Annotated in this window: 47 protein-coding genes and 2 pseudogenes (1 of these 49 only partly in view); 23 read left to right on the top strand and 26 right to left on the bottom strand. The window is 58.3% G+C overall.

Translation table 11 applies throughout. The features are described 5' to 3' along the window. Positions 1-82 precede the first annotated feature (82 nt). Positions 83-253: a hypothetical protein gene (locus tag QRN20_RS19670; protein WP_502942215.1), complete on the top strand. Its 171-nt coding sequence runs from the start codon at positions 83-85 to the stop codon at positions 251-253. Continuing rightward, entirely contained in the window at positions 243-542 is a 300-nt protein-coding gene (locus QRN20_RS19665; RefSeq protein WP_029242448.1) for a hypothetical protein, read from the top strand. The genes QRN20_RS19670 and QRN20_RS19665 overlap by 11 nt, the downstream gene beginning before the upstream one ends. A 1,038-nt stretch (positions 543-1,580) precedes the next feature. On the opposite strand, the gene QRN20_RS19660 is transcribed toward QRN20_RS19665, so the two are convergent. Together QRN20_RS19660 and QRN20_RS26930 are read right to left on the bottom strand one after the other, a co-directional pair. After that, a complete protein-coding gene (locus tag QRN20_RS19660) occupies positions 1,581-2,615 on the bottom strand; it encodes a methyl-accepting chemotaxis protein (protein WP_407072054.1) in 1,035 nt (344 codons plus the stop codon). Between the two features lie 249 nt (positions 2,616-2,864). Then, positions 2,865-3,146: pseudogene (locus tag QRN20_RS26930) on the bottom strand (PAS domain-containing protein); the annotation flags it as partial. 215 nt (positions 3,147-3,361) lie between these two features. On the opposite strand from QRN20_RS26930, the gene QRN20_RS26695 reads away from it, so the two are divergent. From QRN20_RS26695 to QRN20_RS19645, 3 genes are all read left to right on the top strand, one after another. Next, positions 3,362-3,733, top strand: coding sequence for a topoisomerase DNA-binding C4 zinc finger domain-containing protein (locus tag QRN20_RS26695; protein WP_088234756.1), 372 nt, complete (start codon positions 3,362-3,364; stop codon positions 3,731-3,733). Positions 3,734-4,152: 419 nt separating this feature from the next. Then, positions 4,153-5,100 carry an IS110 family transposase gene (locus QRN20_RS19650; protein ID WP_285361032.1) on the top strand — a complete coding sequence of 316 codons (948 nt, stop codon included), beginning with the start codon at positions 4,153-4,155 and terminating at the stop codon, positions 5,098-5,100. Positions 5,101-5,360: 260 nt separating this feature from the next. Then, complete coding sequence (locus QRN20_RS19645) at positions 5,361-5,951, top strand: DcrB/PsbP domain-containing protein (RefSeq protein ID WP_122501138.1); 591 nt, start codon at positions 5,361-5,363, stop codon at positions 5,949-5,951. Between the two features lie 12 nt (positions 5,952-5,963). Here the strand turns inward: QRN20_RS19645 and QRN20_RS19640 are convergent, their stop codons facing one another. Beyond that, the gene (locus QRN20_RS19640) at positions 5,964-6,872 is read right to left on the bottom strand and encodes a LysR family transcriptional regulator (RefSeq protein ID WP_122509293.1); all 909 of its coding nucleotides are present in this window, start codon (positions 6,870-6,872) and stop codon (positions 5,964-5,966) included. 109 nt (positions 6,873-6,981) lie between these two features. Between QRN20_RS19640 and QRN20_RS19635 the strand changes: the two genes are divergently transcribed. Together QRN20_RS19635 and QRN20_RS19630 are read left to right on the top strand one after the other, a co-directional pair. After that, the gene (locus QRN20_RS19635; RefSeq protein ID WP_025994741.1) at positions 6,982-8,196 is read left to right on the top strand and encodes an MFS transporter; all 1,215 of its coding nucleotides are present in this window, start codon (positions 6,982-6,984) and stop codon (positions 8,194-8,196) included. Between the two features lie 253 nt (positions 8,197-8,449). Further along, positions 8,450-9,544 (top strand): diguanylate cyclase, encoded by a 1,095-nt coding sequence (locus QRN20_RS19630; protein WP_285361028.1) that lies wholly within the window; start codon positions 8,450-8,452, stop codon positions 9,542-9,544. Positions 9,545-9,548: 4 nt separating this feature from the next. Here QRN20_RS19630 and QRN20_RS19625 read toward each other — a convergent pair whose 3' ends face one another. The 6 genes and pseudogenes from QRN20_RS19625 to QRN20_RS19600 all read right to left on the bottom strand — a co-directional run bounded on the left by QRN20_RS19625 (position 9,549) and on the right by QRN20_RS19600 (position 17,696). Continuing rightward, complete coding sequence (locus tag QRN20_RS19625) at positions 9,549-10,427, bottom strand: hypothetical protein (RefSeq protein ID WP_285361025.1); 879 nt, start codon at positions 10,425-10,427, stop codon at positions 9,549-9,551. Positions 10,428-11,193: 766 nt separating this feature from the next. After that, positions 11,194-12,087, bottom strand: coding sequence for a hypothetical protein (locus tag QRN20_RS19620; protein WP_122413580.1), 894 nt, complete (start codon positions 12,085-12,087; stop codon positions 11,194-11,196). 68 nt (positions 12,088-12,155) lie between these two features. Next, complete coding sequence (locus tag QRN20_RS19615) at positions 12,156-12,875, bottom strand: hypothetical protein (protein WP_122613550.1); 720 nt, start codon at positions 12,873-12,875, stop codon at positions 12,156-12,158. 199 nt (positions 12,876-13,074) lie between these two features. Next, positions 13,075-13,328 (bottom strand): annotated as a pseudogene (locus QRN20_RS19610) (helix-turn-helix domain-containing protein). Positions 13,329-13,745: 417 nt separating this feature from the next. Next, positions 13,746-15,062: an MFS transporter gene (locus tag QRN20_RS19605; protein WP_122490749.1), complete on the bottom strand. Its 1,317-nt coding sequence runs from the start codon at positions 15,060-15,062 to the stop codon at positions 13,746-13,748. Positions 15,063-15,524: 462 nt separating this feature from the next. After that, the gene (locus QRN20_RS19600; RefSeq protein ID WP_285361020.1) at positions 15,525-17,696 is read right to left on the bottom strand and encodes a TonB-dependent siderophore receptor; all 2,172 of its coding nucleotides are present in this window, start codon (positions 17,694-17,696) and stop codon (positions 15,525-15,527) included. Positions 17,697-17,982: 286 nt separating this feature from the next. Here QRN20_RS19600 and QRN20_RS19595 point away from each other — a divergent pair, with 286 nt between their 5' ends. Next, complete coding sequence (locus QRN20_RS19595; protein WP_004888273.1) at positions 17,983-18,291, top strand: PepSY domain-containing protein; 309 nt, start codon at positions 17,983-17,985, stop codon at positions 18,289-18,291. Positions 18,292-18,389: 98 nt separating this feature from the next. On the opposite strand, the gene QRN20_RS19590 is transcribed toward QRN20_RS19595, so the two are convergent. The 9 genes from QRN20_RS19590 to QRN20_RS19550 form a co-directional block, all read right to left on the bottom strand. Next, entirely contained in the window at positions 18,390-19,556 is a 1,167-nt protein-coding gene (locus QRN20_RS19590) for a PQQ-dependent sugar dehydrogenase (protein WP_029242495.1), read from the bottom strand. A gap of 54 nt (positions 19,557-19,610) precedes the next feature. Next, a complete protein-coding gene (locus QRN20_RS19585; RefSeq protein ID WP_088234748.1) occupies positions 19,611-19,931 on the bottom strand; it encodes a hypothetical protein in 321 nt (106 codons plus the stop codon). Positions 19,932-20,104: 173 nt separating this feature from the next. After that, a complete protein-coding gene (locus QRN20_RS19580; protein WP_004888268.1) occupies positions 20,105-21,316 on the bottom strand; it encodes a GAF domain-containing sensor histidine kinase in 1,212 nt (403 codons plus the stop codon). Positions 21,317-21,545: 229 nt separating this feature from the next. Continuing rightward, entirely contained in the window at positions 21,546-22,721 is a 1,176-nt protein-coding gene (locus QRN20_RS19575; RefSeq protein ID WP_285361019.1) for a PAS domain-containing sensor histidine kinase, read from the bottom strand. Continuing rightward, a complete protein-coding gene (locus tag QRN20_RS19570) occupies positions 22,711-23,532 on the bottom strand; it encodes an alpha/beta fold hydrolase (protein WP_122417551.1) in 822 nt (273 codons plus the stop codon). Before QRN20_RS19570 ends, QRN20_RS19575 begins: the two co-directional genes overlap by 11 nt. A 514-nt stretch (positions 23,533-24,046) precedes the next feature. Then, positions 24,047-24,484, bottom strand: coding sequence for a nucleoside deaminase (locus QRN20_RS19565; RefSeq protein ID WP_025994752.1), 438 nt, complete (start codon positions 24,482-24,484; stop codon positions 24,047-24,049). 31 nt (positions 24,485-24,515) lie between these two features. Continuing rightward, positions 24,516-25,016, bottom strand: coding sequence for a hypothetical protein (locus QRN20_RS19560; RefSeq protein WP_122413588.1), 501 nt, complete (start codon positions 25,014-25,016; stop codon positions 24,516-24,518). 98 nt (positions 25,017-25,114) lie between these two features. After that, positions 25,115-25,642, bottom strand: a complete 528-nt coding sequence (locus QRN20_RS19555; RefSeq protein ID WP_058432469.1) for a GNAT family N-acetyltransferase — start codon at positions 25,640-25,642, stop codon at positions 25,115-25,117. A 7-nt stretch (positions 25,643-25,649) separates the two neighbouring features. Continuing rightward, complete coding sequence (locus QRN20_RS19550; protein ID WP_043306147.1) at positions 25,650-26,663, bottom strand: ABC transporter substrate-binding protein; 1,014 nt, start codon at positions 26,661-26,663, stop codon at positions 25,650-25,652. 155 nt (positions 26,664-26,818) lie between these two features. Between QRN20_RS19550 and QRN20_RS19545 the strand changes: the two genes are divergently transcribed. Then, positions 26,819-27,229, top strand: a complete 411-nt coding sequence (locus tag QRN20_RS19545) for a GNAT family N-acetyltransferase (protein WP_285361014.1) — start codon at positions 26,819-26,821, stop codon at positions 27,227-27,229. A gap of 9 nt (positions 27,230-27,238) precedes the next feature. Here QRN20_RS19545 and def read toward each other — a convergent pair whose 3' ends face one another. From def to QRN20_RS19530, 3 genes are all read right to left on the bottom strand, one after another. Then, entirely contained in the window at positions 27,239-27,778 is a 540-nt protein-coding gene (def, locus tag QRN20_RS19540; RefSeq protein ID WP_029242486.1) for a peptide deformylase, read from the bottom strand. A gap of 27 nt (positions 27,779-27,805) precedes the next feature. Next, positions 27,806-28,795: a YihY/virulence factor BrkB family protein gene (locus tag QRN20_RS19535; RefSeq protein WP_004888252.1), complete on the bottom strand. Its 990-nt coding sequence runs from the start codon at positions 28,793-28,795 to the stop codon at positions 27,806-27,808. Positions 28,796-29,021: 226 nt separating this feature from the next. Then, positions 29,022-29,213 (bottom strand): CsbD family protein, encoded by a 192-nt coding sequence (locus tag QRN20_RS19530; RefSeq protein ID WP_004888250.1) that lies wholly within the window; start codon positions 29,211-29,213, stop codon positions 29,022-29,024. A 245-nt stretch (positions 29,214-29,458) separates the two neighbouring features. On the opposite strand from QRN20_RS19530, the gene QRN20_RS19525 reads away from it, so the two are divergent. Further along, entirely contained in the window at positions 29,459-29,839 is a 381-nt protein-coding gene (locus tag QRN20_RS19525) for a hypothetical protein (protein WP_004888248.1), read from the top strand. A gap of 238 nt (positions 29,840-30,077) precedes the next feature. On the opposite strand, the gene QRN20_RS19520 is transcribed toward QRN20_RS19525, so the two are convergent. After that, a complete protein-coding gene (locus QRN20_RS19520) occupies positions 30,078-30,479 on the bottom strand; it encodes a DUF2177 family protein (RefSeq protein ID WP_025994759.1) in 402 nt (133 codons plus the stop codon). A 153-nt stretch (positions 30,480-30,632) separates the two neighbouring features. On the opposite strand from QRN20_RS19520, the gene QRN20_RS19515 reads away from it, so the two are divergent. Next, positions 30,633-31,265: a DsbA family oxidoreductase gene (locus tag QRN20_RS19515; protein WP_122429737.1), complete on the top strand. Its 633-nt coding sequence runs from the start codon at positions 30,633-30,635 to the stop codon at positions 31,263-31,265. A gap of 42 nt (positions 31,266-31,307) precedes the next feature. Here QRN20_RS19515 and QRN20_RS19510 read toward each other — a convergent pair whose 3' ends face one another. Then, positions 31,308-32,144: a CvfB family protein gene (locus tag QRN20_RS19510; protein WP_004887568.1), complete on the bottom strand. Its 837-nt coding sequence runs from the start codon at positions 32,142-32,144 to the stop codon at positions 31,308-31,310. Positions 32,145-32,484: 340 nt separating this feature from the next. Here QRN20_RS19510 and QRN20_RS19505 point away from each other — a divergent pair, with 340 nt between their 5' ends. The 4 genes from QRN20_RS19505 (at position 32,485) to QRN20_RS19490 (ending at position 35,186) form a co-directional block, all read left to right on the top strand. Then, on the top strand, positions 32,485-32,673 hold the full coding sequence (locus QRN20_RS19505; RefSeq protein WP_025994762.1) for a PFL_1563 family small protein: 189 nt from the start codon (positions 32,485-32,487) through the stop codon (positions 32,671-32,673). A gap of 168 nt (positions 32,674-32,841) precedes the next feature. Continuing rightward, a complete protein-coding gene (locus QRN20_RS19500) occupies positions 32,842-33,354 on the top strand; it encodes a hypothetical protein (RefSeq protein WP_004887565.1) in 513 nt (170 codons plus the stop codon). Positions 33,355-33,501: 147 nt separating this feature from the next. Further along, positions 33,502-34,230 carry a TorF family putative porin gene (locus tag QRN20_RS19495; protein WP_029242484.1) on the top strand — a complete coding sequence of 243 codons (729 nt, stop codon included), beginning with the start codon at positions 33,502-33,504 and terminating at the stop codon, positions 34,228-34,230. A gap of 83 nt (positions 34,231-34,313) precedes the next feature. Then, positions 34,314-35,186 carry a DUF6279 family lipoprotein gene (locus QRN20_RS19490; protein WP_025994765.1) on the top strand — a complete coding sequence of 291 codons (873 nt, stop codon included), beginning with the start codon at positions 34,314-34,316 and terminating at the stop codon, positions 35,184-35,186. 60 nt (positions 35,187-35,246) lie between these two features. Here the strand turns inward: QRN20_RS19490 and QRN20_RS19485 are convergent, their stop codons facing one another. Beyond that, entirely contained in the window at positions 35,247-35,621 is a 375-nt protein-coding gene (locus tag QRN20_RS19485) for a hypothetical protein (RefSeq protein WP_029242483.1), read from the bottom strand. Positions 35,622-35,958: 337 nt separating this feature from the next. Then, positions 35,959-37,296: a DEAD/DEAH box helicase gene (locus QRN20_RS19480; RefSeq protein WP_004887560.1), complete on the bottom strand. Its 1,338-nt coding sequence runs from the start codon at positions 37,294-37,296 to the stop codon at positions 35,959-35,961. Between the two features lie 262 nt (positions 37,297-37,558). Between QRN20_RS19480 and QRN20_RS19475 the strand changes: the two genes are divergently transcribed. From QRN20_RS19475 to QRN20_RS19445, 7 genes are read left to right on the top strand one after another with little or no spacing between them, the layout of a single operon-like run. Next, positions 37,559-38,236, top strand: coding sequence for a thermostable hemolysin (locus tag QRN20_RS19475; protein WP_029242482.1), 678 nt, complete (start codon positions 37,559-37,561; stop codon positions 38,234-38,236). Continuing rightward, positions 38,226-39,719, top strand: a complete 1,494-nt coding sequence (locus QRN20_RS19470) for an AMP-binding protein (protein WP_029242481.1) — start codon at positions 38,226-38,228, stop codon at positions 39,717-39,719. The genes QRN20_RS19475 and QRN20_RS19470 overlap by 11 nt, the downstream gene beginning before the upstream one ends. Continuing rightward, on the top strand, positions 39,716-40,405 hold the full coding sequence (locus QRN20_RS19465) for an iron-containing redox enzyme family protein (RefSeq protein WP_122522221.1): 690 nt from the start codon (positions 39,716-39,718) through the stop codon (positions 40,403-40,405). The genes QRN20_RS19470 and QRN20_RS19465 overlap by 4 nt, the downstream gene beginning before the upstream one ends. Next, positions 40,392-41,201, top strand: coding sequence for an SDR family oxidoreductase (locus tag QRN20_RS19460; protein ID WP_285361008.1), 810 nt, complete (start codon positions 40,392-40,394; stop codon positions 41,199-41,201). Before QRN20_RS19465 ends, QRN20_RS19460 begins: the two co-directional genes overlap by 14 nt. Then, positions 41,198-41,845 (top strand): tetratricopeptide repeat protein, encoded by a 648-nt coding sequence (locus QRN20_RS19455; RefSeq protein WP_004887552.1) that lies wholly within the window; start codon positions 41,198-41,200, stop codon positions 41,843-41,845. Before QRN20_RS19460 ends, QRN20_RS19455 begins: the two co-directional genes overlap by 4 nt. Before the next feature lie 10 nt (positions 41,846-41,855). Beyond that, positions 41,856-42,518: a response regulator gene (locus tag QRN20_RS19450; RefSeq protein ID WP_004887550.1), complete on the top strand. Its 663-nt coding sequence runs from the start codon at positions 41,856-41,858 to the stop codon at positions 42,516-42,518. Continuing rightward, positions 42,515-43,882 (top strand): ATP-binding protein, encoded by a 1,368-nt coding sequence (locus tag QRN20_RS19445; protein WP_285361007.1) that lies wholly within the window; start codon positions 42,515-42,517, stop codon positions 43,880-43,882. Before QRN20_RS19450 ends, QRN20_RS19445 begins: the two co-directional genes overlap by 4 nt. Positions 43,883-43,888: 6 nt before the next feature. On the opposite strand, the gene QRN20_RS19440 is transcribed toward QRN20_RS19445, so the two are convergent. Beyond that, on the bottom strand, positions 43,889-44,767 hold the full coding sequence (locus QRN20_RS19440) for a carboxylate/amino acid/amine transporter (RefSeq protein ID WP_029242476.1): 879 nt from the start codon (positions 44,765-44,767) through the stop codon (positions 43,889-43,891). 394 nt (positions 44,768-45,161) lie between these two features. Between QRN20_RS19440 and QRN20_RS19435 the strand changes: the two genes are divergently transcribed. Continuing rightward, positions 45,162-45,472: the 5' portion of a cyclophilin-like fold protein gene (locus tag QRN20_RS19435; protein ID WP_029242475.1), read on the top strand. The gene runs 43 nt beyond the window's last position; 311 of the gene's 354 nt are visible here — the first part of the coding sequence; its start codon is at positions 45,162-45,164; the stop codon falls past the right edge of the window.

Raw genomic sequence — 45,472 nt, 5'->3', positions numbered from 1 at the left:
CCAGCATCTGGCATTAGCTTAGTGCTTTGAATGTGGGGTTTATGGAGCGGTTACGGTAGACCTGGGATTGTCTTTGTATGGCATGGGGAGGCTGGTCGTGAAGCCGGAAGCTTGGAAGCTATTTGAATATGTACGAGCAGACAAAATCAGAGCATATGAGGCCACATCTGCAAAAATAGTTATTATTGAACGAATGGTTGATGGACTCACTGCGGAGAGCATGTACAACGAATGGACGAACCATGACAGATAGCATTTCCATCTACGCCATCGTTATTGCACTCGGAATCATCTTCTATCTGCCCGCATTGTGGGCACGTCACGCATGGTCTGGAAAGAGTTTCACGATAGCAAGGTTCTGGGGTACCAACCTATACAACATATTTTTTGGCTACTTACACATGCGTTTCATTGAGAAAAACGACCTTCCTTTTTATGGCTATCAAGACAGTTCAGTTCTGGGATGGTTCTCAATCGTGATGATCCTGGCTCATGCGTGCGCCCACACCGTTACTTGGGATATAAAATCTTGGCGTTCATAGCCGTAACACTATTGCTGCTCGCCCCTTCAGTTTGGGCAAGATATGCTTTCTCAGCTAAAAACTTCTCGACACCCAAACTGGTGCTTACATTGACCTATAACATATTCTGCGGCCATCTGTATTTGAAATACGCGAAATATGGAACATTGCCTTTCGACATAACCCTGAGAAGCATAGAGCTAAGATGGCTGGCGCTATTCATCCCGTTAGCGTTCGCGCTTCTGTTACCTACTCCACGAATAAAGACCGGCATCGGACAGAATTAACGAAAACTTACAACAGCCTCTCTTTTCACGGGATGACGATCAATGAATGAAACAGCCATATACGCTATATTCCTGGCTTGCGGGGTAGCGTTTTACCTGCCTGCACTGTGCACGCGGTATGCATGGTCAGGAGAAAACTTCACGCCTACCAAATATTGGATAAACATGATTTACAATATATTCTTTGTCTATCAGCACATGCGCGTCATCGACAAGAACAGCCTCCCTTTTTACGGAGAGCAAGACAGCTCGATTATAATATTATTTTCACTGGCAATGATTGTGGCTCATGCCTGCGCCCACACCGTCACATGGGATATCAAACCTTGGTACTCAAGAAAAAATCGAAACCATTAGACTTTCAAAATGAAATCGCCCATACCGGAGTTTCCTGAATGACGCAACTCATCGAGTATACGGCCTTCATCATATTTTCAACGACGCTTTTCATGATCACGCTCTGGATACAGCGTGCTTTTTCAGACACTAACTATTCCGACTTAAAGTTTGCCCTATCTATTTACTACAAGATCATACCTATCTTCATACATACCTATATTCAGGCAACGCAATCAGTATATTTTTACGGTCAGCTGGAAATTTACGTTCCCGGCTGGCTGACGGTAGTCATTATCAGCGCTCACCTGTTCTGTATACCGGTACCCCACGTACCCTTCCGGTGGTTCCTGAAACGAAAAGTCGACCCCCGAATTCGAGTTTACAAATAGCGGTCACCACCTGAAAGGTGGTGAGACACGTCCTTGCCATCAAGCTACCGACTAAACCGCTCCGCCAGACTGTGCAGGTACTCCGCCATGCCTTCCAGCTCGCTGCTGATCTGCGAACCCTGTTGAGCCTGGCCTGCGCTCTGATCGCAGAGTTGGGCGATGCGGGTGATTTGCTGGCTGATGTTTTCTGCTACGTGGCTTTGTTCTTCGGAGGCGGATGCCATTTGTTGGCTCATGCCGGTGATGCGGGTGACGGACTGGCTGATGCCGTCGAGCGCCTTTTGCACGGCTTCGACGCTGGCGACGCTTTCCTGTGAGATCTGCTCGCCCTTGCTGGCGGTCTGCACGGCGCGGGAGGCGCCGTCGCGCAGGGTGGTGATGATCTGCTGGATCTGTTCGGTCGAGGACTGGGTGCGTGAGGCCAGCGAACGGACTTCGTCGGCGACCACGGCAAAGCCACGGCCCTGCTCGCCCGCACGTGCTGCCTCGATGGCGGCGTTGAGCGCCAGCAGGTTGGTCTGCTGGGCGATGGAGGTAATGACGTCCACCACACTGCCGATGGACTGTGTCGCATCGGCAAGGTCACCGACGGCCTGACCGATCTCGGTCACGGAGTTGGCCATGTGACGGATCGCCAGCAGGCTTTCATCCGCCAAACCACGCCCCTGCTGGGCGAGTTTGTCGGCTTCTTCGGCGGCGTGGGCGGTGTTCTGTACGTTGTGGGTGACTTCCTGAATGGTCGCTGCCATCTGGTTGATGGCCGTGGCGGACTGGTCTGCTTCGCTGCGTTGCTGGTCGAGCGATTCAGCCTGCCGAACCGACAACTGCGCCGATTGCCCGGCGTGCTGCTTGACGCTCTCGCCGGTGTCGACAAGGCGAGTCAAGGCGGCCTGCAATCGAGCCTCTGCGCTGAGCATTGCCAGATCGAGCTGGCCTTGCGGGCCTCGGTTGTCGCTGTAGGTCAGCGCAACCAGCGCACTGGTGAATGCCTTGGGGTGCTCTTCCAGCGTTTTGCGCAGGCTGTTGCGATGGCGGATTTCGAGAAAGCTGCCCAGTGCGAGCAGCACGACGAGAATCATGACGAACGAGGCCTGATCGTCCAGCAGGTACACGCCAGCCATCAACGCCAGCGCACAGAGGATCATCGGCAGTTGGCGGACGAGGTGATAAGCAGCGGCGCTGACTTTGGAGACTGCCGACTTGCCAGCCCGCAGGCGCGCATACAGTGCTTCTGCGCGGCGCACCTGGTCGCGGGTCGGCAGGGAGCGGACAGATTCGTAACCCACGATGCGGCCGTTTTCGTACACCGCAGTGACGTAGGCGCTGACCCAGTAATAGTCGCCCTGCTTGGAGCGGTTCTTGACCACGCCCATCCAGGGTTTGCCCTGTTTGATGGTTTCCCACATGTGGGCAAATACCGACGCAGGCATGTCGGGGTGGCGCACAAGGTTGTGCGGCTGCCCGATCAGTTCTTCACGCGTGAAACCACTGAGCGACACGAACGCATCGTTGCAGTAGGTGATGTGACTGTTGAGGTCTGTAGTGGAAATGAGACGCTCAGACGCTGGAAAGGTCCGTTCTGTCTGGGTAACGGGCAAGTTGACACGCATTGAACATCCACTCCCTGGTAAATGCGAAATATCCTGGGGCACGCCTTGAAGGTGTAGCACACACCCACCAAGTCACAACCGATCGTGCAGCGTCCCTATATCGTCCGGCAGGGCGAGGTCTTGAGTCGATGGGCGGTTTGGCGCGCTTTACTTGGTGGCCTCGTTCTCTGCACCATGCCGCCTTTGAATCGATTACTCGTGTACTGAAGGCTCCCATGGCGCGCAAGACTCAACCTCCCCTGCAGGCTTTCATTGGCGCGATACGCAGGCTGGGCAAGGCCGTAGCGACGATTGTCAGTCGCCGTAAGCCGGACGCTGGCAATGAAAAACGGGACGAGCCTGTTGTGGAGGCTGCGCCACTCGACGTCAGCGAACAGGCTGTCGACACGAAGGCAAGGCCTCGCAAGCGGAAGTCCAAACCGACAACGCCAAAACCCGAAACAAAACCCGCCACGCCCAACTGCCCACACTGCAAAAAGCCCATGGTCATCAAAGTGGCGCGCACCGGAAAGAACGCGGGAGAGTTCTGGGGATGCGTGGCGTACCCGAAATGCCGCGGGATTCGGCCGATTTTTCGGAAGGAATGAGGATTCGCGCGCCTACGATCCTGAATCCGCATCGCGGTCTTGATATGACGCAGAGCTTCACGGGGCTGCATGCCTACGCAGAACACTTATCGTTATGCACAAATCGACCTGAAGGAATGCGGTATCTGAAAGTGGGAGCGGACTTGTCCGCGAATACTGCGTTTCAGACGCTACATCTTCATCGGATGTACCAGCTTTCGCGGACGAGTCCGCTTGTATGGTAGGACTTGAAGGGAGGAGGAGGGACTCAGTTCGCTTCTGACTGTTTACGCAGTACAGACCTGTGGGAGATTTCACCCCTCCTCCTTTCACCCAAGCGCCGATAAAGAATGCTTATGGCTCGCGACCTACGATAGAAACAAGCCTGCGCCTCTGGGTGGTCCCTTCAAGTTCTCAAACCTTATCCCGGAGATTGCGCCATGGCAATGCTGGTTGCCCAGACTAAACCTGTCGTCGGAGTAGACGTCGCCAAAAATGAGCTGGTGATCTATCAGGACCAGTCCGACCGACTTGAAGCAATTCCCAACAACAAGGCATCTATCAGCAAGTGGTTGCGTACCTTGGCTGGAACGGTGTCAATCGCTGTCGAAGCCACTAATACCTATCACGCCCTGTTCGCCGACATGGCTTACGAGGCCGGCTGCACCATCTACATGATCGATGGCTACCAACTGAGCCATTACCGAAAAGGCGTCAATGTACGCGCCAAGACGGATGCGCTGGACGCTCGTTTGCTTGCCCGATATTTGAAGAAAGAGGCCGACGAGCTGCACCCCTGGGTACCGCCGTGCCCGCTTTATCGTCAGTTGCTGAGCCTGTTTCGTCGTCGTGCGGCGTTGGTCCAGGCGCGTACCGGACTGGTTCAGAGCTGGTCCAACGAGCCCCTGTTGAAAACAGCGTTCGCGGCGCAGATCAATTCGATGAAGCGCCTTGAAGCGCTGGTCGAGAAGAAGATCAAGGATGTCCTGCAGCGAGCCGAGTTGATGGGACAGGTCAGCCGTTGCATGAAAGTAGAAGGTATCGGCTTTCTGACGGCGGCCCGGCTGGTCACTACTTTTCAGCGAGGCGAATTCAGCAACGCCAACGCCTTCATTGCCTTTTTAGGCCTGGACCTCAGGGTGTCCAAATCCGGACAAAGTGACGGGCCGCGCCGCCTGACCAAGCGTGGCGATCCGGAAGCCCGTCGGCTGCTTCATAACGCGGCCATGTCTGGCAGCCGTACAGCCGCATGGAAGCCGTTTTATGAAGAGCAGAGAAAGCGTGGCTTCAGCACCACTCAAGCCTTGGTCATGCTGGCAAGGAAGATGGCCCGAGTCGTATTCGCCCTGTTAAAAACCCAGAGCGAATATCGGTCAAAGGCGGCTTGAGGGGTTTCCCAAAACCATAGAATCTCCCACGGCCGAAATTGTGCTCGCCCCAGATACTCATCGCGACTTTTGTACCGCTCGTTCCCACACTCTGCGTGGTAACGCCTCTCAGGCCGCTCCGCGTCCGGTCTTGAACTCACTTGGGCCCTCCCAGTTTCAGCAACAGCTATTCCCACCTCAGGGCACTTTTTCCTGTCTGCCTGCTCGTATCCCTCAGGCACAATGCTGTCCATCCAAAATCAGGCAATCAGGGAGTTCCTATGCCGTCGTTCAGTTTCAAGGCAATCGTGGTGTGCATGGCGTTGGTCGGCACGCTGGGGATGGTCAACGCTCAGGCGGCGTCCAAGACGCAGGCTGCTGCGCCAGCAGCGGCGACAACCCAGAAGGCTTCGCTGCTCGGCGGCAAACTGGCGTTCACGCTGCCTGGGGGTTTCGTGCAGGGCGACATGCCCGAGATCGACGAGAAAGCCAAGGCTCAAGGCGTGACAGGCTCGCTGTACACCAACGCCGCTGAGAAGCGTGTGGTCATCGCGACAGAGACACCACTGCCGTCGGGCGTTGAGGTCGGTGACAACGACAACGTGGTGCTGGACGGTCTGGTCGCAGGCACCATGGCTCAGCAGGGCGCGGGCTACAAAGACTTCAAGAAACTGGGCGAGAAGAAGATCGTCAAGAAGAACGGTCTCGGCATTCGTCAGGTGGACACCTCGGCCACCATGAGCGACACCAAGGTGTTGAGCACAACGATCATGGCGGCCTCGGGCAAACGTGCAGCGGTTCTGAATGTGGTCTCCAACGCCAAAGACCCCAAGCAGCACGCCGCACTGGTGAAAGCCGTCATCGGCCAATAACCCGTAGCCCCGTCAGTCCACCCGCAAGGCGCCTGACAGCAACGCCACCAGACCCTGCACCTTGGGCAGCGATTCACGGCTGCGCGGCCAGGCCAGGTGCAGGGCCAGGCCGTCAGTGGCCAGATGAGGAAGGATTTCCACCAGTTCGCCGCGCTGCAGCTGGTCCTTGATCAGCCAGGTCGCCAGTTGCGCGATGCCGCAGGCCGACGTCACGGCAGCGACCTGAGCTTCCCCGTTGCCCACCACGATACGGGCTTCCACCGCCCGTGTTTCAGGCTCACCCTGCGCGTCAACGAACAGCCAAGGACTGACAGTGCCATCGCCCCGACCAAACAGGATGCACGCATGGTCGACCAGATCCTCGAAAGTACGCGGCATGCCGTGGCGTTGCAGATAAGCAGGCGCGGCGCAGAAAATCACCCGTTCGGTCCCCAGGCAGCGATGCGCAAGTCCTGCCGGCCAGATCGACGGGCCACCGATACGCACCGCGAGGTCGATGCCCTCCTCCAGAATGTCGACGAAGCGGTCGGTGAACGTGACATGCGGGCGCAGTTTGGGATGACTTTCGGCAAACGCCAGAATCTGCGGCAGTACGTGCAGTCGGCCAAAGGTGGCGGGCAGGTCGATACGCAACTGACCGGCCGGTTCAGAGCACTGCGCGGCCAGGGCAGTTTCCGCTTCTTCCAGTTCGGCCAACATGCGCGTGCAGACAGCATGGTAGGTCGCGCCCTCCTCGGTCAGCGCCAGGCTTCGGGTAGTGCGCTCGAACAGACGCATGCCCAAGCGGCTTTCCAGACGCGCCACACTCTTACTGACGGCCGAGTTGGTCAGGCTCAGACGCTCGGCGGCGGCCGTGAAGCTGCCTGCGTTGGCGACCGCTACAAACGTTTCAATGCCTTTAAGACGATCCGTAGAAAGCATGGACGCTGACCATTGCTGAATTTAATTCCTTAATGTACGGAAAATTCGCCACAGATAGGAAATGGTTTCTGAAATATGCTGGCACGCTATTTTCTATAGGGTTTGTGTCATGTCGTCTCAAGAAACCACATCCGCCGCCGCGAGCGAACGCTCGACCGGGGCCGGTCTGTCCATCGCCATTCTGGCCTTGGCCGGATTTGTGATCGTCACCACTGAATTTCTCATCATCGGTCTGCTGCCCGCACTGGCCAGGGATCTGGGCATTTCGATCTCCAACGCCGGGCTGTTGGTCACCCTGTTCGCCTTCACGGTTATGCTGTTCGGCCCACCGCTGACGGCGATGCTCTCGCACCTGGATCGCAAGCGGACGTTCATCGTGATCCTGCTGATCTTCGCCGCCTCCAATGCACTGGCGGCAGTGTCGAGCAACATCTGGGTGCTGGCGCTGGCGCGCTTCATTCCGGCATTGGCGCTACCGGTTTTCTGGGGCACGGCCAGTGAGACCGCAGGCTTGATGGCCGGTCCCAAACAGGCGGGCAAGGCCGTTGCTCAGGTGTATCTGGGCATCTCGGCGGCCATGCTGTTCGGCATTCCGCTGGGCACGGTGTTTGCCGACGCTGTGGGCTGGCGCGGCGCGTTCTGGGCACTGACGGCACTGTCTGTGCTGATGGCGGTGCTGCTTGCCTTCTCGATGCCAAAGATGGCGCCCACCGAGAAAGTCGGGCTGGCTCAACAGGCCAGAATCCTGCGCGACCCGCATTTCATCGCAAACCTGCTGCTGTCGATTCTGTTGTTCACCGCGATGTTCGGCGCTTACACCTACCTGGCTGACACGCTTGAGCGAATCGCCGGGATCGAGTCGGCGCAGGTGGGCTGGTGGCTGATGGGCTTTGGTGCAGTCGGCCTGATCGGCAACGCACTGGGCGGCCGCTTCGTGGATCGTAGCCCGCTGGGTGCGACCATCGCTTTTGCGCTGTTACTGGCGCTGGGCATGACGGCAAGTGTGCCGGCCGCAGGATCACTGCCGTTGCTGGCCGTGGTGTTGGCGGTATGGGGCATTGCGCACACCGCCCTGTTCCCCATCTGCCAGATCCGGGTCATGAAAGCCGCACCGCAGGCTCAGGCGCTCGCTGGCACATTGAACGTGTCGGCCGCCAATGCGGGCATCGGGTTGGGGTCGATCATTGGTGGCGTCACCATTGAATACCTGGGCCTTGGAGCCGTTGGCTATGTCGCTGCCGTTGTTGCCGTGCTGGCCATCGCGCTTGCCTGGCTGACGATGGCACGCAAGGCCCGAACGTCCGGGTCAGCCGTTCCGGCGTAACCCATGTGCCTTGGGGCCGTTTGTCGAGCACGTCGGCAAGCGGCCCCACTGGCTTGGCCGTTCTTTTGAAGGTCTCAGCTGCGCTTCTCCATCCAAATCGTCTTCGATGCGACCGTTAATGGCAGCAGCACGCGTTGATGTGCATGAATAATGGCAAAATGCTCTTCCCATGGCATTTGTGACACGCCAAACTCTACCCTTTCGGTCAAGGATGAAGGTTTCTGACCGGTTCAATCAGATTCCGGTAAGCGTTATGAACCGATTTCAAGGCAAAGGACTGGCATTCGCCAAGCGAATCTATGCGCCACGAACGGTCGGCGTCAGCGTGGGCTTTCTCACCGTCGCAGCCTCCCTGTTTCACCTGAATGCCGCGCCATGGCTTTGGGCATTGGCATTTTTCAATGCGCTGATATGGCCCCACGTTGCCTACTACCTGGCCAGAACATCCAGGCAGCCCTACCAGGCGGAACGGCGCAACCTGCTGACCGACTCGTTCTGCGGAGGCTTCTGGATCGGTGCAATGGGGTTCAGTGTGCTGCCCGCGATCACTGTGGTCGCGATGATGGCCATGCACAACATCGCAGCGGCCGGCCCACGCCTCATGTTAAGGGGCTTCGTCGCCCAAGCGGCAGGCATCATGGTTTCACTGCTGGTGCTGGATCCGGTGATCAATCTGGAAAGCACCCCGATGCAGATGTATGCCTGCCTTCCGGTGCTGGTGATCTACCCGATCTTCATCGGCTGGATGAGTCATCAGGTCACGCTCAAGCTGCGTGAACACAGAAACATACTGCACAGGCTCAGCCGCACCGACAGCCTGACCGGCCTGCTCAACCATGGCGCCTGGAAGGAACTGCTTGATCTCGAGTTCGCAAAAAGCCGAAGCCTGAATCAGGAATGCGTGGTCGCGCTATTCGATATCGATTTCTTCAAGACGATCAACGACACCTACGGCCATCTGGTGGGCGACACGGTGCTGCAGAGCATCAGCCAGGCGATGGTGGACAACCTGCGCAAGAACGACGTGACGGGACGCTGCGGCGGCGATGAGTTCTGCGTGATCCTGCCGGGTGCCAACACGGCGCAAGCCCGCAAAGTGCTTGAAAAGCTGCGGCTGGCCATCGATGAACTCACCTACTCCCTGCACGAAGATTTGAAAGTCAGCCTCAGCATCGGCGTTGCGGCTTATAACCACGGCCTGAATGACACATCGGCCTGGCTTCACGAAGCCGACAAAGCCCTCTACCTCGCCAAGAGCACAGGCCGCAATCGTGTGGTCATTGCGGATGACATTAGCGCCGACTGTCAGGACATGGCCGACTGTCAGGACATGAGCGTTCAGACGTAACGAGTCAGCGCTTGTCTCCGAACAAAAGCGCAAACAGCGACTTGAAGCTTGTGACGTTCATCGCTTTGAACAATGCCGCCCGCATGTCGTCACGCAGGGATTCGACGGTGACAGGCTTGGGTTTGTTGGTTTTCTTCGCGGCCGACTGACTGCCCTGATCATTTTGGACGTTGTCTTTATCATCGCCATATTTTTCTTTGGAGAGCGTTCTGACATAGTTGTTTTTAAGGTACTCGCGCTTGGCAAACCTGGGCGTCAAGGGCTGCGACTCATCTTTCCCATTGGAAAATCGATTGATGACCTGTTCCATGAAATCAAAATCGTTGTGGTAAATAGCGCCGTAATCCTTGTCGGTTATAAAGCGAATGAAACCGTGGTCCAGACGCGTCGTTTTCAGCGCACCACTTTCCAGTATTCGTTGGGCAGAGGCAGCATCTTTATCGGTAAAGCGGTGATAGACCTTGTGTCCTTCGCGATTATAATCTAGCCCCGTATTGCCACGTGCGCTTATTCTGCCATCGTCTTTTTCACGATAAAACGCGAGTCTGGACCCTAACTCATCAACGTACGCCAAATCGGCACCCTGTTCCCGCGCCCACTCATACACTTCGCCCAACAACTGTCTGTCATCACGTGTTAAGAACTCGACTCTTGAACGCGATGTTCCACACTCCGCTTTCCCGAGTACAGGGACAGCACGATTTGGGTCGGTTATATGAAACAGACGTTGCCGCAGAAGTGCTTCTCCACTGATGGACACCGTTGGCATTGGTGGTGTCGGCTTTTCATTGGTTGGCATACTGAAAGCTTTTTCACCCGAACGAGCGGTAAATTTATCAGCCCGATCAACGGCAGTGAAACCGGCGTCACGTGATATTTGCATGTAAAGCTCCAAAAAATTAAGCCCCTGATAACCATTTATCAGGGGCTTGTCTTCAATAGCTCAAATGAAAGGTCACCTTATCAGCGCCCAACGGTCTTATTACCGAATCGCCACCCTCTGCCAAGTGCCGAACCATAACACTTGTCGAGTAGTTGAAACCGTACATATTAAACTTTTCTGTACTGTCTGCCCCGCCAGGAGTCGCAGCTATACAAGACGTGTCCTTGTTTCCGTCTACCTTATAGCATACCTCCACCTCTTCATTGTGAGCCGCCGGAAACGAGGTCAAATCCCAAGACACCTTTTGCAACTTAGATCTTGTTGCAGCCATGAACGGATAGTCTGAGAATCTCAGACTGTGCATGCTAATAGACACATAGTTTGGACTCAGCATTAGTCTAGGGGCGCTAACCTTAGTCACATCAAAATCTTTCGCCATACCAATCGCCGGAACAAAAAGCAGTAAAAAACTTAAAACCTTTATCATATAAAATCCTTTTCATAGCGCACACGCATGCGCGCATGCTTTTTTTAAAAAACCAAATACAACAATCTGAAAAATCAAAATCAATCACTGAAGACCGATAGCATCCTCCTCCGTAGATCTTCAGCTAAATCTAACTTAAACATTGCGATTAAAATCCATACATATTTACCGCAAAGCGATCGGCACACCAACAGCAAACACCTCGTATACAAACTGGAAATCACCCGGTTAACAGTGTCCGAAACGAGATTCCTCTCCTGCTACGTCAACCTTGGCGGATCAGCGCTTGCCTCCGAATAAAAGCGCGAACAGCGACTTGAAGCTTGTGACGTTCATCGCTTTGAACAATGCCGCCCGCATGTCGTCACGCAGGGATTCGACGGTGACAGGCTTGGGTTTGGTGGTTTTTTTCGCGGCCGACTGAGTGCCCTGATCATTTTGGACGTTGTCTTTATCATCGCCATATTTTTCTTTGGAGAGCGTTCTGACATAGTTGTTTTTAAGGTACTCGTGCCTTGCAAACCTGGGCGTCAAGGGCTGCGACTCATCTTTTCGATTGGAAAATCGATTGATGACCTGTTCCATGAAATCAAAATCGTTGTGGTTGATAGCACCGTAATCCTTGTCGGTGATAAAGCGAACGAAACCGTGGTCCAGACGCGTCGTTTTCAATGCGTCACCTTCCAGGATCCGTTTAGCGGAAGCCGCATCCTTATCGGTAAAGCTGAGATAGAGCTTATGCCCTTCGCCGTCATAGCTGTGCCCCGTATTTTCGCGCATCATTATTCTACCGTTGTCTGATTCGCGGTATGACGCGAGTCTAAACCCCAAGTCATCAACATACTTCAGATCAGCACCCTGTTCCTGCACCCACGCGTACACGTCCCCCAGCAATTGCCTGTCGTTACCCGTTAAAAAATCGACTCTAGAACCCAATGCCCCACGTTCCATCTGTACAAATACAGGCAAAGCACGATTCGGGTCGGTTATATGAAATAATCTTTGCCGTAAAAGCGCTTCGCCGCTGATAGAAACGGTTGGACGTTGGACGGGCGGTTTTTCGTGAATGCCTGCTGAAATGACTGCGCCTGCCGACTGGCTGTTTTGAGCGTTCCTTTTATCAAGTTGCATGATGGCGATTCGTGATTCGATACCCTGACTGACAACTCTCATTAATGGCTCCCTTGCTCACTCTTTGGTACTTGCGGGCGAATAAAAAAACACAACGCGTTAAACCGACATCAGCTGACAGCGCGCTGAAGTTCAGGCAAATGATCCAGCAGCCACTGCGGTTCACGGGTTTCTAAAATCACGCTGATCGGTTGTTTCAGTTCCAGTTTGCCGTAGAGCGATTCCTCATGATCCAGATGCGCTTGTTGAGCACTGCGGTAGTCCAGCGGGTAAATGCTTTTCTCGATAGGCAGCAGGCGGTCGAAATGCTCCAGCAGGCCGTGAAAGACAATGCGTCGCTCGACCGTGTTTCGCGTGGTGGCGATGAGGCTGGCGAAGTACCCGCTGTCACTCTGCTTGAGTGCTTCGGCTGCGGCGTAGCGTTCAACCAGCGTGTAAAGCCCGGTGTCGTCGAACACGACGCAACACAGATGTTCCCGGGGCTTGCGGTAGAACGGATTATCGGACGGTGGACGACGGCAGAACTCGCCCAGCGCGAACATCACTGCCTGCTCGGCAAGCGACTTGCGCTTTCTGTCATGCAGGCGCTCCAGGTCCTGGAACACCGGAGCTTGCCGTGCCTGCTCCCGAACCTGCCGGGAGAGTCCGGCAAACTGGCCCGCAGGCCCGAGCAGCGCGGCCTGTTGTTGGGCAAGGGCGGCTCGTGAAAGGAGCGACTGGCGCGCGGCCAGTTGCTGGAAGTCCGTCATCGGGTTGATATAAGTACGGTGCGTATCCGGCCGCAATGACTGATCGGAAAGCGAATCCTGCCGAACAAGACAAACAGTCATGTGTTGCTCCTTTTATTGTTTATTGTGCAGTGACGCCAAGCAGTGATGTTCAGCGTATTGATCGGCCCTTGATAAAACTCGACCCCGGCGTATTCTCTGACGCGGCAGCCAAGACCACAGTGCCAGCAGTAAGACCACAAGCCTGCTCCTGCTACCCCGCAAGAACAGACACGCGTTAAAACACTTATCTCGATAACGCCTATTCTGGCGAAGTCATCTCGATAAACAATCCGACAGATGTAGGGGGCTGCGAGGTTTGCCGGGAGTCAGCAGAAAAGACATACAGCGCGCCATGAGTTCAGCACGCGTTCTGGCCTGATTCTTTCGAAGCAGTGAAGACACATGATCACGCACGGTATAGCCGCTGATGCAGAGCTGCTGTGCAATTTCCTTGTTGGTACATCCTTGAAGCAAAAGCGCCAGGACTTCCTGTTCTCGAAGAGTCGCCCACATGGTATTCCCTCTTGTTGTCACTATGCCCACGAATGAACTTGTAGGGTGTTTCCTACAACTGCCATCCACGACCTCAAGAGCAAATCGGCTTTGATGCCGTTTTGTTTAGCGTTATTTTTTATATCGGAAATTACAGGAAAGCTCCTACAGAAAACTCGGAAACGCTTTAACAATTAACCAAATAAATACTACAAGCACTATTGACCACGAACCTACGAACCTACGAACCTAATATCAGGTTAAAAGCAGGCGCGAGATGAACTTGCGAATTAATAATTACGATCAATTTTTACAGCTGAGTCAGCCACGTCAGGCAATACATTCTTGAAGCCCTGTATTGCCTGAATTCATCCGTTCCAGCGGGGGGAGACAGGTTGTCGATGAACTCGAACCGACCGATGGATACAAGCCGAGCTGCTAACTGGCCCGGCCCATCACCACATCATCGACCTGCACGCCCCTGCGCAGGCCAAACACCACGGCCGTTAGCAGACCGGTCATGCCCATCACGACGGCGTAAAGAACGCAGACCCAGACGTTCCAGGGCATCAGTGCGATCAGCAGCAGCGGCGTGGTACTGGCCCAGAACGCATAGGCGATGTTGTACGTGAAGGAGATGCCCGACACGCGGATGTTGGCCGGGAACAGCCCCACCATGACCGAAGGCACCACGCCGACGATTCCGCAGGCCAGACCCGCGATGGCGTAGGCGACGCTGAGCGGCAGCCACTGCTCGATCAGGCTGGCGTACAGCACGCCGATGCCCAGCGGCAACAACAGACTGTAAAGCATGACGCCGCGCCAGGCGCCGATCCGGTCGACCAGCATGCCGGCCAGCACGCAGCCGATGTTCAAAAACACGATACCGGCGGCGCTCAGGGCAAACGTCTGGCTGGCCGAGATGCCGAAGCGCTGCTGCATGACTGTTGGTGTGATGACCACCAGTACGACCACGGCCGAGGTGAGCACGAAGGTCAGCAAGGCGGCGGGCAGCAGCGAGGCACGGTGGTCTTTCAGGACCTGTTTCAGCGGCAGGCCTTGCAGCCCCTCGCGCTGGGCATGCAGGGCCATGAACACCGGCGTTTCGCTCAACCAGCGACGCAGCCAGACGCCCACCACGCCGAACACACCGCCGAGCAGAAACGGAATGCGCCAGGCCCAGTCGAGAATCTCTGCCGGGCTGTAGACACGGGCCAGCCAGGTCGCGGTCAGCGCTCCCAGCAAGTAGCCGAAGGTCAGACCGGCCTGCAGCACGCCCAGGGCGTAACCGCGATGGCCATTCGGGGCGTGCTCTGCGACGAATACCCAGGCGCTCGGCACTTCGCCGCCGACCGCAGCGCCCTGGAGAATGCGCAGGGCCAACAGCACCAACGGTGCCCAATAGCCGATCTGGGCGTAGGTGGGCATGATGCCGATCAACAGACAGGGCAAGGCCATCATCAGGATGCTGAGGCTGAACACGCGTTTGCGTCCCAGACGGTCGGCAAAATGCGCCATCAGAATTCCGCCCAGCGGACGTGCCAGATAGCCGGTCACGAAGATGCCGAAGCTCTGCAACAGACGTAGCCACTCGGGCATTTCAGGCGGGAAGAACAGTTGGCTGAGGGTCAGCGCGAAGAATACGAAGATGATGAAATCGTAGATTTCCAGCGCCCCGCCCAGCGCTGCAAGACCCAGAGTCTTGTAGTCACCACGGCTGAAAGGCGCTTGAGGTGGTCGAACGATGGCCGTCATGAAGCCCCCGATACATGGCTGAAAAGCGCGTCCCGCGCTCGCTGGGCGCGAAGAATAGCAAAGCTTGGATCAGGCTGTGGGGTTTGGAGACGGTGTACTTATCGCGGGCAGACTGGTCCCTGCCTGCTGCGCTGCCCTTCGAATGTGACGCAGAGCGTCACAGATGGCACAGATTGCGGACTCAGTGAGCCGAGCGCATGACGTGGAAAACGCTGGAGCTTGGACACACATCTGCGCGACATTCGAGAACGGACGCGGAGCGTCCTGAGCGGCATTCCCACGCGGAGCGTAGGAACGATCAGCGTGATCTCAAGCACGCCGATCATGCCCATGCTTGTGCTCAGCGTTATACCCGAGTCTTGCTGCGACCGCCTCCCACAGGTTTTTCAGATCACTGATCGTTCCCATGCTCCAGCGTGGGAATGCCGCTCAGGACGCTCTGCGTCCGCTTCGGCAGTCAACTCAGAAATTGACTGAAGCCGAGAGTCTGGCGGTTCTGGGGGCGCCCATGAACAGGTAGTCGTCGCCCAGGTATTCGCCAGCGTCGCGCCAGTAGCGTTTTTTGAACAGGTTGTCGACGGTCAGGCGCAGGACCGTGTCGTATCCGCCGATTTTCGTGCTGTAGCGGCTACCGACGTTGAACAGCGCGTAGTCATTGACCTGCACCGAGCCTTCGCGGTCGGCCATTTTGCTGGCGCTGTACTGCACGCCACCGAGTAACGCCAGGCCGCGAATCGGCAGGCTGTAGTCGGCCTGCAGGCTTCCACGGTATTTGGGCACGTTGAGCGCCTGATGGCCTTCGTAAGCCTCGGTGCCGCTGCCTTCGACCCGTGCCCGAATCGCTGCGGCGCTGGCGGAAATCTGCAGACGCTCAGTCACCCAGCCGCTGGCACCCAGCTCAAGACCCGTGTTCTTCTGCTCGCCCTGCTGCACGTAGGTAAAGGTGCCGTCATCATTGGGCCTTGAATACTGATAAGCCTGACGCGCCTGGAACAGCGCGGCCGTGAAGCTCATGCGCTGCCAGTCGTACTTGATCCCGGCTTCCAGTTGTCGCGACACGGTAGGTGCGAGAATTTCGCTGGCGTTGGTGGTGAACCATGCCGCCGTCCCACCCAGCGAAAGCCCTTTGCTGTAGCTGGTGTAGAGCGACAGGTTGTCCACCGGCTTGTAGATCAGCGCAGCCTGGGGCAGAAACACCCAGCGTTCAGTGTGGCGCGCATCGCTGCCGTCCTCGGCGTACGCCTGCTCGTCGAGACGCACCTGACGCCCGCCCAGCACTGTCTGCCACTGCTCGTTGAAGCTGATCCGGTCGGTGACGAACAGCCCGTACTGGCGGCTGTCGAGACGACGCTCGGTGTGCGGCAATGGCAGGTCGGAGGGCGAAACCGCTTCAGGCGCCTCATTGATGTTGCCGGAGCCGACAAACTCGTTGAAGGTGCCTCGCGTGTCGACCGTACGACGGTAGGCGCTGGTGCCGAAGGTCAGCTCGTGACCGAGCGAGCCGGTAGTGAAAACGCCGGACATGGCCGCCTCGACTTCATCATTGCGCCGTGTGTCGTCAGGGCTGCGGAAGTCATAGATGTCATACCCACCTTCGGCACTGAAATGATTGGGCACCGCTTCTGCCGCGCAACTGGCCGAACCGTAGCAGCCCCAGGCGAACGCGCTGTAGTCGTCGATCACCACACGACTGCGAGAAGCGCTGAGGCTGCCCTTCCAACTCTCATTGAAGCGATACTCGAAGCGGCCGTTCATGTTCAGGGAGTCGATCCCGACGGGATTGGACCAGTTCTGATAACCCAGCAGCTTGCGCGGCGAAGCACCGTGTGGCAGGGTCGTGCCGCCGACCAATTGGTAGCCGGGTACAGAACGCTGTTCTTTGGTCTGGTACTCGACGTCCAGCTGCAGCAAGGCGCGGTCGCTGATGTTCCAGTCGAACGCCAGGGATGCGAAATCCCGCTGGCCATCGGCATGCTCGACGTAGGAGCGAATGTCTTCATGCGCCAGATTGGCACGCAGGCCGAACTGTTGCTCGCTGCCAAACCAGCCGCCCACATCAGTGGCAATGTAGCGCTCGCCATGCTCGTTGGTGGACACCGTGACCGAGCGCACGTCCTCCGCGCGCTTGGTCTGGTAATTGATCACACCACCCGGCTCCGACACGCCACTCTGCAGGCCCGACAAGCCCTTGAGCAATTCGACCTGCTGCTTGTTTTCCAGCGCCACATTCTGCTCGCCGGTGATGCTGCGGCCATTGATGCGATAACTGTTGGCTGCGTTGAGCGAGAAACCGCGCACCACGAAGTTTTCGTAGTAGCCGACCGGGGCATAGCTTTCGCCGACAGAGGCATCGTTGCGCAACACCTCACTGAGCAGTCTGGCCTGGCGATCCTCGATCAGCGCGGCAGTAAACACCGATACCGATGCGGGCGTGTCGAGCAACGTCGCCTGGTCGTAACCTGCAATGGAGGCCAGCGCCGCTTTATAGTCGCCGACACTTTCTTCGCGGGTGCCCGAGACATTAACGGCTTCCAGATTGACCGGCTCGACCGCCAGCACCGGCGAAGCGACGGCCATGCCCAAAGGCAGCAAGCGAGACGCAAGACGCGCGGCAGGTCGATAGGACGTACTCATTGTCGGACTCCAGAAGATCAGGCGCCTGGACAGACGCGAAGCACCTTCCGGCAGGGGGCAACCTTTTACGTTCACCGCCGGTTTTTTTCAACCTTTGCGTGCACGTCATTCTGTAGACGAATCGAGTGAGCACACTTTACTCACCTCGCTGATTCGCAATAACCGGACACAACGGTTTATTAAGCGTGAATTAAGTCAGCGTGGATAATCTGAATTCAACAAAGCCGCTGAACGATTCAGCGAGCCAGCAATCCATTACAACAGATCAATCAGAAGGACTACCTTTATGAAACTTATCTCTGCCCTCTTCGCTGCTGCTGCCCTGACTGTTGCTGCCGGTGCCGCCCACGCTGATGTTCGTCCTGATCAAATTGCCGGCCTGCAGAAATCCGGTGCAATCGGTGACTTGGAACAGTTCAACAAGCAAGCACAAGCCAAGCACCCAGGCTTTGAGATTCACGACACCGAACTCGATAAGGATGTTGGCGGCAACTACATCTACCAGATCGAACTCAAGGACGCCAAGGGCGTTGAGTGGAACTACGACGTGAACGCCAAGACCGGCGCCGTTGTACGTGACGAACAGGATCGTTAATCCTGCTGTCGGGCGCTGAGCCATTCACCGCCTGACAACCGATCAAAAAAATTCCCACCTTGCGTGGGAATTTTTTTGTGCGTTATATAAGGGACGGCTTATTCGGCCAACCCGACTTTCAACAACTGCCCCTTGCTGTCATCCGTCAGCAGATACAAGTAGCCATCCGGCCCCTGACGCACATCGCGAATGCGTTGTTTCATGTCTTTCAACAGACGTTCTTCCTGAACGATCTTGTCGCCTTCAAACTTCAAGCGAATCAACTCTTCAGTGGCCAGCGCGCCGATGAACAGGTTGTGGTCCCACTTCTTGAAGCGACCATCGTCGTAAAAAGCCATGCCGCTGAGGCCCGGTGAAACTTCCCAGACCTGAAACGGCACTTTGGTGCCTTCGACAAACTTGCCCTGGGCTTCCGGAATTGGCTCACCCGAGTAGTTGATGCCGTGCGTCGCGATCGGCCAGCCGTAGTTCTGGCCACGCTCGATGATGTTCACTTCGTCGCCACCCTTGGGACCGTGTTCGTTGGTCCACAAGGTGCCAGACCATGGGTTCAGCGCAGCACCCTGCTGATTGCGATGGCCGTAGGACCAGATTTCCGGACGCACGTTTTTCTGGCCAACGAACGGGTTGTCCTTGGGCACGTTACCGTCAGGGAAGATACGCACGATCTTGCCCTGCAGCTTGTCCAGGTCCTGCGCCGTTGCGCGTTCGTTGTTCTCGCCCAGCGCGATGAACAGGTAACCGTCGCGGTCAAACACCATGCGCGAACCAAAGTGATTGCCGACCGACAGCTTGGGCTCCTGACGGAAAATCACTTCAAAATCTTCAAGTTTGGTCATGTCCGCCGACAACCGCCCGCGCCCTGCGGCAGTGCCTGCGGTGTCGCCTTCGGCGGCTGTCTTGCCGCTGCCTTCGGAGTACGTCAGGTAGACCATGCGGTCCTTGGCGAAGTCAGGCGAAAGCACCACGTCCAGCAGACCGCCCTGCTTTCTGGCCCAGACTTGCGGCACGCCTGAGATCGGCGCGGACAGCTTGCCGTCCGCAGAAACCAGGCGCAGATTGCCCGAGCGTTCGGTCACCAGAATGCCTTTCCTGTCCGGCAGAAACGCCAGTGCCCACGGGTAGTTCAAGCCCTCGGCGACCGGCGTTACGGTCACGGTGCCGAGGTCACTTTTATAATTCTCGGTGGGAGCAGCACCCGCAGACAGCGGCAGGCTCAACACGGCAGTGGCACACAGTGTCGCAAACAGGGTTTTTCTGAACATGGGCGATTCCTTATGCATTGATTGGATGTCCTGCCTCAAGGCCTGGACGTGACGTCACTGATTGCGCCGTGAATCAGGGTTCTGCGTGGATGGCCGCTGGGGTGTCTGACGGTTTGGATAGCCATTGCCGATGCCGCCGTTTTCCAGCGTGGGCTTGCGCACCGGCGGCGCGATGTTGGGCGCACGTGAAGGTGGGACACTCGATTCGGTGCCCTGGCGGCTGTTGGGATTGGCGCGGTGGATCGGGCTGTTGTAAGGGTTGCTGCTGGCGCCGTTGTTCAGCGTGCTGTTGGGCAGGTTCTGTGCCTGTACAGCGCCTACTGTGGATAACACGCACAGCGCGCCCCACATCAGTTTGCGCACGAAACTGTTCATCACTTACCTCTTATGGGTTTGCGTCGAGAACGGTGAAGACTCAGGCCTTTGATGGCAATCAAGGCTTCAGGTTCGGCCCGGCAGTGGTGATGAGCAAGTAAAGCAACGCAGGAGTTTGTAACAAGGATGGTCAGTGCGGCACGAAAACGTATCCGCACATGACCTGGCGGCGCTTATTGGGCGCTCGCCATGGACGACGATGACGCCGAGACCAGCGGCATGCTGAACGTGAATGTCGTGCCGCGCTCGCGTGTCGAACACACCTCGAGCGTGCCGCCATGCGCGAGAGCGATCTGGCTGGCGATATACAGACCCAGACCAAGCCCGGCCTGCGGTTCGTCCGTCACGGGACGTGAGTAAGGCTGAAACAGCTGAGCCAGAACCGGCTCGGGAATGGGCGCACCCTGATTGGTTACGCTGAGCAGAAACGATCCACCATCGACCAGCGCCACGACATCGACTGGGCTTTGCGCATCGCCGTGGCTGATCGCGTTGGACACCAGATTGGACAGCAGCTGCGCAATCCGCTCGTGGTCGCAGCGGATGTGTTCCAGCAGGCCGATGCGGGAACGAATCAGTCTTTTGGGGTGCACACGTTGAATCTCGGAAACCACATGTTCAAGTGTGGCATCCAGGCCCTGCGCATCATGAATACTCAGCGGAATGCCGTGCCCCAGACGCCCCCTTGCAAAGTCGAGCACATCGTCCACCAGTTGCGAGGCTCGCTTGCCGGAAGTCAGGATGTGATGGACGATCTGCTGCGCCTTGTCGTCCAGCGGGCGGCGCAGCAGCAACTCGGCACTGGCGTTGATGGCGAACAGCGGATTGCGCAGGTCATGCCCGAGCACGGCGATAAACTGTTCGCGCAACTCCGAGACTTCACGCTCGGCCAGCAGATCGGCCTGCACCTGCTGCATGTTGTCCTCGGCTTCAATCTGCAACGCCAGCAGCCGGGCGAATGACTCCATCATGGCCAGTATTGGTGTGCCGGTCAGAGTGGCGGGCTTGGGGTCCAGCGCGCAGATGGTGCCGAAGAACGAGCCGTCGGCAAGAAAGATCGGGACAGAGATGTAGCTTTCGAAGTTGTACAGGCGCGGTGTGTGGTGGGCGCAGAACTTCGCGTCTTCTGCCACGTGATCAATCACTACAGGCTGGTGTGAAGAACTGATTTCATGGCAGATGGTGCTCGTCAATTCAAGCTCGCCGCCCGCCTCCAGACCGAAGTCAAGGTTGTCCAGAACGGCGCAGGCGGTCCAGGACGTTTGTGTGACGCGCGCAACGGCTGCAAACCCGAGACCAGTCGATTCGGTCACGACTTGCAGAATGGCGGGAACAGCGCTGATCCGACCGATTGTGGCTACATCATTTGCAATGGATTGCCGCATGTCAGACCTGTAACGAAGCTTTGATGTGCTGTGCATGACGAAACATTTTAGACGCGCAGACCGTTTTGTATATCAATGTCTGCGCAACCTTAACGTTTAGTTCCGCGCCTGTACCGTTCTTCCAGACGGGACGCGCTGCACATGAAAATATTCAATTCATATGAATATTGCTATCTATCCATTTGAATGGATTTTGGCGAGGTAGGCAATATTCTCCACACAACAAAACTCAAGCTGCGGGGCGTGGAAGTGTCGCCGTGAAGGTGGTGCCCTCTTCAACCGATGACCGAACACTGATATCACCCAGATGCGCCCGCACAATCTCACGGACGATGAACAGACCCAGTCCGACGGTTCGGGTTTCATCACTGTCGCTGACCAAACGCACGGCCGGTTCATACAGGCTATCGACCTTCTCCATTGGAATCGGCTCGCCACGGTTGTGCACCGATACCTTGATCACGTTCGCCTCGAATGCCGAAGTGATGACGATCTCGCTGTCCGGTGTGCCATAGGTGACCGCGTTGCTGACCAGGTTACCGACCAGTTGCAGGAGGCGGTCCGGGTCAGCGATGCAAGCGCCCTCTCCTCCCATGCGATGAATCAGCGTATTTGCGGTGAAGGTGAGTCGCAATTCCTCGACGCCCCTGGCCACCGTGGCGTGCAGATCGATCGGCTGCATTGAGAGATTGATGCCCTGGCCTACGCGGGCCTGCGTGAAGTCCAGCAGATCGACAATCATGCGCTCGGCGCGGTCGGTGGAATGATGGATCTGGCCGAGGAAACGCTGCTGGCGAGGCTCCAGCAGACTGCGCTCCAGCAAGCCGGCCGCCATCTTGATCGCGGCCAATGGGTTGCGCAGGTCATGGCTGACGATGCCCACCATCTGTTCGGCAAAAATCGCACGGATTTCCGCCTCGGCATGTGCCAGGCGCAGGCGGTTGCGGGCCGAGGTCAACTCACTCTGAACTGACATCTGATGCTGCAGCAGTTCCTCGGCCATCTTGCGCGCCGCCAGCAGTTCGCGTTCGTACTTGTTGCGTTCCTCAGCGAGAAACACCGCCAGTTCATGCAACACACCGGCCGGATACTCGCGGCGTACCGCGTTGAGCATCAGGGGAATGGAACGTCCGTCGGCGTGAATCATCTCGACTTTGACTTCGGCAATCGAGCCCTGCGTTTGCAGCAGAGGCGCCCAGTGAGTCTGCAGAAAGACCCTGCCTGCCATGTTCAGCAGGTCCTGGAAACGACGGCCCAGCACCGCTTCACGCTCAAGCCCCAGCCACCGACAGAACGTCTGGTTGACTCGTTCGATGGTGCCGTTGGGCTGCGTGATCAGCAGTCCGCAAGGCGCGTGTTCGTAAAGCGCTTCGGTTGCGGGCAGGCCTGCTTCTTCAATGACCATGCGTGGCGTTTCCAAAGGAATCGAGGAACAGGTTCATGGCATCGATACACGCCTGCGGCGCGCTCATGTGCGGGTAATGCCCCACGTTGTGGATCATGTGCAGGGTGCTGTCCGCGATCACGCGATGCAGGTATTCGCCGACCTGAACCGGCACGACCAGATCGTCGCTGCTTTGCAGGATGAGCGTTTTGGCGTTGAACAGAGCGACATCGGCGCGATGGTCGGAAAGAAACGTAACGCGGGCAAACTGCTTGGCGATGTCGGCGTTGGTTCGACAGAAACTGTTGGCCAGTTCTTCGCCCAGCTCCGGTCGGTCGGACGCCCCCATCAATGTGGGTGCCATGGTGCTGGACCAGCCCAGGTAATTGCTTTCCAGGGTTTCCAACAGCGAATCCACATCAGTGCGCGTGAAGCCGCCGACGTAATCGCCGTCGTTCAGATAATGCGGAGACGGGCCGATCATCACGTGGCCCGCAAAACGGCCAGGCGACTGGAGCTCGGCAAGCACGGCGACCATGCAACTGACCGAATGGCCAACGTGAATGATCGGACCGGAACCGCCAAACTCATCGACCAGTTCCAGCAGGTCCGTGGCGTAACCCTTGAGCGTCGCGTACTTGTGCGAGTAGTAGGCGGAGGTGTCTGACTGTCCGCTACCGACCAGATCGAAGAGCACAACCCTGTAATGCTCTGCGAAATGAGGCGACATGAAGCGCCACATGTTCTGATCGCAACCAAAACCGTGGGCAAAAATCAGCGTGGTCGGTCCTTCGCCCATGACTTTGACATTGTTACGCTGTTGGACCGACATAACGGGCTCCAGAAAACGGCCGCGCATCCTTCACGGCGCGCGTACAGCCAATACGATATGACGAGATTATCATCGTTACAGGCAATCTAGTGGCACAAACCAAATTTATGATGAACGATGGGAAAGATAGCGCTGAGAAAGTCTGGGCCAGAGCGGAGCAGTTTCTTCACTTTGCTTCATCTGCGTGATTCGTCGAGGGGCGAAAACGGTCGTGGGAGCGGACCGGGCGGCGTTCCGTTTGTCCGCGAAAGCAGGTGACGCCGACGAAGATGCAGCGTCTGAAACATGGTATTCGCGGACAAGTCCGCTCCCACTTTCGGATACCGCATTCATTCAGGTCGATTTGTGTATAACGATGAGCGCAGAGCGATGGGCACGATCGGTGTGCTTGAAACCAATGATCGTTCCTACGCTCTGCGTGGGAATGCCTCCCAGGACGCTCCGCGTCCGCTCTCGAATCTGACGCCAAGCTCTGCAGGGACTTCCAGGTTTGGATTACGCGGGCATCAGCTTCTTACTCGCCGATATCCTCGTTCCACAGTTCAGGTCTGTGGCCGATGAAGCGGTGCATCATGTGTTCGCAGGTCTCGTCGTTGAGCACTTCGATTTCCACGCCGCGCGAGCGCAGCAGTTCTTCTTCGCCCATGAACGTGCGGTTTTCGCCGACGATCACCTTGCGAATGCCGTACAACAGAATCGCGCCGCTGCACATGGCGCAGGGTGAAAGTGTGGTGTACAGCACAGCCTCGCGGTAGACGCTGGCGGGCTGGCGTCCGGCATTTTCCAGAGCGTCCATTTCGCCATGCTTGATGGCGCTGCTTTCCTGCACCCTGCGGTTATGGCCGCGACCGATGATCTTGCCGTCGTGAACAATCACCGAGCCGATAGGGATACCGCCCTCTTCGAGACTTTGCATGGCCTCGTCTATTGCAGCCTGCATGAACGGATCCATATCCATGATGTTGCCTCGCTTTCGTTGAGTGTCACTGTTTCAAAATATTCTGGGCATTGCCCAGTGCCCTGCTGACGTAACGCTCCAACAATGCCGATGAGCTGGCTTTCATTTCGGCGCTGACCTGCGTGTTTCTGGCCCTGAATTTGTTCACCACCGAAGACGAGCCGTCGCCCTGACTGAGCGAACGCAATTCTTCGGCCGAAAAAGAATGCGCATACGCCGTCGCCAGATGGCGGTCCCATTCAGCCTGGTAGTCCGGTTGCAGACGTCGCAGCTCGCGCTGCACCAGTTCCTGCGCCTCCGTCTTGCCGACCGTTTCAACGATGCTGGCAAAGGTCGTCGTCCGCGATGCGACCTGATAACCCAGCCACGCCAGACCGTCCCCCAGCTTTCGCTCCTGCACGAAGGTCAGGGCCGTGTCGTCCACTTCATCGGCAGCCACCTGCCTTGAAACGTCAAGCAACAGACAGGCCAGTAATGCCAGACCGGTCCTGAGCGCAACCTGCAATCCCTGCCGGCTCTCAGTCATTCGTCCCTCCCACGCTTGAATCGGTGCAGTGTGGGACGTTAACAGCTCATATCGCCCTTGCCACAACCGACGTCGCATACCGCTCACCTGTGCCGCTCTCAGCAATGTCCGTCACGCCATTGCGCCAGTGTGAGGCGGTAAATGCGCACGCCCAGTCGGTGGTACTGGCTGTGGATGTAGTCGCTGAAACCGGTTTTCTGCAAAACCCTGACCGACGCAGTGTTCTGCGGCTGAACAATGGCAATGACCGAGGGAAGCTGCAGGGTTTCGAATCCGTGTCGCAAGGTCGCAAGCGCTGCCTCGCTGGCCAGCCCGCGCCCCCAATATGACGGCGCGAGTCGATAGCCGATCTCCACCTCCATCACGTCATCGACCTGCTCGGCGTTCAAACCGCAGAACCCGATCAACCGGTTCGTCTCGACCTCGATGACAGCCTGCGGAGCAAAGCCATCGGCACTGTACGCGTGCATACAGTTACGCACGAATTCGCCCGTGGCCCGCTCACTGAGCACACCGCGTACGGAATAGCGCATGACCTGCGGGTCGCCGAGTATCCCTGCCAGCGCAGGCACGTCGGCGACCTCGAAGTCGCGCAACACCAGTCGGTCGGTCTGCGTCGTGTTCATCGCTCAGTTACAGCGCACTGCTGACCTTGGCAGCCACATCATCGGGCAGCCAGGCCTTCCAGACTTCAGGGTGCTGCTTGAGAAATGCCTGAGCGGCGACCTTCGGATCGGTGCGTTTTTCGCTCATGTCTGCCAGGGTCTTGTTGAGCAGATCAATGGGCAGATCCACCTTCTTGAAGAACGTCACCAGCTCCGGGTGTTTCTCGTTGAATGGTGCTGACACGCCGATGGACAGCTTGGCCGCCAGCGATGCGGAGCCCTGGGGATTGGCGTTACTGGCATCGGTCAGGGTTTTCCAGGCGTCGGCGTTGAACGGCGGCTCTTCCAGCTTGATCAGCTTGTACTTGCCCAGCAATGGCGTAGGTGACCAGTAGTAGAACAGCACGGGTTTGCCACGGCGAATGGACGAGCCGATCTCGGCGTCCAGTGCGGCCCCGGAGCCGGTACGGAAATTGACGAAGCTGTCATCCAGCTTGTACGCCTTGAGCTTCTGAGTGTTGACGATTTCCGAGGTCCAGCCGCTTGGGCTGTTGAGGAAGCGTCCCTTGTCCGGCGACTCAGGGTCCTTGAACACGTCCTTGTAGCGGGCCAGGTCCTGAACGGTTTTCAGCTCGGGAGCCAGCGGTTTGATGCCCTTGGCAGGGTCGCCCTTGATGACGTATTCAGGCACCCACCAGCCTTCGGTCGCGCCTTTGACGATGTCGCCCAGCCCGAACACCTTGCCGTCGGCTTCAGCCTTGACCCACACCGGGCTGCGGCCGGTCCACTCTTCGGCGATGACCTGAATGTCGTTTTTGGCCAGTGCGGTTTCCAGGCTGACGGTACTGCCGGGCAGCGTGTCGGTCGAGTAGCCGTAACCCTTCTCGACCACGGTGCGCAGCACCTCGGTGATCAGGCTGCCACTTTCCCAGGTCAGCGCGCCGAATTTGATTGGCTCTGCCTTGTCGGCCGCCAGCACAGGCTGTCCGAGCAGCCCGAATGCCAGCAGCGAGCCGCCCAGAAGTTTTGTTATGGATTTCATGATCACCTCAAGGTGCGGGTGTGAACTGGATGTCTGAAAGCTATCGACACCGACTGGATACGATTAGTTGTAGCCGTCTGCGCAAGCATGCGGGAAGGTTACCCGCCGGGCTGTATGATTCGCCCCTTTGATTGCGCACCTGTGAGCGGTTACTCATGCCTGATACCCATTTCACGCCCTTGCCCGATGAGTGTCGGCCGTTGCTGGGGAAGTTCTATCGCCAGCATCAGTCCTCGATGCGCGCCGCCAGCAAGGGTCAGGCCTGGGTGGCGAAACGGCAGGAGATCATCGGCGCACTGTGCCTCACGCCGGTCGAGAACGGACATTGGCTGACAAGCCTGTTCGTGGCACCGGAAGAACGCGGACAAAGCGTGGCGAAGCGATTGATCGAGGCCGCAGTACAACCGCTGACCGGACCGGTCTGGCTGTTCTGTCATCCGGATTTGCCCGGGTTCTATCAGCCTCTGGGATTCGAAGAGGCGCAGCGCTTGCCGCAGTCGCTGGGCGAGCGTTTCATGCGTTACAGCCGCAGCAAGGCGCTGATCGCCTTGTGCCGCAACGCATGACGGCAACGGTCAATCGTCGGTGTTGGGGTCCATGTCGGGGAACATCACATCCATGAAGCCGAACTTGCTGAAATCTGTGATGCGCGAAGGGTAAAGACGGCCGATCAGGTGGTCGCATTCATGCTGCACGACGCGTGCATGAAAACCGAAAGCGTCGCGCTGGATCGGTTGTCCGTCCGGGTCGAAGCCTTCGTAGCGGATGCTCTGAAAGCGATTGACCATGCCACGAAGGCCCGGCACCGACAGGCAGCCTTCCCAGCCCTCTTCCACGGCCGGGTACAGCGGCGTGATGACCGGGTTGATCAGGATCGTCTGCGGAACCGCCTCGGCCTGTGGGTAACGCTCGCTGCGCTCGAAGCCGAAGATCACCAGCTGCAGGTCAACGCCGATCTGCGGGGCAGCAAGGCCCACGCCGCCGACGCTTTCCATGGTTTCGAACATGTCGGCGATGAGGGTCTTGAGTTCGTCACTGCCGAACATCGTCTGCGGTACGGGCGGAGCGATGCGAAGCAGGCGCTCGTCGCCCATTTTCAGGATCTTGTGAATCACGAAGTCAGTCCTTTCAAGGATTCAGCCCTATCGCTGCGTGGACATGCGATTGTCCGAATCAGGTTCATCAGCCTTGGGCAGCGGCACGGAATGATCGCGACCCAGGCCGGAAACGTGCTGTTTGCCAACACCCTCGCCACCGCCGTCGCCCGCTTCTTTCTCGCCCTCTTCCTTGCCTTCGGCAGACATGTGCTCGATGACCGCATTCATTTCCGCACCCAGTAGCAACACTGCAGCGGAGATGTAGAAATACAGCAACAGCACGATGATCGCACCAATGCTGCCGTACATGGCGTTGTAGTCAGCAAAGGTCTTGACGTAGAAACCGAACGCCAGCGACGCGACGATCCATACCACCACCGCCAACACCGAGCCTGGGGTAATGAAGCGGAATTCCTGTTTGACGTCAGGCATGACGTAATAAATCAGCGCCACGGCGACCATCAGCAGCAGAATGATTGCGGGCCAGCGCAGGATGGTCCACAGCGTCACGATGAACTCTTCCATGCCGATCTGCGCGGCAATCCAGTTCATCACCTGCGGACCCAGCACCATGAACGCAGCCGCAGCGAGCAGCATCCCGGCGATGCCGACGGTGTAGAAGATCGAAAGTGGGAAGCGCTTCCAGATCGGGCGTCCCTCGACCACATCGTAGGCAGCGTTCATGGCGCTCATCATCAGACGCACGCCCGCCGAAGCGGTCCAGAGCGCGATAAAGATACCGATGGACAGCAGGCCGCCCTTGGATTGTTGAAGTTGGTCGATCACCGGGTTGACCTGCTCCAGTGCCTGCGGCGGCAAGACCAGCTCCGACTGCAGGCGCAGCCATGAAAAGAAGTCCGGCAAATGCAGGAAGCCGATCAGCGCGATCAGGAAAAGCAGGAACGGGAACAGAGAAAACAGCATCTGGTAGGCCAGTGCCGACGCGTAGGTGGACATCTCGTCGTCGAGAAACTCGTTGACGGTGCGTACCAGCACTTTGCCAACCGACAGTTGGCGCAAATGGGGGAAAATCATGGCGTTTCCTCTCGCTCCCTTACTGGAACACCTTACATCGTCAAGACCGGACATCGCTGCAATTATCTGCCAATTCAATGACAAGCATGCGCAGCGACCGATGTCACATTGACTTGACGGGCCGTAAAAGGTTTCAGTTGCGCAGAGCAGAATGCATAACGGTCATCCTGGGATGACCGTTATCTGCATCGTATTCCTCCCGGACTGCACGCCGGAAGAGATCAGCTTACGCCTTGTCGACGCCCTTCTTGATGGCATCCTTGGCTTCGCCCTTGGCCTGCTGGCCTTCGCCCTTGATTTCCTGCGCCTTGCCTTCAGCCCTCAGCTTGGTGTTGTCAGTCGCCTTGCCAACAGCCTGCTTGACGTTACCAGCTGCTTCATTGGCCATGCCTTTGATTTTATCGCCAGTGCTGCTCATGGGTGTATCTCCTGGGTCTGAAGACCGCATTGGAATCGGATGTCGTACTCGACATAAGGATTGACCGGCGGTTTTCGCCAAGAGTTTCAAGTATTTTTCGTGCTCCGGTGGCCGTTCGTCCGCCGCCCCGTTTACCTGCATTTCTGCTGTTCGCCGCGAGCGCGAGGCAGAGTTTGTGCGAGAATGCGCCGCACAGTTGCCAGGCACGGTCCGGCGCGCTGAACAAACCGATTCACAGGAACGTTATGAAACTCGATAAAAAGCTGGCCATCGCACGCAGGAACCAGGATCTGGGCGGCGCTGTGCTCGGCGTCAACAACACCCATTTCGCCGTGCTCGACCACAAGCGCAATATCTGGTGGTTCGACCTGCCCGTCCCGCGTCTGCAGGTTGGTCAATACGAGTGGCTGCACTTGCTGATGTACACGCCTGAAACAGATCAGCTGCTGCACTTGAAAGTGACCACCGTGTTCATGCGTGACCACATCGAAGGCCTTGAAGTGCGCAATGCCGATAAGCGCAAGCCCACCGTCAGCCTGGAACTGAGTGCCGACAAGGACTCCTGGCTCAAGGACATGCGCCCCAAGGGCAGTAACCTGAGCTTTGCGGGCTTTCTACAGGACTGATCACGCCGCGAACGCTGGACTGTGGGAGGCCCCACCACGTCTTCGACGTAGCGCTATCGCGCAGCAAACTTAGTGGGAGCGGACTTGTCCGCGAATGCAGTATTTCAGCCACTGCATATGCGTCGGATGTACTGGCCTTTTCGCGGACAAGTCCGCTCCCACAAAATCGAGTTCCTTCAGTGGGTTACAGGTTGTTTGATAAGAGGCGGCTCGCCGGCGATTCAGTCGGCTCGGTTTGTCAGCCAAACCGACGCGCCGCCAGATACCCCGCAGTCCCCGCCAGTGCCGACACCACGGTGCCCCACGCCAGATCCACCAATGCCAGTTGCGCAGGCCAGCCCTGCAGCGTGGCCCAGTTGGTCAGGTCGTAGGTGCCGTAGGCAATCAGCCCCAGCAGACCGCTGTACAGCGTCGCCCGCCCCAAACGTTGTTCCCTGAGCGCAGGCATCACCCCGAATATCACCACACCCGCGCCATACAGCAAATAGAACGCCACCGCAGGCCCGATAACCGGGGTTTGCAGCATCAAGGGTCCCAGCCACTCGCGGTACGTAGGGCCCATCAGCACCCCCAGCCAGATTCCATCCAGCACCAGAAACGCCAACAGCGTGCCGACGTAAGCCGTGACGATCGTTTTCAAAGGCATGTTCATGGGGCGTCCTTGAGGATTTCGACGGCAGAAAGCCCTCGTATGAGGGTATGACCTTTGATAATCGCAAAATGATCCTCCAGACGGCAGGACTTTTAAGGAGTTACGGGAGTCAGTGTTAATTAGCGTTATGGAGTTTGGCGAATGAACACTGCGGGTCCTTTTAAAATCGATGTATGGAGCGACTACGTCTGTCCCTTCTGTTATCTGCAACTGTCGGTGCTTGAACAGCTTCAGCACAGCTTTGGCGAGCGGCTTGAATTCAACTGGCACGCCTTCGAACTGCGCCCCGACCCTATCGCCATGCTTGACCCCGATGCCGATTACTTGCGTGCCACCTGGTCACGCTCCGTGCTGCCCATGGCCGACAAACGTCAGGTCGTGATGAGGATGCCCACGGTTCAACCCCGTAGCCGCAAGGTGCTTCAGGCAGCGGCTTTCGCCAGAACGGCGGGACGTTTTGCCGATTTCCACAAAGGTGCGTTCAAGGCGTTTTTCGAGGACGGGCTGGACATTGGCGAGACGCCGACACTGCTGGAGCTGGGCCATACCCTCGGTCTGGACAGGCAGGCACTGGAAGATGCGCTCATCGCCAGCGAATACGAAAAAATAGTGCTCGATGATCAGGCGCTGGCGCAGAAATTGGGGTTGAGGGCAGTACCGGTCGTACTGCTGCGGCGCAGTGAAGAAACCCTTGAGCAGGCCAGGGTGTTCAACGGCACGTTGCCGTTCAACCGTTTGAAGCAGGAAATCGACAGGCTGTCCGTCCGGGCCTGACCTGCGCTGCATCAAGGCAGTGCGGTCAGCCCCTGATCACTGTCAGACCAGATCGATACGATCGGCGTGGATCACGATCTGACCCTGCTTGTACAACGCACCGATGGCTTTCTTGAAGTTGCCTTTGCTGACGCCGAACAAACCACTGATGACCTGCGGGTCGCTCTTGTCGCTGACCGGCAAGGTACCGTTATTGTCACGCAGCTTGGCCAGGATCTTCGAGTTCAGACTGCTCGCCGCTTCGGCACCCACCGGTTGCAGACTCAGGCTGATGTTGCCGTCTGCACGGATCTCCTTGATGAAACCCTTTTCCTGCTTGCCGGCGCGCATGAACTTGAACACTTCGTTCTTGTGGATCAGGCCCCAGTGCTTGTTGTTGATGATCGCCTTGAAGCCCATGTCAGTGGCTTCGGCCACCAGCAGGTCAACTTCCTGACCGACGCTGTAGTTGGCAGGCGTCTTGTCCAGATAGCGATCCAGACGCGCCGTGGCGGTGATGCGGCGGGTGTGCTTGTCGAGGTAGACATGCACCACGCAATAGTCACCGGCCTGCAGCGTGCGCTTCTCTTCCGAATACGGCAGCAGCAGGTCCTTGGGCAGACCCCAGTCCAGGAACACACCGATGCTGTTGACTTCGACCACTTTGAGGCTCGCGAACTCGCCCACTTGCACCTTGGGCTTTTCAGTGGTGGCGATCAGCTTGTCTTCGCTGTCCAGATAGATGAAAACGTTGAGCCAGTCTTCATCTTCGCTGGGGACATCCTTTGGGATGTATCGATTGGGCAGAAGGATTTCACCATCCTGCGCACCGTCCAGGTACAGACCGAAGTTAGTGTGCTTGACCACTTGCAAGCTGTTGTAGCGCCCGATTAAAGCCATGTGCAGATACCCTCATTACGTGGGGCGTATTCTACCCGACTTTGCGCCGACGTTCGCGCTGCGAGGCAGGGCGCCGACACTGTGGGCAGGCAAATGAGATTCCGGACGGGAACGTGGCTCTCCACTCGTCAGTTGGATGCACCGATCTGGCGCACATGATATCGGGTAGCCAGCAAACAAGGTCATGAACTTCATCAGGGAAAACAGTCGCTTGGCGGTTCTATAAACAGAAAACAGTTGTTTTGACGCGAGTATCCCTTCTTTTTGGCTGCCAGATTCGCCAAGCAATGACCGAGGGTTTCCTGTACGATGGCTGGCCGTATTACGTTTATGAAGGTAAATGGCAGCCATGCGTATCAAAGCATCCCACTCGAAAGCCAAGCCCGCACCAGCCGTTGAAACGAGCGACTCGATCAACGCACAGATTGCGGCTTTCCTGAAGTCCGGCGGCGAAATCCAGCAAATCGCCAAAGGCGTGAGTGGCCAGACTTTCACACCGTCCAAGCAGATCAACCTCGGCAAGAAGTAACACCCCCGCCTTGCTCGTCGATCTCTATGCGCCTTGACCTTCAGGGCGCTAGATTGACTATCCTTCGCTGGATATTCCTCCTGTCACGCTGCTACTCTCTTGTCTGATATCACTATGACCACGAGCTGGATCCTGCTCGGGTAGTTGTCTCATTTGCGGAATGCTCGAATGAAGAACTGGATGCTTTTCGGCGCTCTTTTGTACCTGGGTGGCTGCGCATCGCATCACTGCGAGAACGGTCCCAATGACAGTCAGCTCACCGACAGCCCCTGCCGGGCCGGTCACCTGCTGTATCAGAACGACATGCTGCAGGCCAAGCTGCTGATCAGCGAAGACAACCGTGAAAACTACGAACTGGCCGAAGCCATGCTGCGCCGTGCCGCGCTGGATGACGCGTCGGGCGAAGCCGAGTTCTATCAGGCCGTTCTGCTGATACGCCAGCAGGCTGACCACAAACAGATCATCGATCTGCTGCAGACTGCCGCCGCACACAAGCACCCGCTGGCCATCGCCCTGCTCTCCCAGCAACTGAGCATCAGCGATCCGAAACGCTCGGAGCATTACCGCAATGAGTACGCCGAACTGGATGTGGCCAAGAGCGGCTACCCCTCTTTTGAACAGGCACTGGTGGTGATTCGCGGGCTGGTCATTCCCTCTGCACAGGCGACTGCGTCCAACTGACACACGACGAATCGACGAACGGCGCCCTGCGCCACGATTTCGACGGTATCCTTGCGAGGCTCTAGCACGCGGCTTGTGTCGGGCTTCCGGGCCATTTCTCGATACGCCATTCCTGACCACACTCCTCGACACACTAAGGAGTGAGCCATGCTCAGCCATCGCTTACATGCGTTGACCTTCAGCGCCCTGTTCATCAGTCAGTCCATATCTGCCCAGGTTCTGGAGCGGGATCTGGGTGATTTCGACCTGAAACTGGCTACGACCCCCACGCGCAGCATGGCGCAGGGCCTGGTCACACCCAGTGGCGGCTCAGGCTCGTTTCATGGCGGCATGGACCTGACTCACGACAGCGGTTTCTATTTCGGTCAGTGGGCACCCAACATGGGCTTCACGCCCGACAGCGCGCTGGAAGTCGATTCCTACATGGGCTTCAAGAAACCTTTCGACAATACGCTGGGCTACGAGCTGGGCATGATTCGCTACAGCTATCCGGACACCAGCCAGATCGACAGCCACGAGTTCTATGCCGGATTGCGGATGCTCGACAGTCGGGTGGGGGCCGCCTTCAGCAACGATGTGGGTTCGCGTGACAGCACGGTGTTCATCGATCTGGGTGCCATCGAGCGGCTCGGCATCGGCGTGCGCATGCAGTACGCCAACCATCAGTTCGACACGCCGCAGACCTCTGACGACGGCGGACAGATCAGCGGCTTCAATGACTGGTCCCTGAATCTCTCGCGTCCCTGGCTGGGCATCGACATGAACCTGATCTACAGCGGGTCGAGCCTCAGCGGCGGCGATTGCAGCGTGTACAGCGGCCACAATGCGCGTTGCGACGGCACCTTCACCCTCAAGGCCGTGCGTTCGTTTTTCTGATACCGCATCCCGGTTGAACCCCTTGGCGCTACACTCCTCTACTGCACAGCATCCATGCAGGTCAGTGCCCCCGAGGAGCGTTCATGCAGTCTCTGTTCAAAGCCTTCATTACGATGTTGATGGCCGTGTCGCTGCTTGCCGGGTGCAATCAGGTAGGTCTGGCGTATCGCAATCTCGATGTGATCATTCCATGGACGCTCAGCGACTATCTGGACATGAACTCCGCTCAGAAAGACTGGCTCAACGTGCGCCTCAAGCAGCACCTGAGCTGGCATTGCAGCACCCAGCTGCCGGAGTACCTGACCTGGCTGGACAAGCTGGAAGAGATGGTGAAAAACGATCAGGTCACCTACGAGGGTCTGGAAGCACGCACCCGTGAGGCCAAGGACGCCATCGCCAAGATTTCTCGCGAGATCACACCGTCGGCCGTCGAGCTGCTGAGCCGCTTCGATGACAAGCAGGTCGAGGAAATGCAGAACGCCTTTGCCAAGGACCAGCGCAAGCGCGAGAACAAATACCTGGATCAGCCTCTGGAACGCCAGATCGCCGAGCGCGCCGACCGTATGGAAAAGCGTCTGACACCGTGGATCGGCAAACTCAACCAGCCTCAGAAAGACCGCATTCAGGTGTGGTCCGCTTCATTGGGTGAACAGAACAAGGCGTGGATCGAAAACCGCACGCACTGGCAGAACCTGTTTCTGACCACTGTGCAGCAGCGCCAGTCCAGCGACTTCCCGCAGCGCATTGCCGCGTTGTTGCAGGATCGTGAGACGTTCTGGACCCCGGAATACCGCAAGGCATACGACCAGACCGAGAAGGCGGCGATCTCGCTGATTGTCGACATCACCGCACAAAGCACCCAGGAGCAGCGGGACCGCCTGCTGAGCCGGATCGCTGACATGCGCAAGGATTTCACCGATCTGAACTGCCTGAAAGCGGCGGGTGCAGCCCAATAGTCTTCGCGGGCGAGGCACAAAAACGCGCTGCACGCTGGCAGCGCGTACAGTCAACGGGGATCAGGCAACCTGAGCCTTGGACGCCACTTCATCGAACGTGGCCGGATCCAGCCCATCCTCTTGTTTATCCAAGACCTCACGCGGGTGGTCGTTGCCGGGGATACTGCTGTCGATCAGTGCCAGCAGGCTTGAACCACGCGGGGTGAGGATGAGCTTCGAACGCCCACTGTCTTCTTCTGGCGGGCGCGACTGAATAAAGCCACGGTTGGTCAGCAGCTCCTTGAGCTGTGCAGCTTCGGCCTGAAGGCTTCCAGAGTCGGCGACCGCCTCGCCTTCCGAGGCTTTAGCCGTGGTGTATTCCTGCGAGTCAAACGAACCGCCGCTGTTCTGCACGTCATGAAGCAGACGTTCGATAAGGTCCCAGTTGTAATTCATTGTAAAACCCTCCGTCCTGCATGGATGAACGGCTCGTGACATCCGGTCACAAGCGCCTGTCTCAACGTTGTGACAGGCGGGGTGTGCAGCCGTTCAGCCGAGGGTGCCAGGTGGCAGGAGGGAACGCGCAAGAAATGATCAGCTTACGCAGGTCTTACGGAGTGTACGCCGGGACGCGGAGCGTCCTGAGAGGCATTCCCACGCAGAGCGTGAGGAACGATCGGTGTGAGACTGATCGTGCCCACGCTCCGCGTGGACATGCATCCTGGGACGCTCCGCGTCCCATTGGGTCAGTACACTCAGGTCTTAAGTTCCGTACGCCAGGACCCGCTCAGGCTTATTCCGCCGCAGGCGCCGGGGTGGTGCGTTTTTTCAGGGGTGCCATGCCGTCCTGGCTGACCAGATCGGACTTGGGACGGTTGGCGGTCTTGCGCTTGGTCGGGCCTTTGGCGGCGACTTTTTTCTTGTCGCCCTTGGCGTCGGTCTTTTTCTTCTTCACGCCAACAGCCTTGCCCGACGCCTTGACCTTCTTCGGTCCGCCGTAGGTGCCTTTGACTTCCTTGATGACGCGGCGCTCGAAGCTCTGCTTGAGGTAGCGCTCAATGCTCGACATCAGGTTCCAGTCGCCATGGCAGATCAGCGAGATCGCCAAGCCTTCGCTGCCGGCACGACCGGTGCGGCCCACGCGGTGCACGTAGTCGTCGCCGCTGCGTGGCATGTCGAAGTTGATGACCATGTCCAGGCCTTCAACGTCCAGACCACGGGCCGCAACGTCAGTTGCGACCATGACCTTGGCACCGCCCTGCTTCAGACGGTCGATCGCCGCCTTGCGGTCTTTCTGGTCCTTGTCGCCATGCAGCACGAACGCCTTGTACTCCAGCGCCACCAGACGGCCATACAGACGGTCAGCCATGGCCTTGGTGTTGGTGAAGATGATTGCCTTCTGATAGGTCTCGTTGGTCAGCAACCAGTTCAGAACCTGCTCTTTGTGCACGTTATGGTCAGCCATGACGATCTGGTGACGTGTGCCGGAAGCCAGTTCGCTGACGTTGTTCAGCTGCAGGTGCTGCGGATCCTTCAGAACCTTGCCAATCATCTCGCGCAGGCCCGCACCGCCGGTGGTGGCGGAGAACAGCATGGTTTGCTCGCGACCGGCACATTCGCCAGCCAGACGCTCGACGTCTTCGGAGAAACCCATGTCCAGCATGCGGTCGGCCTCGTCCAGCACCAGCACTTCAACGTGCTTGAGGTCCAGATTGCCCGCGTTGAGTTGTTCAAGCAGACGGCCCGGCGTGCCGATCAGAATGTCCGGCACCTTGCGCAGCATCGCGGCCTGAGCCTTGAAGTCTTCACCACCCGTGACCAGACCCGCCTTGACGAAGGTGAACTGCGAGAAGCGTTCAACTTCCTTCAAGGTCTGCTGGGCCAGCTCGCGGGTCGGCAGCAGGATCACAGCGCGGATGTCCACGCGAACCTTGGCCGGGCCGATCAGGCGATTGAGGATCGGCAGGACGAAAGCCGCTGTCTTGCCGCTACCGGTTTGCGCAGTCACCCGCAGGTCGCGCCCTTGCAGTGCCAGCGGAATGGCCGCTGCCTGCACAGGCGTAGGCTCGACAAATTTAAGCTCGGCCACAGCTTTAAGCAGGCGTTCGTGCAGGGCGAATTCGGAAAACACGGGTGTTACCTCGACGAAAAACAAAAATACAGCTGCATAGCGTAACGGTTTCGAGCGCCGGGGCCGAGTTTCTTTACCACCAACGGCTGATTTTGTTTGGCGACGAGGGCATCAAACGTTGGCGTCGAACCTGAACAAACGCTGGCGGCACAAGGCATTCCGGCGATTTCCGGACGCGGGTCACAGTTTCCCCCGCGACCTTCAGATTCCGTTAAGAAACCGCTCGGATACTCCCCTTCACTCGCTGACTGGGACCTCATCAATGCCTGATATCGATTGGAACATCTGCCTGCCACTGAGCTTCGGCAGTCCTGACGCTGCACCACTGACCCTTTGCCACGCGCCGGTCGACGCCCCTCGGCGCAACGGGTTCGAAGCCTTCATTCAGGCCCGGTTCCAGAAAGCCCACGGCGCGAACATCAAGCAGTTCATGCCTGAGCTGTTCGGGCTGAGCGATGGCAGTGGAACGCTCTGTGCGGTCGCAGGTGCCAGACTGGCGACAACCGGGACACTGTTTCTGGAGCGGTATCTGGACGAGCCGATCGAGCATCAGGTGCACAGGGCCGCAGGCCGTCCGGTGGAGCGACAGGCCATTGTCGAAGTCGGCAATCTGGCAGCCAGCAACCTGGGCAGTGCACGGTTGAGCATCATCACCGTTACCTGGTTGCTGGCCATGTGCGGGCTGGAATGGGTGACGTTCACCGGCAACAGCGCGCTGGTCAACAGCTTCAACCGGCTGGGCCTGTGCCCGGTCACACTCGGCCCGGCCGATCCGTTGCGGCTGGGTGAAGAACGGCACGCGTGGGGCAACTACTACCAGACCCAGCCCAGCGTCCACGTCGGCGACATCGGCGCAGGCTTCCGCCATTTGAGCAACACGGGGGTGTTCGAACGATTTGGCTTGCCATTGGCGCTGGAGGAACATTGCCATGTCGCATGAACGTGAACTGTTTTGGCAGCGCCTGGAAAGTTTTGCCCACGAGCAGCCTCACCGGATTGCGCTCAAAGGCGACGCTGTGGAGGTGAGTTACGCGTTACTGATCGTCGAGATCGACCAGCGTCGACAACAGTTGCGACAGGCAGGCACCCGAGTGGTGGCGCTGATGCTGGACAACAGCCCCGACGCATTGCTGTGGGATCTGGCGATTCTGTTCGAAGGTTTGGGCTGCGTAACCCTGCCGCCGTTCTTCAGTGTCAGCCAGCAATTGCACTGTCTGGAGCAAAGCCGGGCGGATCTGGTCGTCGCCGAGCCTGCGTATCACGCACATCTTCAGGCTGCGCACTACGAAGTCAGCGCGGAAAACGGTCCGCTGTTCTGGCGTCGCACATTCACCACGCACTCCCTCATGCCGTCGGGCACCGCCAAGCTCACGTTCACCTCAGGCACAACAGGGACGCCCAAAGGCGTGTGCCTGAGTGCCGACAGCGTGCTGACCGTTGCCCGCGAGCTGTACGAAGCCAGTCGCCCGCTTCGACCGGAGAACTACCTGACCCTGCTGCCGCTGGCGATTCTGCTGGAAAACATTGGCTGCTATGCGGCGCTGTACGCAGGGGGCAGCCTCAGTCTGCCGAGCCAGCAGACTCTCGGCATCCAAGGCGCCAGCGGCGTCGACACCCGGCGTCTGCTGACCTGCCTGAATCAGCAACGCGCCGACAGCATGATTCTGGTCCCGCAACTGCTGCTGTTGCTGGTCACCGCCTGCGAAATGGCTGCGTTCGACGCCTCAATGCTGCGCTTCGTGGCAGTGGGCGGCGCACGCGTCAGTCAGGAATTGCTGGTTCGCGCCCAGGCGGCAGGCATTCCGGTCTACGAGGGTTACGGACTGTCGGAGTGCGCGTCGGTAGTGGCGTTGAACCGGCCCGGCGCGCAACGTGTCGGCAGCGTGGGCAAACCGCTGCCTCATGTTCATGTTCGCCTGGCTGAAGATGGCGAGGTGCTGATCGGCAACGTTCCAATGCTGGGTTATCTGGGTGAAACGCCGCCCTCCGACGTCTGGTGGCCGACGGGCGATCTGGGCGAGTTCGATGCCGACGGCTATCTGTACCTGAAAGGCCGAAAGAAGCACCAGTTCGTCACCAGCTTCGGGCGCAACGTCAACCCGGAATGGGTCGAGGCCGAACTCACCCAGAGCGGGCACATCGCCCAGGCATTCGTCTACGGCGAGGCCATGGCGCACAACCATGCACTGCTCTGGCCGCAACGCCCCGAGATGACCGACCTTCAACTTGCCGAGGCCGTCGCCCAGGCCAATCAACGCTTGCCCGATTACGCCCAAGTGAGCGACTGGACCCGCCTGCCGCAACCATTCAGCTCGGCCAACGGGCTGGCTACTGCCAATGGCCGACCACGCCGCGACGCCATTCTCGATCACTACCGCTCCCTGTTCATTTCGTCGAACCCAGCCGAAGGTATTTCATCATGAGTTTCTTCCAGACCCTGCAGGACGCCACGCAGCAGGAGCGCGAAACGCTGTTCAACCTGCCGATCATCCGCCAGGCATTGAAGGGCCAGGTCAGCCTGGAGAGCTACCGGGCCTTTCTGTCCCAGGCCTACTACCACGTGCGCCACACCGTGCCGCTGATGATGGCCTGCGGCGCCCGGCTGCCCTCCCGACTCGAATGGTTGCGTGCAGCGGTGTGCGAGTACATCGAGGATGAATACGGCCACGAACGCTGGATTCTCGACGACTTGCGCGCCTGCGGTGGCAATGCGGACGCCGTGCGTGACGGATCGCCCGCCACGCCCATCGAGCTGATGGTCGCTTACCTCTACGACCTGATCGCACGCGGCAATCCGGTCGGACTGTTCGGCATGGTCAACGTACTGGAAGGCACCAGCATCGCGCTGGCCACCCATGCCGCCGACAGCATCCGCGAACATCTGGAACTGCCCGCCGCTGCGTTCAGCTACCTGAGCTCGCATGGCAGTCTGGACGTCGGCCACATGGAGACCTTTCGCACGCTGATGGACCGCCTCGACGATTCACAGGATCAGGCGGCCGTGATTCACACCTCGAAGATCGTCTATCGCCTTTACACCGACATGTTCCGCGAGTTGCCGGGCGTGCTGGCACACGAACACAAGGAAAGCGCTTATGCGACTGTCTGATACCCGCGTCGTGCTGACCGGTGCCAGTGGCGGAATCGGCCTGGCGATTGCCGAGGCGCTGTGCAGCCATGGCGCGCAGGTGCTGGCGGTGTCGCGCAACGGGCAGCCGTTGCGCTCGCTGCTTGCCGCGTACCCCGACAACCTGCACTGGGTCGAAGCCGATCTGTGCAGCGAAGAAGGCCGCAAACAGGTGGTGGCAAGGGCGCAGGCAACGGCAGGCGTGAACCTGCTGATCAATGCGGCAGGCGCCAATCACTTTGCGATGCTGGAGCAGCTTTCGACCGACGACATCAACGCTATGCTGATGATCAACCTGCACGCACCGATTCTGCTGACCCGCGCGATGTTGCCGCTGCTCAGGAGCGCCGGGCAGGCCATGGTGGTGAATGTCGGCTCGACCTACGGTTCCATCGGCCACGCGGGTTATGCGACCTATTGCGCGAGCAAGTTCGCCCTGCGCGGGTTCTCTGAAGCGCTGCGCCGCGAGCTCGCAGACACACATGTCGGCGTCCTGTACGTTGCGCCAAGGGCCACGCGCACCACGATGAACAGCCCGGCGGCGCAGGCATTGAACGAGGCGCTGAAATCCGGTGTCGATGATCCGGCGTACGTGGCGCAAGCGGTGGTGCATGCCATTGCCGGTGACCGGCGAGACCTGTATCTGGGCTGGCCGGAGCGCTTTTTTGTGCGCCTCAACAGCCTTTTGCCCATGTTGGTCGACCGCAGCCTGCGTAAACACCTACCCTTGATTCGTCGTCTGAGCAGTACTCACCCGGAAGAGAAACAGACCTTATGAAAAGAATCGTGTTGGCCTTTGTCGGCCTGATCAGCCTGCCCGTGTGGGCAGCACTGGATGCACCTGACCAGAAACGCCTGGATACCATTCAGCAGGACTGGAGGCGCATTCAGTACGACCTGCCCAAGGATCAACGTGTCGCGGCGTTCGAAAAGCTGGCGACCCAGTCCACCGCTTTCGTCAAAGACCGCCCGACCGCAGCCGAGGCCTGGATCTGGTCCGGGATCGTCAACAGCAGTTGGGCCAGCGCCCAGGGTCCGGGGCTGGGCGCACTGGAAAAAGCCAAGCTGGCCAAGGCCGATCTGGAAAAGGCGCTGAGCATTGATCCTACCGCCCTGCAGGGCTCGGCCTACACCAGCCTTGCTGTGCTTTACGATCGCGTGCCGGGCTGGCCTCTGGCTTTCGGTGATTCGGACAAGGCCGGCGAATTGTTGCAGAAGGCGCTGAAAATCAACCCGGACGGCATCGACCCGCTCTACTTCTGGGGCGATCACCAGTACCGTCAGGGCAAGTACGCCGAAGCCCGCGATGCCTTGAACAAAGCCTTGAAAGCGCCACCCCGCCCAGGACGTGAGCTGGCAGACGCTTCACGCAGAAAAGACATCCAGACCCTGTTGGTCGATGTAAACAAGAAGCTCGACTGACGGAGCGACCATGCGCCTGCTGCTTATCGAAGACGACGCCGCCCTGGGCGAAGGTATCCATCAGGCATTGAGCCGTGAAGGCTATACCGTCGACTGGATTCGTGACGGCAGCAGCGCGCTGCATGCACTGCTCAGTGAAACATTTGACCTCGCAATTCTCGACCTCGGCCTGCCGAGGCTGGACGGTTTCGAGGTGTTGCGGCGGCTGCGTCACAGCGGCTCTGCGGTGCCGGTTATGATTCTGACCGCACGCGATTCCACCGAAGACCGCATCACCGGGCTGGACACCGGCGCTGACGATTACCTGGTCAAGCCTTTCGACGTCTCGGAACTCAAGGCCCGTCTACGCGCCCTGCTGCGTCGCAGTGCCGGACGCGCCAAGGTGCTGATCGAGCATGCAGGCATCAGTCTGGACCCCGGTACCCAGCAGGTCAGCTATCACCACGAACCGGTGGCCCTCACGCCCAAGGAATACCAGTTGCTGTACGAACTGCTCTCGCCACCGGGCCGGGTCATGACCCGCGAGCGATTGATGCAGTTGCTTTACGGCTGGAACGAAGGGGCCGAGAGCAACACTCTTGAAGTGCATATCCATCACTTGCGCAAGAAGTTCTCCAGCGACCTGATCCGCACAATCCGTGGCGTCGGTTATCTGGTGGAGGAACGTTCTTGAAGTCGATCCGCCGCCGTACCCTGACGCTCATCATCGGCCTGCTGCTGGCAGGTCTGCTGGTCCTGACGTTGTTCAACGTGCATGACAGCAATCACGAAATCGCCGAGATCTACGACGCGCAACTGGCGCAGAACGCGCGATTGCTGGAAGGCATCATGCGCATGCCGCTGGAGCGCAAGGAACACGCCCAACTCTACGAAGCCTTCAATCTGGCGCTGGCCCAGGCCGAACCGCGCATCGACGGCCATCCTTACGAAAGCAAGATCGCCTTTCAGGTCTGGGACAAGGACGGCCGCTCACTGGTGCGCACCGCCAGCGCTCCGACCTTTACCCACCCGCCGGACAGGGCCGGTTTCAGCGACTTTCCCGACCTGAACCAACACCACTGGCGAGCCTTCGTGCTCAATGATGCCCATAACGGTCTGCGCATCTGGGTGGGTGAGCGTGACGACGTGCGCTCGGACCTGGTCAACCGGATCGTTCGTCACACCGTGCTGCCCAACCTGATCGGCAGCCTGCTGCTGGTGCTTGCCATCTGGCTGGCCATCGGCTGGGGCCTTCGGCCATTGGCGAACTTTGCCCGTACGCTCAGGGGTCGTCATGCCGGGTCGCTGCAACCCCTTGATCTGGCACCGTTGCCGAGTGAACTGGAACCCATGCAAGCGGCGTTGAACCGGATGCTGGGGCAAATTCAGGAGCTGCTCAAACGCGAGCGCCGCTTCATCGCCGACGCTGCTCACGAGATGCGTACGCCGCTCGCGGTGCTCAGGGTGCATGCGCAGAATGTGCTGGAAGCGCACAACGAAGAACAGCGCAAAGAATCGCTGGGCTATCTGATCATCGGCGTTGATCGCACCACGCGGCTGGTCAATCAGTTGCTGACCATCGCGCGGCTGGAGCCTGAGTCTTCAAGGGCAGGCAGATCTCCCGTTGAACTGGTGAGTGCGGTGCGCGACAGCCTGGTTCAGTTGACCCCGTGGGTGCTGAACAAGGGTCTGGAATTGTCTTTCGACTGCAGCGAAGCCGCGCGCGAGGTGAACGTGGATTTCTCCGCCCTCGACATCGCACTGCACAACCTCATCACCAATGCCGTCAACTTCTCGCCCGCAGGCGGGCAGATTACGGTGGGCCTGTCGTTTACAGCCCATCACTTTGAATTGACGGTCGACGATCAGGGTCCCGGCATTGATGAGCAGGAACGTGAGCGCTTGTTCGAACCCTTCTACAGCCGTGGCAGCGATCAGGGCGTGGGGCTTGGGCTGGCTATCGTGCAGAAGGTTGCGCTGTTGCTGGATGGCGGCGTCAACCTGCAGAACCGGACGGTTGGCGGGCTCAGAGCCAGTCTGAAAGCGCCGTTGGGTTGAGACGCCTCATTGACCCCTGGAAACGACCGGTGATTCCCGCTGCGAACCCAACCGACTGATCCACAGTGACACCAGAATCAGCACACCGCCAATCAACAACCGGCTCAACGGCTCGTGCTGGTTCCAGATCAGCAGGTTGATCAGCAGACCGACCGGCACGTGCAAGACGTTGAACACCGCCAGCGTCGCACCGGAAACCATGCAGGCGCCCTTGTTCCACCAGTACATGCCCAGCGCAGTCGAACACAGTCCAAGGAACAGCAGCACGCTCCATTGGGTCGGGTCTTCAGGCAAACGTTGCGGGTTGCCGAACGCCAGGAATGCAGGCAGCACCACGGCCAGCGCGCCGAGATAGAAATAGCCGAAGCGGCGATAGTGCGGCAGGTCGCTGGGGTAGCGCACTACTAAACGCCGGTACAGCACCTGCCCGGCGGCGTAGGTGAAGTTGGCCAGTTGCAGCAGCAGGAAGCCGCCGAGGAAGTTGCCGTCCAGACCGTCGTAGCGGATGACGCCAGCCCCCAGCACGGCAACCAGCGCGGCCAGCAAGGCCCATGGATTGAAGCGCCGGTTCAAGGCGTCTTCGATCAGCGTCACGTGCAGGGGCGTGAGGATGGTGAACAGCAACACTTCCGGCACCGTCAGCACCTTGAAGCTCAGGTACAGGCAGACGTACGTGATGCCGAACTGCAGCGCACCGATGAGCAGCATGCCACGCATGAACGCCGGTTCGACCTGACGCCAGCGGGTCAGCGGAATGAATACCAGCCCCGCCAGCACGACGCGGATCAGCACCGCGAAATAACTGTCGACATGGCCTGCCAGATAGACACCGATCAGGCTGAAGGAAAACGCCTGGATCAGCGTCACGAAAAGTAGATAGCCCATGCTCGCCCCTTTTTTGAAGGGCGCGACCATAGCCGGTTGCGGACGGGGCTGTCCACAGCGGAGAACGGCAGGTCGAGGCGCTACCACAGTCCGTTAGTTGCAGTAAGACTTTTATATGACGATGAGGGCCGGGCGTAGGCCGATTACTGAGCAACGCTCATATCCACATGCAAGGCCAGCCGGGTAATGAACGACGACGAGTGACCTATGCTTGGCGCCACCCGTTATTCACGCTTCAGTCGTTACAGGCCTGCACCCCATGCCCCGAAAAATACTGCGTACTCGCTGCTCTGAGAAACTGCTGTCTGCTCTGCTGTGTATCAGCGCGCTACCTGCGCTGATGCCGCATCCGGCCCATGCCCAGACAAGCCAAAACACCACCCGAGAACACCCCATGCGCATTGCAATGCTCGCCAATGGCAAGACCCTGACGTTCCAGCTTGAAGACAATCAGACGTCAAGAGACTTCGTTGCCCTCTTGCCCCTCGACCTGGCGTTGGAGGATTACGCCTCGACCGAGAAGATCAGCACGCTGTCACGCAAGCTGACCACCGAAGGCGCACCGTCCGGCTACACGCCTGCCGCAAAGGACTTCGCCTATTACGCGCCCTGGGGCAACATCGCGATCTTCCACAAGGGCTTCAAGTATTCGCCAGGGCTGATCAAGCTTGGCACGCTCGAATCGGATCTGGACCTGATCCGCCA

It is taken from the genome of Pseudomonas sp. fls2-241-TYG-175 (assembly GCF_030209155.1).
Lineage (GTDB): Bacteria > Pseudomonadota > Gammaproteobacteria > Pseudomonadales > Pseudomonadaceae > Aquipseudomonas > Aquipseudomonas viridiflava.
This window is presented reverse-complemented; position numbering and strand designations above follow the sequence as displayed.

Coding starts and splice junctions, on each gene's coding strand:
- QRN20_RS19670 (WP_502942215.1), top strand. CDS start 83: ATGGGGAGGCTGGTCGTGAAGCCGGAAGCTTGGAAGCTATTTGAATAT.
- QRN20_RS19665 (WP_029242448.1), top strand. CDS start 243: ATGACAGATAGCATTTCCATCTACGCCATCGTTATTGCACTCGGAATC.
- QRN20_RS19660 (WP_407072054.1), bottom strand. CDS start 2,615: ATGATTCTCGTCGTGCTGCTCGCACTGGGCAGCTTTCTCGAAATCCGC.
- QRN20_RS26695 (WP_088234756.1), top strand. CDS start 3,362: ATGGCGCGCAAGACTCAACCTCCCCTGCAGGCTTTCATTGGCGCGATA.
- QRN20_RS19650 (WP_285361032.1), top strand. CDS start 4,153: ATGGCAATGCTGGTTGCCCAGACTAAACCTGTCGTCGGAGTAGACGTC.
- QRN20_RS19645 (WP_122501138.1), top strand. CDS start 5,361: ATGCCGTCGTTCAGTTTCAAGGCAATCGTGGTGTGCATGGCGTTGGTC.
- QRN20_RS19640 (WP_122509293.1), bottom strand. CDS start 6,872: ATGCTTTCTACGGATCGTCTTAAAGGCATTGAAACGTTTGTAGCGGTC.
- QRN20_RS19635 (WP_025994741.1), top strand. CDS start 6,982: ATGTCGTCTCAAGAAACCACATCCGCCGCCGCGAGCGAACGCTCGACC.
- QRN20_RS19630 (WP_285361028.1), top strand. CDS start 8,450: ATGAACCGATTTCAAGGCAAAGGACTGGCATTCGCCAAGCGAATCTAT.
- QRN20_RS19625 (WP_285361025.1), bottom strand. CDS start 10,427: ATGCAAATATCACGTGACGCCGGTTTCACTGCCGTTGATCGGGCTGAT.
- QRN20_RS19620 (WP_122413580.1), bottom strand. CDS start 12,087: ATGAGAGTTGTCAGTCAGGGTATCGAATCACGAATCGCCATCATGCAA.
- QRN20_RS19615 (WP_122613550.1), bottom strand. CDS start 12,875: ATGACTGTTTGTCTTGTTCGGCAGGATTCGCTTTCCGATCAGTCATTG.
- QRN20_RS19605 (WP_122490749.1), bottom strand. CDS start 15,062: ATGACGGCCATCGTTCGACCACCTCAAGCGCCTTTCAGCCGTGGTGAC.
- QRN20_RS19600 (WP_285361020.1), bottom strand. CDS start 17,696: ATGAGTACGTCCTATCGACCTGCCGCGCGTCTTGCGTCTCGCTTGCTG.
- QRN20_RS19595 (WP_004888273.1), top strand. CDS start 17,983: ATGAAACTTATCTCTGCCCTCTTCGCTGCTGCTGCCCTGACTGTTGCT.
- QRN20_RS19590 (WP_029242495.1), bottom strand. CDS start 19,556: ATGTTCAGAAAAACCCTGTTTGCGACACTGTGTGCCACTGCCGTGTTG.
- QRN20_RS19585 (WP_088234748.1), bottom strand. CDS start 19,931: ATGAACAGTTTCGTGCGCAAACTGATGTGGGGCGCGCTGTGCGTGTTA.
- QRN20_RS19580 (WP_004888268.1), bottom strand. CDS start 21,316: ATGCGGCAATCCATTGCAAATGATGTAGCCACAATCGGTCGGATCAGC.
- QRN20_RS19575 (WP_285361019.1), bottom strand. CDS start 22,721: ATGGTCATTGAAGAAGCAGGCCTGCCCGCAACCGAAGCGCTTTACGAA.
- QRN20_RS19570 (WP_122417551.1), bottom strand. CDS start 23,532: ATGTCGGTCCAACAGCGTAACAATGTCAAAGTCATGGGCGAAGGACCG.
- QRN20_RS19565 (WP_025994752.1), bottom strand. CDS start 24,484: ATGGATCCGTTCATGCAGGCTGCAATAGACGAGGCCATGCAAAGTCTC.
- QRN20_RS19560 (WP_122413588.1), bottom strand. CDS start 25,016: ATGACTGAGAGCCGGCAGGGATTGCAGGTTGCGCTCAGGACCGGTCTG.
- QRN20_RS19555 (WP_058432469.1), bottom strand. CDS start 25,642: ATGAACACGACGCAGACCGACCGACTGGTGTTGCGCGACTTCGAGGTC.
- QRN20_RS19550 (WP_043306147.1), bottom strand. CDS start 26,663: ATGAAATCCATAACAAAACTTCTGGGCGGCTCGCTGCTGGCATTCGGG.
- QRN20_RS19545 (WP_285361014.1), top strand. CDS start 26,819: ATGCCTGATACCCATTTCACGCCCTTGCCCGATGAGTGTCGGCCGTTG.
- QRN20_RS19535 (WP_004888252.1), bottom strand. CDS start 28,795: ATGATTTTCCCCCATTTGCGCCAACTGTCGGTTGGCAAAGTGCTGGTA.
- QRN20_RS19530 (WP_004888250.1), bottom strand. CDS start 29,213: ATGAGCAGCACTGGCGATAAAATCAAAGGCATGGCCAATGAAGCAGCT.
- QRN20_RS19525 (WP_004888248.1), top strand. CDS start 29,459: ATGAAACTCGATAAAAAGCTGGCCATCGCACGCAGGAACCAGGATCTG.
- QRN20_RS19515 (WP_122429737.1), top strand. CDS start 30,633: ATGAACACTGCGGGTCCTTTTAAAATCGATGTATGGAGCGACTACGTC.
- QRN20_RS19510 (WP_004887568.1), bottom strand. CDS start 32,144: ATGGCTTTAATCGGGCGCTACAACAGCTTGCAAGTGGTCAAGCACACT.
- QRN20_RS19505 (WP_025994762.1), top strand. CDS start 32,485: ATGGCAGCCATGCGTATCAAAGCATCCCACTCGAAAGCCAAGCCCGCA.
- QRN20_RS19500 (WP_004887565.1), top strand. CDS start 32,842: ATGAAGAACTGGATGCTTTTCGGCGCTCTTTTGTACCTGGGTGGCTGC.
- QRN20_RS19495 (WP_029242484.1), top strand. CDS start 33,502: ATGCTCAGCCATCGCTTACATGCGTTGACCTTCAGCGCCCTGTTCATC.
- QRN20_RS19490 (WP_025994765.1), top strand. CDS start 34,314: ATGCAGTCTCTGTTCAAAGCCTTCATTACGATGTTGATGGCCGTGTCG.
- QRN20_RS19485 (WP_029242483.1), bottom strand. CDS start 35,621: ATGAATTACAACTGGGACCTTATCGAACGTCTGCTTCATGACGTGCAG.
- QRN20_RS19475 (WP_029242482.1), top strand. CDS start 37,559: ATGCCTGATATCGATTGGAACATCTGCCTGCCACTGAGCTTCGGCAGT.
- QRN20_RS19470 (WP_029242481.1), top strand. CDS start 38,226: ATGTCGCATGAACGTGAACTGTTTTGGCAGCGCCTGGAAAGTTTTGCC.
- QRN20_RS19465 (WP_122522221.1), top strand. CDS start 39,716: ATGAGTTTCTTCCAGACCCTGCAGGACGCCACGCAGCAGGAGCGCGAA.
- QRN20_RS19460 (WP_285361008.1), top strand. CDS start 40,392: ATGCGACTGTCTGATACCCGCGTCGTGCTGACCGGTGCCAGTGGCGGA.
- QRN20_RS19455 (WP_004887552.1), top strand. CDS start 41,198: ATGAAAAGAATCGTGTTGGCCTTTGTCGGCCTGATCAGCCTGCCCGTG.
- QRN20_RS19450 (WP_004887550.1), top strand. CDS start 41,856: ATGCGCCTGCTGCTTATCGAAGACGACGCCGCCCTGGGCGAAGGTATC.
- QRN20_RS19440 (WP_029242476.1), bottom strand. CDS start 44,767: ATGGGCTATCTACTTTTCGTGACGCTGATCCAGGCGTTTTCCTTCAGC.